This is a genomic window from Kamptonema sp. PCC 6506 (genome assembly GCF_000180455.1).
Classification (GTDB): domain Bacteria; phylum Cyanobacteriota; class Cyanobacteriia; order Cyanobacteriales; family Microcoleaceae; genus Kamptonema; species Kamptonema formosum.
The window spans coordinates 1-44,131 of the sequence record NZ_CACA01000098.1 but is presented as its reverse complement, the minus strand read 5'-3'; the positions used below and the strand labels follow the sequence as shown (position 1 = coordinate 44,131).

The window sequence follows — 44,131 nt, the reverse complement described above, 5'->3', positions numbered from 1 at the left end:
CGTCTAGCAGGCAAATGCAATGGGGGTCTTGCCAGAAAATTTTTCCAGCTAAAAGGTCATTAGTGACGAGTTTGAGTTCTACTTCTTGTTTGTCTTTGATGTAGGTTTGAACTTGGCGAATGCTGGGCAATCCCGTCTCGAATTCAGACATAATCGTGAATAGGTAATAGGTAATGGGTAATGAGTAAGGAGTTGAGTCAGCGGTCAAGATATTGGAAGAGGACTTACACGCTCTGTACAATCTTCCGCGATCGCGAGTCAAGCTCGATCGCAATTGCCAGGTACGAAGCAAGTCCGCAGCCAGCCTGAAGCAATCTCAGACCTTTATATTTGCGTTACGGTGCGTAAGTCCTATAGAAGTTTATCAAGTTAATTAGGAGCTAATCGTTGAAATGGCAATTGAGTTTACTAAGTATCACGGACTAGGTAATGATTTTATTCTGATTGACAATCGTCATCAGTCAGAACCAATTTTAACCCTACAGCAAGCAGAGGAGTTGTGCGATCGCCACTTTGGGATTGGTGGAGATGGCGTAATCTTTGCTCTTCCAGGGCAAAATGGTACGGACTATACTATGCGGATTTACAACTCCGATGGTTCGGAAGCGGAAATGTGCGGTAATGGTATTCGCTGTTTAGCTAAGTTTATCGCTGATTTAGAAGGTGTCAATGCTAAAACTCAGTATCGTATTGATACTCTTGCTGGTGTTATGACCCCAGAATTGCTAGCTGATGGTCAGGTAAAAGTTGATATGGGAATACCCCGACTTTTAGCTGCGGAAATTCCCACAACTTTAGAATCTCCCGATCGAAAAGTTGTAGAGTTACCCCTAGAAGTAGCAGGACAGTCTTGGTTAGTTACCTGCGTTAGTATGGGAAATCCACACTGTATTACCTTTGTAGAGGACGTTTCAGCTATTGCTTTAGAAACTATTGGGCCGCTATTTGAACATCACGCGGTTTTCCCCCAGCGGACAAATACAGAATTTATCCAAATTATACGTCGAGACTACGTGAAAATGCGGGTGTGGGAAAGAGGCGCTGGTGTTACGCTTGCTTGTGGGACTGGTGCTTGTGCTTCTGTGGTAGCTGGAGTGTTAGCTGGAAAGTGCGATCGCATAGCTGCGGTTGAACTCCCTGGCGGTATTTTGCAAATTGAATGGTCGCAGGTCGATCAAAGGCTGTATATGACTGGGCCAGCAGTACAAGTATTTGCGGGCAAAATTTAGCCGTCAACAGCAGTACCGCAACACTCGGAACACCAGAATAAATAAGCTGAAATTACTTATTTATTCTGTTCGCAATCTAACATCTGATATCTAACATCTAATATCAATTAGGGGTACTTTAATGGGCGGCGGCATTTATCTAATTCAGGACGACGACCGGCTGGTGGAAATGACAGAACAACCCTATGATTCCGAAGATCAGCTTCAAGAATTGCTAGAAACTTATCCTAACCTAATAGCAGGCGATCAAATAGATAGAGCGACACCAAGGCGATGGCTGTTAATTTCACGGGAAGTGGCACTGTTAAGTGAAGAGGAAACTGCTGGTCGTTGGTCTTTAGATCATTTGTTTCTTGACCAAGATGCAATTCCTACTTTGGTAGAAGTTAAGCGTGCTCGCAGTGCGGATACCCGGCAAAAAATAACTGGTCAAATGCTTGATTATGCTGCTAATGCTGTAGTTTATTGGCCAATTGAGTCAATTATTGGTTTATTTGAAACTAATTGCCGGGAACAAAATCGCGATCCCGAACAAATTTTTGAAGAATTTTTGGGTGCTGATACTAATGAGGATCGGTTTTGGCAGAAGGTAAAAACTAATTTGCAAGCTGGTAAATTGCGTTTAGTATTTGTGGCAGAAGAGATTTCCGCAGAAATGCGGCGAGTGGTAGAATTTCTAAATGAACAGATGGACCCGGTAGAGGTTTTAGCTTTAGAAATTAAGCAATATGTTAGCCAAGATGGTTTAAAAACCTTGGTTCCTAGAGTGATTGGCCAGACGGCGGAAGCACAGCAGAAAAAATCGAGCGCGACTCGTGAAAGAAGGCGTTGGGATGAGGTTTCTTTCTTTGAGGAATTGAAATCTAGGCGAGGTGAAGATGAGGCGGAAATGGCTAGTTCTATCCACGACTGGGTACAAAGTCAAGACCCTGAAGTTGAGGTACACTGGGGAACAGGTGACACTTATGGAGGCTTTGCTGCTCAGCTTAATCAAAGAGGAAGAAAACCTTATCAGTTGTTTACTGTTGATATTTCTGGAAGGCTGGAGATTTCTTCTAGTAATTATGGTTCCCAGTGGCCCTTTAATCAGGGAGATAAATGGTTAGAATTGCGGTCTAAATTTAGTTCTATTGGTCTGTCGCTACCAATAGATCCTGGGGAGAGACGTTCCCCTAGTTTGCCTTTATCTACTTTGCAGGATGAATCGGTTCTTAAGCAGGTTCTTGAAACTTTTGATTGGATTATTGAGGAAATTCAAAGTTCTTAGAAATGTTAAGGGTTAACGGTTAACTGTTAACTGTTAACTGTTAGCTGGTAATTGGTAATTGGTAATACTTTTTCCCTCTTCCTTCTTCCTTCTTCCTTCTCTCCTAGATAACTAAATTTTTCTTCCTTCCTCCTTTGACTTAACTGCTACGGGGTTTTTCAGTGGCCATGAGAATTAAATAGTCATCATTTTCTAACTTATAATTTGCTGGAGGATTAGAAATAACTTCTCCTTCTATGCCTTTTTGCACAGCCAAAACAATACTTTGATAAGTTTGTTTCATATATATCAATACATCTATAAATGCTAGTCCAATCTTAGATTTAGGAACGGGAACTTTATATAATTGATTGCCATCTTCCGAGCGCAATATCTCGTAGATGACTTTAGTAATGCCATGATTTAGCGCTGCTTGAGAAATCAGCATACTGCTTAAATCGCTACTAACGATGATTTCATCAGCGTTAGCTCTTTTACAAGTCTTGACGTAGGCTTGATCTACTAATTCTACAATTGTATAAGCATCGGGATTAATGCTCTCTACAGTCAGCGTAGATAGAATAGCTTTAGCATCGCGAGCTGTATCTTCTAAACTATCGTCACCTAAAATTATCACTGTTTTAGCTTTAACTAAGTTGGCACGATGTAAGGTTTCATCACACACTTGACCTTTGATAAAGAAAAAATCGATTTCATCTAGCGGCTTCCTTTCTATATCAGCAATTAAAACCATTGACTTTCCTTGATTTTGAGTATCAATACTCAATTCATTCAAAATTACTCGCGCTCGATAATTCCATCCGCACAAAATAGTATGATTTTCAAGGTTGCGCTCTCCCATACCTAGATAGTCTTTCATTTTTCTCCCTATTAAAATAGTTGCCATTGTCGCACTGAATGTGGCTAGTAGACCGATGCCAATAAACATATTAACGACAGCTATTAGCCGACCAACAAGTGTTGTAGGGGCTATGTCACCATAGCCAACAGTGGCTAATGTAACGATGCTCCACCATACAGCATCAATGAAGGATAAATGTGGTTCTGCCCAGGATAAACCTAACCCACTAACTATAATGAAGAGAGCAATAAATATGATTAGCAGATCCAGATTTTCATTCTGCAAAAAACGCAGGATTTTTTGCGGATTTTTGCTCGAAACTTTCAATTTTTTTTGGTTCTGATTTTTTAAATCCCTCAATTTTTGTTTCTCTCATTACACCCGATCTTATGTTTAATTAGGTAGATTTACTTATCATCCCGCTGATGTCACTTCGATCGCAGAAAAAGGCTTTCGTTCCAGAAAATTATCTCCCGAAAGTAACATCATAGGGCTTAGATGCCTCATATCATGTCCCGTTAAACACTTGTCATTGTTCGCTGTGTTCCGCGCGTCAAGAGAAGCGCAGTTGCGAGGAACGAAGCAATCTGAGGAGTTGCGAACGTAGTGAAGCAAACTAAGCCCGAAGCAATCTCAAAACCTTGCGATTGCTTCGCTTTGCTCGCAATGACAGATCGTAAGTAATTTGCTGGAAATGCTATCATAGATAGCAGATTAAAAAGTTAAAAATTGCCGATGGGTATGCAATTTTTAATTTTTAGTTCAGAAATGAATGTTTGCTTGCTTCAACCGCCGCAATGCTTCTCCCAAGCGATCGCAATCTGCAATCAAGCTAATCCTTACATAACCCTCACCCCCACTCCCAAAGGCATTCCCTGGGGTGACGACTACTCCAGTTTGCTGCAAAACATTTAGGGCAAAATCAGTGGAACTAATTCCGGGGGGACAGGGAACCCAGAGATACATTGTCGCCAAAGGCTTCGGTACATTCCACCCTAATTCTGCTAATCCATTAATTAGGAAATCTCGGCGAGTGCGATAACGTTCCTGTACTTCGGTCAAATATCGATCTGGCAATTGTAATGCGGTTTCTGCTGCGGTTTGGACTGCGGTAAATATGCCATAATCGAGGTTAGTTTTTAATGTCCGTAAACCTTGAATAATCCGGCTATTTCCAACTACAAACCCGACGCGCCAACCGGCCATATTGTAAGTTTTAGATAGAGTGTGGAACTCTACGCCGATGTCTTTACCGCCAGGAATTTCTAGCAAACTTGTGGGTTCATAGCCATCAAAGGCCAGTTCCGCATAGCAGAGATCGTGGACTAGCAAGATTTGAAATTTGTGGGCAAAGGCGACTATATCTTTGAAAAATTCGCGGGGGGCGGTTGCGCCTGTGGGGTTGCTGGGATAGTTGAAATAGAGGACTTTGGCTTGTTCGGCTACTGTGTCCGGAATATCGGCTAAGTCGATTACCCAGTCGTTTTCGGGCTTTAATATTATGCTGTGAATTTTGCCGCCAGCGATCGCAGGGCCGCGAAAGTGGGCGGGATAGGCGGGGGATGGTACTAATACTAAGTCGCCGGGGTTGATGTAGGTGATCGCGAGGTGAGTTAAGCCTTCTTTTGAACCTAATAATGGCAAGGCTTCGCTATTAGGATCGAGTTCGACGTTGTAGCGGCGGCGATACCAGTTGGTAATGGTTTTGCGGAAGCTGGCGGTTCCTTCAAAGGGGGGATAGCCGTGATTTGCTGAGTTTTGAACTGCTGCGATCGCAGCTTCTACTACGGGCTGGGGCGTTGCGCCGTCTGGGTTCCCCATTCCTAAGTCGATTAAGTCTAGTCCTTGTTCGCGCGCGCGGGCTTTGAGTTCGTCGAGGCGGGCAAATACGTAGGGCGGTAATGCTTGTAATCTGTCGGCGGGGCTAATCCAGTCTAATGTCATCGGAAATAAGGTTTTTATTTAATAACGAACCGCAGAGGCGCAAAGGCACAGAGGGAGTTGATTTTTAACCGGAGATCGGGCGGATAATCATCATAGCAATCTGCGTGTATCTGCGGTTACATTTTAATCGCGACTTAGGCATTTTGTACCAAAAACTAAGGCATTGCTTCGTTGCGATCGCCATGACAGAGTGATGTTCTGCATAAGTCCTATTGATTTTTTAGGGTTGTTCGTTGGCTAGTGTCGCTGCGAGGTTGTTACGCCCTGTTTCGATCGGGGCGGTAGTCGATACCATCGCGGCCATGAGTTGTTCGGGGGTGACTTTGAAGGGTAGGCGGTGGATGTCGGAGTTAGGTTGACAGGCGATTTCGGCGGCGTTTTGCAATTCGGCGAGGGTGATATCGGTTAACCCTAGATCCGCTAAGGTTTGGGGTAAGCCGATTTCGCTATAAAATTTGATTAGTTGTTGGCGGGCTGAGGCTGCAAGTTGGGAGTTTTGCAGCATTTCTTCTAGCCGCAATTGCACTAAGATCCCATAAGCTACTTTTTCGCCGTGTAGGGTTCCCTTGCGGTGGAGGTGGGTGAGGCCGTTATGGACGGCGTGGGCGGCTACTGTCCGACATTGGGCCCCGCCGATACCGCCGATTACGCCTGCGAGGAGGGTGGTAGCGTCTACGACTTCTTGCCAGATTTCGCTTCCTGGTTGTTGGAGGGCGGGAACTGATTTTTGGAATAAGATATCGCGGAGGACTCTGGCTTGTTGGACGGCGGCGATAATCATGGTTTGTTCGGAGTGGCCGCTGCTAACTGAGGCTTCATACCATTTGGCGATCGCATCTCCAATTCCCGCTACTAATGTCCGTTGGGGGGCGGTTTGAATCAAGCTGTAGTCGAGGATCAGTAAGTCGGGACATTTGGCGAGGCTGACATCGTAGAGGAATGCGCCTCGGTCTGAGTAGATGTTAGATAAAGCTGTCCAGGCGGCGCAGGTGGCGGCGGATGTGGGGATGGTGGCGATCGGGATTTGGCGCTGGTAGGCTAGGAGTTTGGCGGTATCGAGGGCTTTACCGCCGCCGACTCCGATGATGAAATCGGCTTTGTGGGCGATCGCGGCTTCGTGGAGGGTTTTGAGGCTATTTTCGCTACAATCTTGGCCGTAGGTGGCTTGGGCGACCTCTAACGGCTGATTTTCGAGGTAGGGTTGAATGGCTGCGAGGGAGTTTTTGCCGCCGACGATCAGGGGGCGGTTGCCAAGTTGGGCGATCGCATCTATTGATTGCGCGATGCCTTCGGCCGGCGCAGCCATCGCATTTTTGCCCCGGATGACACGGGCGGGGGCAATTGTCAAGGAAAATAGGTCAGTCTTGGTTTTGGTTGGGGTAGAGGTTTGAGTCATTTAGCGATCGCGTCGTGACGGGTTGTGGAGTTATATAGATTTACAGGATAACTCTAACAAAGCTTTAGCAACAGGGTCAGTTTTCGACCGTTTTTATTAAAGATTGTCTTAGGTGTGGGGTGGTTAGGTGTGATTCACTTTCCTCAATTTCTGCTGGAGTTGGTTCTCTTGGTTCTTCTATTCTGAGGAAAACTTGGTAATTTCCAGGGATAATCTCAGAGGGAACTTGTGCTGTAAGTTTGCCATCTGGTGCAATCATAGCTGAGGCTTCAATGGTTGTTATTCTCGCCTCTTTGTTCTTATTTTTATTAGAGATTGAGCTATCATTGTTTGAGTCATCTATTTTTTTGATTGTCAGGATAACGCTGCGGTTTCCTGGGGGAACATCTGATAAAAACTGTACTTGTAGGTTGCCATCAGGTGTAATAATTCCTTTGCCTTCTATCCTGCTGATGGTCACATATCTATCGCCGTCTTTGCCAGTAATTTTTACTAGAGGTTTTTGTCGATTTGGATGAGATTGGCGAGATTTACCTCTTACTACTTTGCTAAAATCATATCCCGCTAGTAGTTCTGAGTAGTCATCTGGCATTTCATAATCATCAATCGGATTAATTGCCTTGTTCATAAATACTCCTTTCCCAGTTAGTTACCATTCTAGCATTAATAATTCGAGTTGCATTGCCTCGCTCTGTGTAAACCACTGCTAGTAGTCTTTGGTGCATAGAATAACCAATTGCTAAAAAGCGTGTTTCGCCTACGGCGTGTATGGGGTCATCAATGGAAAGGAAAAATGGATCGTCGAAAATAGTCTGTGCTTCATCAAAAGCAACTCCGTGTTTTCTAATATTTTTTGTTTCCTTTTCTCGATCCCACTCAAAATCAGTTGTCATTGTCTAGTTAACATTCTCTCGCTCCTCACCGACATCTATTATATTATGAAGGGGAGAAAAGCGACGATCTTTTGCTATTGCTGCAAATATATCAGGACTTACGCACCCAACCTCATAAACCGGGTTTTTTGACGAAAATACTTCGCCTTTATCCACAGATTCTCTCATAAACCAGGTTTCAGGGATTCCATAGTAAGTCCTATATCTTTGACACGATCGTAGCAAAATAGACTAAAATTTCCGTAAGTACAAATTACCTCAATCCTTGAAATCAATGACCGATCACCATGAGATTGTTGACGTACAGGAAACTACTTGCTGCATCGTTGGCGGCGGCCCGGCGGGAGTGGTTCTCGGCTTACTTTTAGCCCGCCAAGGCATCCCAGTCACCCTCTTAGAATTGCATCAGGATTTCGATCGCGAATTTCGGGGCGACACGATTCACCCATCAACAATGGAATTAATGGATCGACTTGGTTTAGCCGATCGCCTGTTAGAATTACCTCATAGCAAAATTCACGAACTCACTTTTAAAACACCCACCGGAAGTCTGAAGGCGGCGGATTTTAGTCGTCTCAAAACTCGCTTTCCTTATATCACTCTTCTCCCCCAAGTCAAATTTTTAGAAACGATCGCGACTGAGGCGAAAAAGTACCCGGATTTCCAGTTAATCATGGGTGCAAATGTGCAGGAACTGATTGCAGAAAAAGGGATGATTCGGGGTGTCCGCTATCGAGGTAAAGGGGGTTGGCATGAAGTGCGATCGCCTCTGACTATTGGCGCAGATGGCCGATTTTCCCGTCTCCGTCAACTGGCAGGTTTTGAACCGATTAAAACTTCCCCACCGATGGATGTTCTCTGGTTTCGTTTACCGCGATCGCCACAAGATCCAAAGGGGAAAGGTTTAGACGGCCGCATCCGTGACGGACACCTGTTAGCGATTATCGATCGCCTCGATTATTGGCAGCTAGGTTATGTGATTCTCAAAGGTAGTTATCAAAAGCTTCGCGCTGATGGTATTGAGACATTGCAACGTGCGATCGTGGATTTAGCGCCAGAATTTCGCGATCGCGTCCACCATCTCAAAGATTGGTCAGAAATGGCTTTTCTCTCGGTGGAATCGAATCGACTTCCCCAGTGGTATCGCGACGGGTTGTTGCTAATTGGTGATGCGGCCCACACGATGTCTCCTGTTGGTGGTGTGGGGATTAATTATGCTGTTCAAGATGCAATCGTGGCGGCTAATATCCTCAGCGAACCATTAAAAAATGGCAGTTTACATCTGTGGGATTTAGCAGAAGTACAACGGCAGAGAGAATGCCCGATTAAAGCGATTCAGGCTTTTCAAAATCAAATTCAGCAACAAATTATTGCCCGTGCTCTGGATGGCGACAAACCGTTTACATTACCGGGTTTTTTGCGGTTGCCAATTTTGCGGGATATTCCAGGCCGGTTAATTGGTTTTGGAATTTGGCCTGTGAAGTTAAAATGTTAGGTTGTTTTGCATAAGTCCTTACTAAATCAATATCCGGTTTTAAATAACTCCTTTATTCTCTTCTTCTTTCCTCTGTACTTCTGATTCTCTATGGTTCCTTAAAAAAGGGTGATAAAACCGGATTGAGTCTCAATTTAATCAAGCAATTTCCGCCTTTTGGAAAACATCAATTTCCTCCAATTCATCCAGATGGCTTACAATCCGATGCTGCAATTGGCTAAAATAAACAATTTCGTACTCATCTCCCAATTCCTTTTGAAGTTGCTGCCACAAACTAATCCCTTCTCTTTCAAAAGCTATCTCTTCCTGTTCGCTTGCAAAACCCGCCGAAGCTGGATCGTCCCAATCAATAATTCCATCATAAATCTTTTGCCAATTGAGTAATCTTTCAATGGTTTCCTCACTCAGCGGTAACTCCCAGGGTTCAATGTCACCGCCATCATCTCTATCCCACAGGGGATAACAATCAAAATCAGCCATCAGCTTAATTCTTTGCACCATATCATTGCCAATCTCTAAAAAACAATCCTACCATCCGACAATTTAGCAATCCGCAGAATGTTATCTGGGTTATGCTTAACTCCAGTCTCCCGCAGTTGGCGAATTAATTCCTCTCTTTCAACCTCACTCGTCAATGCAATTCCCTCTAAATGTGCGATAATTCGATATTATCACCAACTCCCGAATATGACAGAACCACAAACCGTAACCTACCGCACAGAACGCGACTCAATGGGAGATAAACAAATCCCATCTACCGTATATTATGGTATCCAAACTCTCCGCGCCGTCGAAAATTTTCCTATTAGTGGCATCAAACCATTACCAACTTATATTGATGCCTGTATTCTGATTAAGAAAGCCACCGCGATCGCGAATGGCGAATTAGGCTGCATTCCCCAAGATATTAGTCAAGCAATTGTGCAAGCGATCGATGAAATCCTAGCAGGTAAGTTGCGCGATCAATTCGTAGTTGATGTTTATCAAGCTGGCGCTGGAACTTCTCACCACATGAATGTTAACGAAGTCCTAGCAAATCGCGCTTTAGAAATTTTAGGAGATGAAAAAGGCAACTATAAACGAGTTAGTCCTAACGATCATGTTAATTACGGTCAATCGACTAATGATGTGATTCCGACTGCGATTCGCATTGGTGGACTTTTAGCTTTAGAAAGGACGCTTTTCCCGGCTTTATCTAATGCAATTTCCGCCCTTGACAACAAAGCCGAAGAATTTAAAGATATTGTCAAATCTGGTCGCACTCACCTTCAAGATGCCGTCCCTATACGATTAGGTGAAACCTTCCGCGCTTGGGCACAAATTCTGACAGAACATTACAACAGAATTGAACTTGCCTCCGGCGACTTGACATTATTAGGATTAGGTGGTAGCGCTGCCGGTACAGGCTTAAATACCCATCCGCAATATTGCGATCGCGCCGCGAAAATTCTCTCCGAATTAATCGATCGACCCCTTAAACCCGCACCACATTTAATGGCCGCCATGCAGAGTATGGCCCCCTTTGTCAATGTATCTGGCGCTATCCGCAATTTAGCCCAAGATTGTGTTAAAATTTCTCATGATTTACGATTGATGGATTCAGGGCCAAAAACTGGTTTTAAAGAAATTCAATTGCCCCCCGTACAGCCGGGATCGTCAATTATGCCCGGTAAATACAATCCCGTGATGGCAGAAATGACATCAATGGTATGCTTTCAAGTAATGGGTTATGATAGCGCGATCGCCCTCGCCGCCCAAGCTGGACAATTAGAATTGAATGTAATGATGCCGCTCATTGCTTATAATTTGATTCAAAGTATCGAAATTTTAGGCAATACCATCAACGCACTCAGTAAAAAGTGTCTGGAGGGAATAGAAGCCAAAAGCGATCGCTGTCTCGCTTATGCTGAAGGTAGTCTCGCCCTTGTCACCGCGCTTAACCCAGATATTGGCTATCTCAACGCCGCCGCCGTCGCCAAAGAATCTTTAGAAACTGGTAAATCTTTGCGGCAAATAGTCCTAGAGCGTGGTTTAATGAGTGCTGAAGACTTGGCAAAAGTTCTCGATTTAGATAAAATGAGTGCTATGCCAGAAATAAATTGCTAATGGCTAATTGTTAATGGCTAATAGCTAATTGCAATTAAGAACATAAGTTTGGGAGCATTTGAGGTATTGCGCCACTCTCAAGAATAGACAAAGCCCCTTATGAGGGCGGGTTCGCTAAAAGTTTTAAAGGTACTAAGAGGCTAAATAAACCCGCCCCCACCCCGAAAGGAAGTCTCTTATTGACAATGGTGCAAAATATAGCGGTTATTCAAGCAAGTGAGATTACCAATTAGGCATTAGCAATTATCCCCAATAAAACCACTAAAAAATTATGAGAAGTTCCTTTGCTACCCAGGCCCAAACCAACGCGACACAAGTTACCTTTTATTTTGATAACGGTCAATCAGAAGCATTTAATATCCCTGTTCCCGCCGCTACCTTCAGTCAACAATTACCCCAATTGTTAGCGCAACCTGTGTTAACATTCCATTTAATCGATCAAACAGTGATCGTCTACACAGCCAAGGTGATAAAAGTAGAAGTAAAACCGCCCATACCTCAAATTCAAGGAGAGGGAACTTTCCCTAACTCTCAGCGAATCACCACCATGCAGCGGGCGGCAACCGGTAGATTTCCAACTGAATAAAATTCTCGCCAACTTCAAGAATTTTCTAAAAATTCTTAATTGCTAAAATATTTCTTTTGATTGCATTTCCTTTCTTCTTTCTTCCTTACTTAACTTATGGCTAAAGTTAGTTTGATTCGCGCCAAATCTTACGATTTCCATGCCTTGCAGGAATCGCTAGAAAATCTGCTAGAACCGCTAGGCGGGATGAGTGCCTTTGTGAAAAAAGGCGATCGCGTCCTTCTCAAACCTAACCTTTTAACTGGTTCTCGCCCGACTAAAGAATGCGTCACCCGCCCAGAATTAGTTTACTGCATTGCTAAAATGGTAATCGCAGCAGGTGGTAAACCATTTTTAGGAGATAGTCCCGCTTTTGGGAGTGCAATTGGTGTCGCCAAAGCTAACGGTTATTTGCCCTTTTTAGAAGAACTAAATTTGCCAATAGTTGAGTTTCAAGGCAAGCGTTATCAGACAGTCAGCGAGGAATTTAATCATTTGCGATTGTGCAAAGAAGCAATGGAAGCAGATGTAGTCATTAACATCCCCAAGCTGAAATCTCACGCACAATTAACCGTGACAATGGGAGTTAAAAACCTGTTCGGTTGTGTCCCCGGAAAAATGAAAGCATGGTGGCACATGGAAGCAGGTAAAGATAGCGCTCGTTTTGGCACAATGCTAGCAGAAACCGCACGGGCAATTAACCCAAATTTGACAATTATTGATGGCATCATTGGTCACGAAGGCAATGGCCCAAGCGGCGGTGAACCTCGCTATTTAGGGATTTTAGGTGCGTCGTCCGATGTATTTGCTCTAGATCGCTCTATAATAGAAATTGTCAATGTAGAACCCGCAAGCGTTCCCACAGTAGCGGCATCTATAAGATTGGGTTTTTGCTCGAATTTAGAAGCAATTGATTTTCCCCTGTTGCAACCGGAAGAATTAAAGATTTTGGATTGGAAACTACCCGAAACTATGATGCCGATAGATTTCGGAATGCCTCGCGTGGTTAAGTCCACTTTCAAGCATTTTTATATCAAGTTTATCAAAGAACGAATCAACGCTTACAGTGGCAGATAGTCAGGATAACAAGTAGGGACACGGTATTGCCAATTATATCAACTTAAGGTCACAACTATTAGTCCGTCAGGGGTTAAAACCCCTGCCTCAAAACTAAAGTCCTCTCAAGAGGACTAAGCAGTTCTAAAGTCCTCTTCAGAGGACTTTAGCTATTAGCCAGGGACTTAAGTCCCTGGCGGCTTTCGGCTTTAAGTTGACACCAATAAGTATTGCCGTGTCCCTTCATAAACCTGAAATATGCTGTATTAAAATTCCTAGCCGTAACGCATTTCCTCCAAAGGGGGATCTGTGTCTTGAGGATCGAATCGCTTTAAGTTCAAAGACTGCAAAGTAAACAGCCAAATATAAAGCGGATTTAGTAAAAGATATCGCTTCCAAAGACGCTTCGGTTCCATTGCCAAGCGAAATACCCATTCTAAACCTAAACTAGCTAAAAACTCAGGAGCTTTAGCCAAATTACCAGCATGAAAATCGTAAGCTGCACCTACAGCCATTAATGGCATTGACAAATCATTGCGATATTCATAAGCCCAAACTTCTTGCCGAGGACAACCCAAACCAACGAAAGTAATTGCGGCCCCACTTTTGCGAATTTGTTCTACAATTTCTCGTTTTTCTTCCGCAGAAACTTGCTTAAATCGAGAAGGTTGAGAACCCGCAATTACTAACTTAGGAAAACGCTTGCAAAGATTGTGGGATAAAGCTTCAAGTACGGAAGGTTTAGAACCGTACAAGTAAATAGGCAATCCCTCTTCTGCTGCACGTTCGCACACTAATAACATCGTAGTTGGCCCGCAAACGCGATCGGGGAGCCCTGCATGATAGAGCAAATTTAATGCCCATCTTACAGGTTGTCCGTCTGGCAATACTAAGTCAAAATGATTGAGTCGGTAGCGATGAATTCTGTCAAGAACTCCCGTCATTACGCCATGAACTGCGAGAGCGGAAATAGACATTGGTTGGTGTTGGTGAGCGGCCGTAATAATGGTGCTAACAGCCGCTTCATAATCTAGAGAATTTACCAAAACACCAATGACATTTTTCTTCCCTTGATCTATCATTATGCTACCTCTTTTAACCAACGATCGCGGTTAAATTCGTAAATCTCTTCAAGGATTTGTTTGACATTATATTTCATCTGCCATTCGGGATAATGACTGGCAAATCGCCCATTATCGCTAATCCACCAAATATGATCGCCAACTCGATTAGTTTCCCCATAATTCCAATTCATTTTGCGACCAGTAATCTCTTCGCACATCTGAATGCCTTCTAGCATTGAACAATTGCTATGGCGACCTCCGCCAGCATTGTAAACCTCTGCTACTCTGGGAGCTTTAAAAAATTCATAGAATGCAGCAATTAAGTCCGCGCTGTGAATATTGTCACGCACTTGCTTGCCTTTGTAACCAAAAACTGTGTAAGGAGTACCCATTGCGGCACACTTCATTAAATAAGCTAAAAACCCATGCAATTGAGTACCAGAGTGATTGGGCCCAGTCAGACATCCCCCCCGAAAACAGGCAGTTTTCATATTAAAATAGCGGCCGTATTCCTGAACTAAAACATCAGCCGCTACCTTAGAAGCACCAAATAAACTATGCAAGGTGTGGTCAATCGACATATCTTCTCGGATGCCGCCTACATAGGTATGACTAGGATCGATTTCCCAACGATGCTCTAATTCTATCAAGGGCAAACGGTTAGGGGTATCGCCGTAAACTTTGTTAGTTGAAGTGAAAATAAATGGAGATTCAATTGCATATTGTCGGGTTGCTTCCAGCAGGTTTAGCGTGCCGTTGGCATTGACAGTAAAATCTGTCAGAGGTTCCCGCGCGGCCCAATCGTGAGAGGGTTGAGCTGCGGTATGAATTACTAACTTAATATCAGAACCATACTGCTTAAAAACCTTAGCAATGGCTTCATAATCGCGAATATCTGCTTCGACATGGTGATATTTGCCTTTTAAGGATTGCTCTAACCGTTGCCGATTCCAAGTAGTGGAGGCTTCGTCTCCAAAAAATACGCGGCGCATATCATTATCAATTCCCACCACATCAAATCCCTGGCTGGCAAAAAAATTAGATGCCTCGGAACCAATTAAACCAGCCGATCCAGTAATGATTACAACGCTCATTCGATTTTAGATGTTAGATTTTGGATTGTGAATTTTGTAGAGATTATTTGTTATTTATTACAGGGACTTTTTGACCTATAACTCCTAACTAATAACCAATGCACCCAGTCAAAGTTTATATTTTTGTTGGGCAACGATGTCTTCGCACAACTGAGCGAAGAACTGACCGTTGACATCCCAATCATATACCTCTGCCACCCGTTTTTGACCTGCTTGACCCATGCGCGATCGCAACTCTGGATCGTCGGCCAAACGCGCGATCGCCTCAGCTAAGTCATTGACTGCCTGTTTGGGATGATAACCAGGCACTTTTATGCCCGTTTCAGCGGTCACTTGGGTAGCCGGGCCTCCCAGATCGAAACAGACGATCGGACGACCCGCAGCCATCCCTTCTAGGCACGTCCACCCACCTGAATCGTGCAAGCTAGGATGAATCAATACATGAGATTCCTCTAGCTTACCCAAACTTTCCTGACGTGGCAGCCTTCCCCACAACTTAACTTGAGAAGCAATGCCCAATTCTGCAATTAGAGACTCAAGGCGATCGCGTTCTGGGCCATCTCCCAGCAGCCAATATTCAGTATTGGGCAAGTTGGCAATACCAAATGCCCGCACCGCTAGGTGATAGCCTTTCCAGTGCAGCAGCCGCCCCATACTGATAAATCTGATCGGGGAAGCCTCCGGCAGCTTGTACTCTCTTAGCCTCGCCATCTCTGTCTTTGACAGATAGGCTTCGGAAAGCACCTGTACCTTTTTCGCACCCATAGCCCGCACCCGCTTCGCCGTATCCTCTGTTGTCGCCAAGGCTAAGACGCTACGTCGGGCAGTTATCCTCGCAAACGGATCGCTTGCGCCTAGCTTCTGCGCCCATTCTCGCGCTGTTTCGTAAAGTTTTCCCTTAAAGCTAAAATCTTTCCAAAAAGGTCTGGGAGCTGCTTCACCGCCGCCTACGGGGCCCCAAATAAAAGGAATTGGCAGCAGCGAGATGAAACTAGGCGACCAAAATTTAACGTAGGTAACGTGGCGGGCGATATCAAAACCTATTTTACGGTGGAGCGATCGCGCCACAAAATAAGCCAAAATTTGCCACAGATAGTAGTGCAGTTGCACTCCCCCCTGTCTGCCTTTAAAGTTTTCTTTCCAACCTAGAGGCTCAATATAGATAAAGTGTAGGTTCGCGATCGGGCGTTCAGCAAGTTCAGCTTCAATAGCTTCACGGTAAAAGGTGCGAGTTAGTACCCAGACTTCTTGGTGTTTTGCTGCTTCTACCACCGTATTCCAGCCCACTCCTTCTTCGGAACCCTGTCCGGGTTCGCAGGCAAAGGCAGATAAAAGAATTTTCATCTGTAGATTGTTAGTTGTTGGTGGTTACTCGTTCGTCGTTAGTGGCTAGTGGCTAGTGGTTCATTTTTCTCATCGCTAGGATTAAAATAGTTTTCCCCCTGGGATTTGGTATTATTGAGGTCGTTGTTATTCTCAAGCCCACCTTCCATAGTATCAAGTGTCACAGTAACAAATTTTAACCTTTTGGGATTTGAGGCTGGCGAGCACAAAATAACACCAACTACCGACAACGAACAACTAACTGTCCCCCATTAAAAATGATGTAACTTCGGCATAAGCTTCAGCAGCACTGGTAGGAGTTGTGCGAGCAATTAACTGACGAGAACACTCTCCCATTGACTGTATTAAATCGGGATTATCCAGAAAACGACGCATCCCCTCCGCTAACCTTTGAGGATCGTGGGGATCGAAAATGTAACCATTTTCTCCTTCTACAATCAGCTCACAGGCAGCCGCTGCATTAGAACAAAGTATCGGTTTACCAAACACCATCGCCTCTGGCACCACCATCCCCCAGACATCCTCAAAAGTAGGAAATACAAAAATATCAGCTTGCTGAAAGTAAGCTCCCAAACTTCCATACTCAACCCATCCCACCCAAGTTATTTGCTCTTGAAGTTCGCGCTCTTTAATAAACGCTTCAAGCTCCTCTCGTTGATCTCCCTTACCAACAATTAGCAGCGTATAATTAGAGTAACCATGACTTTTTAGAACTGCACAAGCTTCTAACAAAGTCTTAATTCCCTTCCTAGCTGTAATCCGCCCTACATAGAGAAAGATTGGGCGCTGCAACTGCAAATTAGGCACAGTTGTTTTTTCCAATCTTTTCATCAGAGCTTCCGTATCAGGAACTAGATAAGTTCTAGTAAAAACTTCGTCTGGTTGAGCATTTAGCACTTCCACCAGATATTTTGTTCCCGCTTGGCTGTTAGAAACAAAGGCATCAGCAAACCGAGCTAAAATGCGTCGAGCAAAAGTCCGAAAACCCGAATCTCGAAAGTCAGAGTTGGGGGAACTGCCATCGTAAATAATTGCAATTCGCCAACCACAAAGCGGTTTGAGGACTACTGTCAAGACAGTCCACAGCGAAAAAGCTTGAGGAAAAACCACATGAGGTCGAAATTGCAGCAAGTAACCAATAATACTCGGAGATACCATCAGAAAGCCGCGATCGTAACCCATCTCTATCTTAGTCGTTTCAACAAATTTAGTCTCCCCTACTATTTCAATTGCCGAAGCTCCTGGTAGCGTTTCATCAAATCCCGGCCAAACGCGACCGGTATAAAACTTAGTCTGCTTAAAAATTTTAGTAAATTCTCTCAAGACTGGTTGCCAGTATGCTCCCAGTTCGACATCAGGGACAAGCCAAGCAATGCGAATTTGATCCCGATTCTGCATCCTCTTCACCTTAGTTTTTGTTGTTAGTTAATCCTAGTTTAGCCAAGACTGAAAGCCACACTAATCTTCGATAAGGTAACAGCCAATAAATTGGCCAGAACAAACCTCCGTGGCGCTGAGTAAATACTTTCCACTCACTAGCAGGTTGCAGAGTCGCATCTTTAAAGGCTAAACCTTTAGGTGTACTCATTTTTTGCAAGCCTTCCGTCAGATTTGATGCCGCAGTTTGTGTCACTTGCGGATTTAGAGAGCAAGTTGCTAGATGACCCTTTGCAATCCAAACTGTACATCCTTTTTGCTTCGCTCGCAAGCCATAGTCCCAGTCAGCTATGTAGTGGACAAAGGCAGGATCGAGATTGCCGACAATTTGAGCAACGTTGCGAGGAATTAGGACGCAATTACCATGTATGGTTCCACAACTTTGAACTTCTTGAGCCGGTTCTAGAACGCGATATCGAAAAGGGAGTAAGAAGTTATCTCGCACAACGCCGCCGTAAGTAGTTTTACCTGTTTGGGGATCGCAGGTTGAACCCGATACAATTGCTTTGGTTTCTCCTCGTTCTAATAGTTCCTTGCTCGTTGCTAACAAGGTACTGACGGCTTCTGGATATAAGATGGTATCGTCATTGAGCCAGAGGTAGTAATCGGGATCGTCTTTCATGGCTTCAGTAAAAGCAAAGCGCATTCCACCGTTCCAAAATAAGTTGCCATCACCATGAAAAATCTTGACTTGAGGATAAGTTTCACTGACAACCTCCGCCGTACCATCAGTGCTAGCATCATCTACTAAATAGGTGGTGAGGCTAACATCGGCGGGTAGATTTTGGTTGAACAAGGCCTCTAAGCAAGCCAAGGTTTTTTGTTTGCGGTTGAAGCAAGTTAGAAGGACTGAAATTCTAGTAGTGTTCATGTTTTCTAAATTAGCTGATTCTTCCATAATATCGTCAAAGTTTTTTGAGCTTTCCTTCTCTAAGAACTGTTACCTTTTGTGATTGACGCGGGAGTAAGGTGCGTTTGATCTTCCTCAATGTTATCTTGAGGCTATCTATAAGAAAAGCCTTTGTAATTAAAATTTTTCTGAGCCAGGGGGAAGTATTTAAAGCTTTTAAGCAACGTTGTTGATATCGATCGTATAAGGGACTATAATAATCTTCGTGATTATGTTCTTTATCTTGTTGCAGAACGATATTGTTGGCTGTTTCCAAATTTCTTAAGGTCTGCGGCAGGTCAAAACTGTAGCCACTTACTAAGTCATACCATTTTACTCCTTTTTGTGTTAATCGATAGCCTTGATCCATTTCCACGAACAAAGTCCAATCTGACTTGCCATCGAAAATCATTTTGTAGCTATCCAAAAGATTATGATTGTAGACTTGCAGTACGTAAGATGTTCGGATAAAATAGTTTCCTCCGTTAGCGTAAAACCATTCTCTGCTATCTGTGTGGGAAAATAATATCATTTTTAAGCGAGCCGCATAAAGCATTGTAACGGCGGGGTCTTGCTCATAAATTTTCTCACATTCATCTAAATCTACAATCAGGTTATCTGGACTTACGTCAGCTTTAATTTGACCTCCAATTGTGGGGAATTCTAGGGGATATCTACTAGCAGGAGATGTCAAATCGAGATAGTGTTCCTGAAACTGCCAGATATATTTAGGCGGAGAATCAAAGTAATTATCTATTAATAAACCAAAGTAGTCTATTCTAGCACCTTGGTCAATTCCCCAATTTCTTCTAACTATGTAATGAACTTGTTTGTTGAACTCCCAGCATTTTTCTTGTAAGAAAAAGGCCACTTTTTCTTGTTCTTTTTTATGATTAGAAGAGCAGTCTAAGATATAAATTTTATCTTGCTCTGGATCGAAGTTCCTGATTTTGTCAAAATTGTCTAAAAACAGGGAAATTCGTTCGTAATTAAAAACTACTAAGTGAAAACGATCCATCTATTTTCCTCCCGTACATCACTCAATAAAATTATAACAGAGATAAGTAAACTTGTTTGGTTTGTTCCGCACAATTCTCCCAAGAGAAAAGCTTGATTCTTTCTGTGCCGAGTTGGATTAATTTTTCAGTTGTCTCCGTTGCAAACAAAACTTTTTCCATAGCTTCAGCAATATTATCAGGTTGATGCGGGTCAAATAATTCGGCTGCTTCTCCGACTACTTCAGGCATAGAACTTGTATTACTGCAAGCAACCGGACATTTAAGTGCCATTGCCTCTAACAGCGGCATCCCAAACCCTTCGTAAAGCGAAGGATAAACAAAAAGTGCAGCATTTTGATATAAACTTGCCAGAAATTTGTCATCTCCTGAAACATGAATCACTTTACCTTTTGGAAGTCCAAGTTCGCTAATATTATTGATTTCTTCACTAGAAAATACACGACTTCCAAAGCATATGAGCTGAAAATTATTTCGTAATTGACTGGAACTAGCATAGGCTTGCAATAGAGTTTTAAAGTTTTTGTAAGTTCCTCTTTCTCCTACGTATAAAATATAGGGATGAGGGATTTTGGGAGCAACAGTATCGCTAGCATAGGTATTTAAGGAGTAGCCGTGATAGACTACAGATATCTTGCTCGGTTCTACATTTAAGATTTCTATTAAATCTTTTTTGGTGTTTTCCGAAACACAAATAATTCTATCGGCTTGCTGCACAGCTTCTTTTTTTACCAAAGCTGTTGGATCTTCTTGGGTATTAAAGATTTTTTTGCTATTGAAAAACTGACTGAACTTTTCGTGGATCATGTCGTGAACCGTAACTACCACTTTCACTCGCGGATCTGTTACGAGATTTTCAGAACTGTAATAAGTTTTGTGTAAAATATCGTAAGGATATTTTTTCAGCCAAATTACGGACAACTCGTGATTGAATTTTTCAACTAATTCATAGATTTTTTTTCTCCGAGTATCAGGAATAGGAAATCCAACAATTAAGTTCGATTTATTGTTGGATTTATAATTTTTCAAATACTCGTTGACATAAGCAATCGCTAAAATCCTCACCTCTATATTCTCAGATTGAGCGAGCTGAGTTGCTAGCTCATATATATATCTGGAAATACCACCATATTTCTGCCAGCTAAAAACTTGATGGTCGTAGACAACTCTCAGCATATTAGACCTTAACCTTCAATAATTTGTTGACTTGATTTTAGATTAGCTTCACAAAAGAGAGATTATATTCCCACTCAAATCTGAGATCGAATTAGATGGTAATAATTCTTTAAAAATAGATAGATATCGACTTGCTTGTAATTCTTCGCTAAATTCTCGCTCAGCTTTTTGACGGCCGTTAGCGCCAAGTTTTTGATGTCTTTCTGGGTTTTCTAATACCCACGTAATACCTTGGGCTAAATCTTCGCTTTTGTAAGGTTGGGCTAAGTAACCATTTTGTTGATGATCGACGATATCTTTTAAGCCTGTGGCATTAAAGGCAACGACGGGAGTGCCGCAGGCGAGTGATTCTGAGGCGGTTTGACCAAATGCTTCATACACTGAAGGCACTACCATCACATCAGCCGCTGAATAGGCAAGGGCTAAGGTACTATCGTCGTACAATTTGCCTAGATAGCGTACCTTAAAACCGAGCTCGGACTGTTCGGTAGGTTTTGATGCACCGAAAACTATGAGTTCCAATTCTTCTGGGTTGTGAGATTGACTTAACTCTTTAATTGCTGACTGAAGTAAGGAAAATCCCTTCCAGCGATCGCCTGTTCCCTGCATAGCTCCAAATAATATTAGTTGTTTGTCTTGAGGTAAATTTAAGATGGTTCGTGCCTGTAGGCGGTTAATAGGCTTGAAAGTTTGAGTGTCAAGCCCATTGGGGATAACTTCTATTCTATACCCTTTGAAAAGGGAGCTTTCACTGGCGCATTTTGCTAACCACTGGCTGGGACTAACTAGACAAAGGCTTAAATTTTTCCAAGCTTTCGCTTTTCGTTGCCATACCCAGCGGGATAGATCGAAGTCTTTGCTGCTATGCAGTTGCGGGCAACTACCGCAAGATTGAGTATAGCGATCGCAATCTTCCGTATAGTGACACCCGCCTGTAAAACTCCACATATCATGGAGCGTCCAAACTATGGGCTTATTAAACTTAGGCAGACTTTCTATTTGCAGAAATCCATTACAAGTCCAGTGTAAATTAATAATATCCGGTGCTATTTCACCCACTTTCGCAGGTAGAGAATCGGGCAGCCACTGGGTAGAAAATATTGCCGAATTGCGGTGTGAATACAGCCGCAAAGGTAAGTTATAGAGTGTCGAACTGATTTCTTCAAATTTATGAGCTAGCTTCCCTTTAATCGCAATGACATTGGGATCGTCGCTGCTTTTATTTTGTACAAGGATTTGGGAACTTAGCCCTAGATGTTCTAAACCTTGATGCAGCCGATAAGTTGCACGGGCTGCACCCCCTTCTCTATCAGAATAACTGAGAAGTAATACTTTCATAAACGCTTGCCATTAACTGCAATTGCCTTGATTTTTAAGAGTTGATTCAGTTTGTATTGCACTTTTCTAATCATCGGTGGATCGTAATCGTATAAAGTATTTTGGGTGAAATTATCTGCTTGGGTATCCCGAATCAAAAAGGGAGGATGCTTCAGAGGAAATTCTAGAGGTTCTGTAGGCATATTATTATAAGGACTGTCAACATCTGGTGTATGAGTACCACCCGCCCCATGACCAATGTTAGACACTAAATTGGTTTGAGAAATAATGTTCAATCCATTTTGAATGAAACTAGCAAATGCCCATTGAAAATCCCAGGTATTTAGTTTTCCTTCGTAACAGAGTTGGAAAGCATTTGTCCACACTCTCACCGCGCGGGGATCTTTGAGAATATCTGTTAAAAAATTGCCATCGCGAATTTCTGGCCACAACTTCATATCTAAATCGTAGTGTTTCCAAGCTCGTCTCCAACTCGCCCAACTCCAGCAGTGAGTATAGCAAGAAAAGTAATAGCTATAGTCTGTTCGCTGTCGCCCAAATTGAACATTTTGACCAGAAATGGACATCACTCTTTGATCGTATCGATAGCGTTCCAGCAATTCTTCAGCAAAGCGGAAAAATGTAGGATCGGGCAGACAATCATCTTCGATAATAATTGCCTCTTCAACTGTATCAAATATCCAATCTATGCCGCTAGCAACACGCTGCCGACAACCTAAATTAGTATCTGCATAATTTTTCAATACTTCACAGTCCCAATCTACTCGATCGATAATAGCCCTAACCGCAGCGCATTCTTTATCTTCTCCTGGTCTATCTGCACGGGGGCCATCAGCCACAACTAACAATTTAGGAGGTTTGATCTGACGAATTACTTCAAATACTTTGGCCGTTGTATCTGGACGTTTGAAGATAATAAAAGCAACTGGTGTTTGAATTTGGTAATTGGACATTACTTGGACTCTACTTATAGTTTAGTATCGGCAAGACTGACTCAGACCAATTTTAGGCTTTGTAGTTGGCGCTTTCTGTGTCCGCAGAATGGATTGTTCTCGGAATCTACCGCACTTGTTTCGGTCATCAGTAGCAGACAGAAGGCAAAAGCAAAAATACTCAGGAAGCCTGCTTTTGAGTCATATTTATTTTACCTTTTAAGTATCTACTCCTACTGATTGGCATCACTTGCTCTCGGTTGAGAGTAAAGATTATTCTAATTATAGTCTGCAAATTGGCTTAGACGTGCTAGCGTAGATTAAATTTACAATATCTTTATGTTGCATTTTGTGAAGTTCATAAAACTCATTCAGGACTTGCACAAAAGTATCCGTAACACAACCATCTTGGCGGTGACTTGACCGCCCAAATGAGAGCGATGCAAAATTACACCTTGATATCTAGCTGATTATTCTTCATTTCGTAACTTCCTAACTTCCTAACTTCCTAACTTTTAATGTATTGACAAAAATCCGTTTATCTCCTCGCAGATAATTGACCTATTTTCTTGATAATATCTACTAGAAAAATTGCCTTCGTTTGCATCCAAAACATCTTTCTAGTTTTCGGGTAAAGTGCGTGGGCTAAATAAGAAGCTGACATCTGTGCAATCAGAGTAGCAATCCCTGCTCCCAAACCACCATAGCGGGGAATTAAAATAAAGTTTAATATAATATTAACAACTGCGCCCACAGCGGTTGTCGCGGCTGAAAGATTTAAGAATCCTTCTGTAATTAGCCATGTACTTCTGGCGATTCCTAAGCAGACAAACAGCCCAGCCCAAATCAGAACCGCTAAAGAGGGGGCAGCACCAAGATAGTTTTTTCCATATAAAAGAATCACTATCGGCTGTGCAAGCAGCATTACAGGAATTGCAACTGCATAAGATATTAAAGACATTAAATATAAAAGTTTTTGCAGGCGCTCTGTATAAAGAGTTTCACTAATGTCTTTAGCTTTAACAACCGATGGGAAAACAGAGCCAACTATAGCCATAGGCACAAAATACCAGAGTCCAGAAACTTTGACGGCTGCTGCATACAGTCCTAATTCTTCCGCGCTACTAAGTTGTTTCATCATGATCTGATCGATCTGCATATAAATAAAGATCATGAAGTCGGATAAAATCATCGGCCAGCTTTGCTTGAGCAATTCCAGAGCAAGCTTGCGGTTAAATTGCCATCTTAATATCTGATTCCCATTTGCTTCATAAACAATCACAAAGCCCACAGCCCTTAAAGCATATTCAGCACTAAATATCCAAGAAAATGCGAGCAATGAAGCTCGGAGATTAATGAGGATAACTTTAACAACACTCATAATCAAATAAGCCGCATTCGTAGACAAAACGGTATATTTTGATTGCACTTGCGATTGGAACCAAAAGTCGATGGTTTCAAAAGGCTGAAACAGAGTTACTAATGCTGTTATTCCTACTAACAATTGAGTATAGGGTTCGGTAGGATTTAGAAAAATTACTGTGACGATGGTTAATGACAAAGCTATCAAGCCACCAATGTTTTTGAGGACAAAAACTGTACCTAGAATTTCTTCCTTATTAGACGAATTCCGAGATAGATCGCGAATCACGATCGAACCCAACCCAAGGCTGGCAATGGGAGCAAACAGCCCTGCTGTCGCCATCGCATAATTGAGCAAACCAAATCTCTCCGGTTGTAGGTAACGAGCAACCCACAACCCTACTAGCAAACCCAGACCTAGCTGCAATATCTTGTCAGCAAACAGCCAAGTTGTGTTGGCAATCACCTTACGTAGTCCTGGGCTGAGCTGATCTATAAACGCAAAGAGCTTGTCTAATATCATAAGTTTTCAATTCGTTACAAAGCAGGTGATTTTTCAAAAAATTCTCTTTTCGTTTAAGTCTTTACTGAAATATCTCGACTCAGGCGGACTGACATGACAATGTACCAAAACCAAATGCTGGTTGTCCCAAAAAGACCTGTTTCCGTAAGGTTTGTCATTAGTGTATAGGTCAAGATGAAAAGAGGCAAGCCTGCTTCGGGAAGTTGCGTGCGAGTTAAATATACGACTCCTTTGATAAGATTGTTTAAAAATGAAAACATAAATAATATCAATCCTCCCCAACCTAAATCACAGGCTAAATCTAAAAAGCCATTGTGAGAATGAGGGGGGACAAATTGGCTTTTAACGATGATAATACTGTGGGCTGGATTTTCCAAACCCCGCCAAGGTTGCCAAAAACCAGCAACTCCAAACCCCAGAAGGGGACGCTCGTTAATTTTATCTACGATTTGCGGCCAAAATTCCGTTCGCCCCGTCAATGTCATATCTTTTTTAAGACCATCAACAACGATCGCCTCCAGATTATTAATCACCACAATTGCCAGACAAATGCTGATGATTAGGAAAAGTATGACTGAAATCACAGCCCACTGCACCGGCAATTTTTTGATGACACTGAGATAAAACCAAAGGCCTAATAAGATAATAACCAAGATTCTGCTTGCTCCGCTACACCCTTTTTGGACTGCCAAGGAAGCCAACAAACCAAAAACAATCGCCAAACGCCGATTTTTCGGTGAATAAAAGGCAAATAAAAACCATAAAACCGCTGTTTGAGCCATAAAAAATGAAAACTGGTTCTTGTGACCCAGTATTCCATTCCAGCATCCAGCCTCATCCGCATTGGTTTTCAACAGGCTCCACAACAGAACACATAAGTTGACCACACGCCACCAAGGATATAGCTCTTGCCAACTATATTGCTTTCCTATGTAAATAGCGATAACTGTTACTTCTAAAATCACTAAACTATTTTTGAAGCTGACATCACTCGTATCTGACCACAAAAGTGAAAATAAGATCATAAATAAAAGTATTGCTAACGACGGATCGCTACTCATCGTCATTAAGAACGCTTTTAAATAATCTTTCAGAGTAGAGCGCAGTCGAGGAAATAATACGAATAGAAAAGCAGCATAGATTCCGATCTGTCCGATGATGGTGGGAGGTGTAGTCCGATCCGTTGCCATCACGAGCGGGTGCAACTTAGTAAAAGGCATCACTCCTGCACCTGACGCTCCTGAAATCGCAAATAAAAATATGCCAGCAATGATTTTTTCCAGATTTAACCCGATTTTTTTGTTCTTGGCTACTGCTTGATAAATTAATATCAGTACAATGAGAGCGATCGCTATAATAATTAATAAAAATAGAGGATCGCGGAGAATTTCTTTCATTTGTAGTACCGACCTTAAATATTTCTTTTTATTTACTGTCTAGCAAAAATAAACTAGGAGCAGGTCTGTCTTTAAATATAGTCAAGCTTTCTCAAAACTGCCAGATCTAGCGAGCAGATGACTTAAGTATATTTCCTTCTGACTAAGGCCCGGTACCTTTTGCCTTCTAGTGAGAACCCACAGTTTGGCAGTTTTTCGCCCACTAGGTTAGATTAAAATCATGAAGCAAATTACGTTGTATATTGCGAACGCAAGTTTGCCCAGACAAATCGTCCCCCTCTTGACCGGTCTGAGCCTGTTAGCGATCGCAGGTGTCGCTTCCCCACAGCCAACGGTCGCCCAAGAGCAAATTGCACAGAATGCCGCTCCCCCTCCTTCGGGAGCCAACTCCTCGAACGCAACGGGAACTTACACTTTAGGAGGCGGAGACAACATTCGCGTCGATATTTTCGACTTGCCCCAACTCAGCGGCAACTACCAAATTCCGGCAGGTGGCGTGATCCAGTTACCCCTAATTGGCAGTATTTCCATCCAGGGGCTAACCCTTGAGGAAGCAACAACTGCCATTTCTAATGCCTACGCCCCGGTTCTCAAACGCCCCCAGATTACAGTTAGCTTGCAAGCGACGCGACCCCTCAACGTCTGGATTTCAGGAGAAGTCAACCGCCCAGGCTCCTATAGTATTCCCTTAAGTTCAGGAGCGGGTAATGTTCCTTCCGTCCAATTTCCCACTTTAGTACAGGCGATTGAACGAGCTCAGGGCGTGACCCAAATTGCCGACATTCGGCGAGTAGAAGTGCGGCGACGAGCGGGGGGAGTTGGTCAAGCGCAAGTCATAACCTTTGACCTATGGCAATACTTACAGACTGGCACCGTATCTGCGGACATCACCTTGCGGGATGGAGATGCGATTTTCATACCTACAGCACCAGCAGTCAATCTAGCAGAAGCCCGTCAAATCGCCATTTCTACCTTTGCTCCTCCTCCTAGTCAAGCTCGTACAGTAGCAGTGGTAGGAGAGGTAACTCGCCCAGGGAGATATGTCGTAGTCGGAGGAGATACCTTATCCGCCCAAAGCGTCCAAGGACTGCCAACAGTAACGCGGGCAATTCAGCTAGCTGGAGGCCTCAAGCCTCAAGCGGATATTCGCCAGGTGCAGGTGCGTCGCCCCACCAGTGCCGGTTCCGAACAAATTTTTAGTGTTAACCTCTGGCAACTTTTAGAGAGCGGCGATGTCAATCAAGACACGATTTTGCAAGACGGAGATACGATTATAATTCCTACTGCTGCGGAAATTAACCCCGCAGAAATATCTGCGATCGCAGACGCTAGCTTTTCTCCAGCAAAAATTCAAATCAACGTTGTCGGAGAAATAGTTAGACCAGGATTGGTAGAGGTACCCACCAACACCAGCCTCAACCAAGCACTGATGGCAGCAGGAGGATTCAACAGTAGTAGAGCTAAAAAAAGTTCCGTAGAACTACTCCGCCTCAATTTCGATGGCACTGTTTCCCGGCGCATTATACAACTTGATTTTACTCAAGGAATCAACGAGCAGACTAACCCCCTCGTCCGAAATCAAGATATCATTGTAGTCAGACGCTCCGCCACAGCCGGAGTAGTAGACACTGTTAACCTGATTTTAAATCCCACTGCTGCCCTTCTAGCAGTACCAAGCACTGGTAATGCACTCCTATCATTGCTCAACAGCTTGGGACTTATTAGATTGCCTAAATAACACTTTATTAGCTAAGGAAGCAATCAAAAAATATGGATACAGAATATCATTTCCAGCCAACAACATCGAAGCGCAACGGCGCTATGCCTCAACCAGGGCCCAACCTCTCTCCAGGGAATAACGATACTAGCGATCAAGAGCCTTTAGATTTAGGTTGGCTCTTTGCTGTAATGCGGAGAAGGATGGGGATCATGGTAACGATCGCGGTCATACTCAGCGGAATTTCTGGCTCGTTGGTATTGTGGAAAACCAAGCAAATTACCAGACTCTATCAAGGCAGTTTCCAGGTTTTAGTAGAGCCAATCACGGCAGAAGGTCGATTGTCTCAATTGCTGATCCAGTCTCAGAGTGCCAACTTCAGCGCTGATGAAGTTAACAAAGTTGGTTCCTCTGTCGAAGACAGCAGTATGGTAGACTATCAGACTCTATTGCGAGTGCTAAAGAGCCCTAAACTGCTGGAACCGCTGGTTAAAAAGCTACAAGCTAACTATCGAGAAGTTAGCTACACAAAGCTCAATAATCAGTTGAAAATTAGCCGGATTACTTATGCTAAAGATGGTAAAGAAGCGGGCACGAAAATTATAGAATTTACTTACCAGGATAAAGACCTGGATAAAATTAAGTTTGTCCTCGATACAGTTTCTAAATACTATTTAGAGTACAGTCGCCAAGAGCGTCTAAAACAGACTACAAAGGGCATGGAGTACATTGATAGCCAGCTCCCAGCACTGCGGATGCGAGTCGATCAACTACAGCGACAACTGCAATCCCTGCGCCAGCAGGCTAACCTGAGTTTACCAGAATTAACTAGCAGAAGCTTCGCCGATCAAGGAAACGCTATTGGCTCTAACCAAGTCACTCTCCAAGCCCAGCTTGCTGAAACCAGAAAGCTATACAGTAACCTGAAAGCGCAGGTAGAACAGGGCAATATGGCCGGGGTAGTAACAATTAACCCGAAAGGTTACGAAACCTTAATCAGCCAGCTTCAGACACTAGAAACTCAATTGGCAATTAGTGCAACTCAATTTCGGGAAGACAGTCCGCCGATGCAGTCTTTGCGAGAAAAGCAGCAAAATGTACGCGGCTTGTTACAGAAAGAAGCTCAATTGACACTCGACACAGTAGCCGGCCAAATCCAGCAGCTAGAAGCTCGAGAACGTAGCTTAACAGCAAGTGAAGATAGTCTAAATGCAAATATCAGGGAATTACCATCCGTCCTCCGCCAGTATGGAGATTTGGAGCGAGAATTGGGGGTAGCGACAGAGAGCTTGAAGGTATTCTTATCTAAACGAGAAACCCTCAAACTAGGTGTAGGGCAGCAAGACACGCCGTGGACGATCATCAATGAACCCACGATCCTGACAACTGAATTCGGCAAACCTTTATCGGTGACTGTTACCAATAAAGGTAAAAACTTAGCGATCGCATTAGTATTGAGCATCCTATTTGGCGTAGCAGTAGGCTTTGTAATAGAAGTGCTCAATACAGTTTTCCATACCCCAGAAGAAGTGAAATGGGGAACGAAACTACCAGTGTTAGGGTTAGTTCCCCAGACGAAAAAACTTAGGAGAATCACCAAGAAATCTAAGCAGCGAGCATCAGTTAAGAATGTTAATGATGGAACTCTAGGCAAAAGCCCACAACTACAGTTGGGTGGTAGTAAGTTACACGGGGATTTAGATTATTCCTTTTTAGAAGCCTTTCGTTCCCTGTACACAAACATCCGCTTGCTAACCCCAGGGAGATCTATGCGTTCCTTAGTAATCGGTTCAGCAGTGACAGGAGATGGCAAGTCAACCATTGCTTTTTATCTGGCAAGGACAGCAGCGGCCGTCGGCCTACGGGTGTTACTCGTAGATGCTGACTTGCGCTTACCTCAACTCCATCTGCGCTTAGGCCTACCCAATGTCCGGGGACTCAGCGATGCGATCGCCACAGACCTCAGCCTCAACGACGCGATCCAGCGATCGCCAGACGAAGACAACCTCTTCATACTCACAGCAGGCTACACCCCACCTGACCCGATCAAACTCCTATCATCGAAAAAAATGCTCTATCTCATGGAGCAATTTCAAGCATTTTTCGACTTAGTGATCTACGACACTCCACCCCTTGTTGGTCTAGCAGACGGACATATCCTCGCTGCTCACACCGACGGTACAATCTTAGTAGTAGCGCTCGATCGCACCGATCGCTCTCTCGTCACCAAAGCACTAGAGGGATTAAAAATTTCCGGTGCTTCTGTCTTAGGAACCGTCGTTAATGGCATTAAAAACTCAGACCAAACCTCAATGCACCGCCAAGTGAATTTTGAAAGCCTTTACAGCAATCAACTGGAGACATTAGGTACTCAAAATAACAACACCGCTCAAAAATTCTGAACCCCGCGATCGAGGGGTTGGGGAAGAGGTCAAATAATTTTTTGGGTAGAATTAAACAGGTCTCCTGCCTTAGAGGGGAAAGGTACGGGGAAAAGGTCAAATTCCCTCTTCAGGCAAAATCGGGATGCTCCCCTGAGATAGCGCCGCCCAGGACGCTGAGAGTAAACTCAGACTTGCCGTTTTCTAAGCTCTACCCTTAAGAGCATTTTTTTGTGGAACAATGCTATTTTTACGATAGAGTGATAAAGTAGCAAAAAGCCCCAGGTGTGTCAACCGAGATTTCTCGGAATTATTAAGAGCAATGATAAGGAAATGATGAGACGTGGGTAAACTATATATAACCAATCACAATTTAAATTGGGGTACGCTACCCTTGCTTGTTAAAGTTTCAACCCAGAAACTAGGTAGGAATATATGAGTACAGTTATGGTTGTTGACGACAGCGTTACCCTGCGGGAGATGATCGCCGACTTGCTCAAAGGCAGAGGATTGAATGTTACTGTCGCCAGTGACGGCGTAGAAGCTCTAGAGCAAATCAAAGCGAATTGCCCCGATCTAGTCGTTCTGGACATTGTTATGCCCCGGATGAATGGCTATGAAGTTTGCCGGCGGCTCAAGAGCGACCCCAAAACCCAAAATTTACCTGTGGTAATGTGTTCGAGTAAAAGTGAAGAATTCGATCGCTACTGGGGCATGAAGCAAGGAGCGGACGCTTATATCGCTAAGCCTTTTCACCCACAGGAATTAGTAGGAACTATTAAACAACTCCTGCGTGGGTAGTGGTATTTCCCCTTGTCCGCAGGCAAGTTGATACTATAGCTAGGGACTAGGGGAAAAAGGGGCTAGGGGTTAGGGGCTAGGGGAAGAAGGGAAGAAGGGAATAGAATCAAGGTTTCCAGCGATCGCTCCTTTCCTAACTGCCAAGAAGATTGCTATATCTTATGTTTTAAAGTTGGCGATCGCAAAACCTATAGCAACCACCAACACTTTCCTCGTACCCTTCTAGATAACTAAATTTTATAGCAACTGCCAAGGCCGTTAGGACGTTCTGAATTCCACCAAACCATTGATTCTATTCCCTTCTTCCCTTCTTCCCCTAGTCCCTAGCCCCTAGCCCCTAGTTCTCCCTCCTACATAAAGTTTTACCAAGGGCTGCCAATCATCACAAACGCCGACCAATAGAAAGGATGCGATAAATTCCGATCTCCAAGTTTGAGGAGAGGCGCGGGCAAATCAACACTCGTCCCCTTCGATCCCCGTAATTTACCTCCCTGCAAACGCACCTCTCCCCGTAGCATCGCCATTTGCGCCTGACGCAAAGCAGCCGCCTTGATTGGTGCTAGCTTTAACTGCCCATAAAACTCAGTCATCAATGCCAAAGTACCCTCATCACTGACATACCAGAGACTCGCCAACGCCGTCTTTACACCCGCCTGCACTGCCAAACCCCCAAAACCCAACTCAGCATCACCATCCCCCACCGCAGTTTTACAAGCACTTAAAACCAATAATTCCACAGCCGGGTCATTCAATCTTAGCTGCTGTAGTTGATCGAGCTGTAGCCGACTATCCCACAGTTGAATAAAAGAATTGCTGGGTGTTCCTGGTTGAAACTCCCCGTGAGTGGCCAGGTGAATAATACCAAAAGGCTGAGTCTCCCGTTGTCGCCTAAAATTTTCGAGAGTAAAACCCTCATTGAGAAAACCCACTCCTGGCCATTCTGACATAATCGTAGCGATCTCGAGCGGCACTGCTGGTAAAGGATTTAAATTAATAAATTGTGAGGCTCCCATTGCCAAAACAGGGGAATTTTTGACATCTACGTAGCGAGTATCCGTTAAATTAATGCTGGGAATGAGGCTGAGATTGTACTTTTCCATCAAAAAGTTTTGCCCATCATGCAAAGCAGCAATGGGGATACCTCGCAGACCTTTGTCCATAGTAAATGCGATCGTATCAATGCCGCGCTCTTGCAGAGTTTGCTCTAAAGGTGCAACTATCCACTTGTAAAGTAACTGTGCAGAGGCACGGTAAATTGTGGTATTTCGGAAACGGGGATTAGTAATATCATTTCTGAACTCTGTCACCACATCGAATAAGTCATCCTGCTTAGCTTCCGAGACACTCTTGTGAACTATAGACCCCGATGATGTTACTAGCACTAATTCTAGTTGTTCTGGGCGCGAGAAAACATAAATCAAACTCGGTTTTGTGCCAGTTCGCTGTTCAATTATTTTCAAACTTTTCTGGATATCGCTGAGAGAAGAAAACCCCGGATTTAAGTTAAGTTCCAGGTATTCTCCAAACTCCTGAGTGAATGACTTTTCTATCTGTCCTAATGCCTGAATGATATTACCTGAATTGAAACTTTGAGCGATGTTTGCACGTAATGTTGAGTTAAAAACTGCTTCTCTGGCGTTTTCGCTAGTCAGGTTGCGGAGATTATTTCCTAACTCAATTAAATTTGGTTGTAAAATAGTTGATGGTCTTTGTAGGTCGAGGGAAATGTTACGTTGGTCTTGACTTTGTTGCAGTGGAAGCAATGGGTTTGCGATCGGGATTGAAGGAGGATTTGGTCGGATTGGAGTTGGTGATATTGGAGTTAGCGGTATTGGAGTTGGCGATATCGGAGTGGGGGTGAGAATTGGTATCGGAGTGGGAGTGAAAATTGGTGTAGGCGTGGGAATCGGTGTCGGAATTGGCGTAGGAATCGGCGTGGGAATCGGCGTGGGAATTGGTGTGGGAATTGGTGTGGGAATCGGTGTCGGAATCGGTGTCGGAATCGGCGTGGGAATCGGTGTCGGAATCGGTGTCGGAATTGGCGTAGGAGTGGGAGTTACTGGGTTAGTAGTAATGATTTGAATATTACCCTGAGTATAAGAGTTGCTGAAAGATTGGCGGGGCTGAATGATATTATTACGACTGCTAGCGATCGCACCCGCAGTACCATTCACTGTCGCATCTCCCACTATAAATGGCGTTACTTGGTCAGTATCGCCGCCACCATGCCGAATTACTATCGGCCCACCGCCATCACCGCCAACAGTCGAAATACTTGCCTCTGTAACATTGTTGTCTGTAAAAGTACCAAAAGCCCGGAAAAAACCTGGAGTTCTGATATCAATGCTACCCCCAGGTGCATTAATGAATTCAACGCTGATATCATTTCCCGCACTTAGGCTCACATTGTTGCCGCCTCCGCTAGCGTTTACGCTACCAAGTGAGAGCTTTTCGCCCGCAGAAATGCTCACATTGCCATTAGCATCTATCCTGCCAATACTAACAGTACCTATATTAGCTACGACATCAACTGCATTGCCCACTAACGAGTCCACCGCCAAGTTTCCAGAGGCAGTCATGGCGATCGCACTGCCAGCACTCACATCGATCGCACCCGCTTCAATATTTCCGCCGCTACTCGTCAGACTTACATCGCCGTTGTTACCAACACTGGAAATCTCATTAGTAAAAATATTCCCCGCTGCTTCCAGAGCGATCGCACCATTTGACTGTAGCAGACCAGCAGTGGTAATCGAGCCACCCGTTGCGATCGCCACTTCCCCACCGTTAATCTCGCTAGTGACAATATCACCCCCCGCTGACAAAATCACCTGTCCATCTGCTGAGATCGTCCCTACCGTAATTGAGCTGGATGAAGATGGAAAAGAGGTAAAATTTGTATCTCCAATCGCAGCATCGGGAGGAAGATTAGGAGCATTTGCCAGACTCACTACTCCCGATCGCAAAATCAACGCCGGGCCACTGGTCAAGATCGCAATATCTGGATCGGAACCAGAAACCGTAACATCGGGCCCTGTAATCTCAATATTGCCTGCAATAATGCTCCCTTTCGCCTCCACTTTCAGCGAAACGCCTGTATAGTCCCCAAAGACGACATCTCCCTCAGAACTGAATATGGGGTCATATCTGCTTACAAAGTTACCCGGCCCACCCGACAAATTCCGAATCGAGAAACTACCACCAGCAGCAAAGTGAGAATCGCCGGAAATATTACCACCACTAACCAAGCTTAAGTCGCCCCCGCTTTGGAATTGGGGCCCCGGCGCAATACCTGGAATCGGATTGAGGGCTAGGATATCAATGCTGCGATCGCCCTGAATGTAAAGACTCCCTCCCACTCTAGCAACAAAGGGATTAGCTGGGCGATCGCGAACGATTACTCCATTTCGTGCTTGCAAAGTCAGGTTGCCACTCGTATATAATTGACTTCCCAATAAAGTGAGATTATTTGCACCATAGAGTATAGCAGATTGACCTTGAAGTGAGTTAGCGTAGCCCGCCGCAAGTATTGCAGAATTCGGTGCAATTACCGTATCCCCGGTTTCTACCTTCAAATCCGAACCAATCAAAACCACTTCCCCAACACTATTAACAGCGAGTCCAGTCGCCTGACTACTGCCAGCACCCGTTAATAACTGCGGTAAAGAAAGAGGTACATTAGCCACAGGTATTGCAGATCCTTCCCCTTGCGAAGTCGCCACCTCTAAACTCAGCAATAGACCCTGTTGACTGATGCGAACCACATTCTCACCAGGGACAGCAGCAACAGTAATTTGACCCCCTAGTGCGGTTAGACTGCCAGTATTCACCACCGTACCACCGAGCAAAGTTAAATTTTGTCCTGGCAAAACGGCTAACTGACCAGCATTAACTATACTTCCCGATCGCACTCCACTGAAATTAAAACCACTAGGCGTTCCCACTAATGCAGCATAATCATTAACACCAACAGCATTCAACCAATTACTCCCAAACCCGATACCATTAGCAGTCGTAACAGTGAAGCTACCGGGCACATTTAGACTCGCATTAGCACCAAAAATAACACCTGCCGGATTGATTAAAAAAAGATTAGAATTCCCACCACTGACAGCAATTAAACCATTAATTATTGAAGCATCCCCACCCACAACACGAGCCAAGATATTTCTAATCGCTGGATTAGATAAAAAATTAGCAATTTGACCTTCACTCAAACCAAACTGTTGAAAACTGTGGAAAAGATTCGCTCCGTCCTTTGACAGAGTACCGCCGCCAATATCGTAGCGGTTGCCTTCAGGAGTGACAAAAGTTCCCGTACCATCTACAGCGGGTTTAATGGGCTGCGCTGTTGCCAAAGAATCAAATATTAAAAAATAGAAAGGAAAAATCAATAACCCACATTTTTTAATATTTGATTTTCTATTTTTCATCATAAAATATACCTAAATACCAATTATAGCATGAATTGTAGAGGTTTTTAGTTGCACGCTCGCAGGCTAATCGTTTATTGGTAATTGCTCACAGTTAACACTTAACAAATTGTTAATTGGTAATTAAAAGTAGTCTTTCATCCAATTGAAAACTGCTAGATCGGGATTTTACTGATTTTACCTAGTTCACTTGCTAATTACCAATTAACTCCTGATTTCAGTGATTTTAGGCAATTCACAAATTTTACTTGCTAATTGGTAATTGGCAATTAGCACAAATATATCAACTGTAGGTAAGTCAGCATACATATTAATACCAACTGTCAAAATTATTGAGACAATCTGCATTGTTGAGTTAACTTCAGAAGAGCGACCTCCTGCCTCCAGCCTCTACTGTTGCATAACTTTGGAGGATTGGTATAAGAAAGAGTGCTAAAGCCTAAGTTGGCAAGACAGATAGAACCATCTAAAGTTCCCTAAGATAGTAGGATGACAGAATTTTTAAGAGGACTTAAGCATAAGCAAGATTTTCTGTAATTACGACAGCCAAGCAGAGCACAATCAAGTTTAGCGCAGTCAAGCGTAGCGCAGTTGGGACGGAGGAACTAATCTAAGGAACAAAGCAACCCCAAAGTAATCTTAAACCTTGATTGCTCGTTATTACTACGCAAGTCCTATTTTAAATTACTGACGATGCTCAGTTCCTCTTAAGATAGAAGCTCAAACCAACTATAGGGAAAACCTCAGTTATGACAGTCATTAACGGCACACTTGATGATGATAATTTAACTGGAACCTCACAGCGAGATGTCATCTACGGCAGAGCCGGTAGTGACCTGCTTAACGGTGCAGAGGGAGACGATCTGCTGTATGGTGGCAAAGGCAGCGACACTGGCAGTGGTGGCTCAGGTAACGACTATCTCTTTGGAAACTTAGACAATGATAGCTTAGATGGCACTGATGGTCGGGATGTCATTTTTGGGGGTAAAGGCGAAGACACACTGCGGGGAGGAGAAGGCCGCGACTTGCTATTTGGCAATCAGGGAAATGACTTGATTGAAAGCGACAGCGGGGGAGATACTAGCACAGGGGGTGAGGGTGCTGATACTTTTTCTTTTGGGCCCGCAAGCGGCAGTCTAAATTTAGTAAATGCACCAGTTATTACTGACTTTGGCAATGGCGAAGATGTAATTCGCCTAGCTAACGGCGGTCAAATATTGAGTCAAGGCAGAAGCATTATTGATTTAACAACTTTTGAGACTGCTACAAGTAAGCTCAATATCTTTCAAGGAACTGGTGAGAATGCTAAAAATGCCATCATTCAGGATTCTGTAACACAAGAGTTTTTGGTAGTATTGAAGGATGTTTTAGTCCTTTCTTCACCTACTCCTACCCCTACACCTAATCCTACACCTACGCCTACGCCTACTCCTACTCCTACACCTACGCCTACGCCTAATCCTACACCTACACCGCCGATCGCTGTGGCGGACACTCTCAACAGATTTGCTGCGGTTTCAGGTACTAATGGTCAAGATATAATTTTTACCGATCAAGCTGGCAATTATACTAGCGTTCTGAATATTCCCATAGTTGATTTACTACAAAATGATAGCCCTACTGGGATTACGGTGACAACCGTTAGCAATCCCATTAATGGCACGGCTAATTATAACTTTGGCGACACAAGTGTATTATTTACCTCCCAAATTGGAGTCAGTACAGTTAGTTTCGAGTATGCAGTTAGCGATGGCACTTTAACGAGTACAAATGTCCCAGTAACAGTCAATATCGAAGGGTTTCAGGTTAGTGGGTTTGAAGACAATGACACCATAGTAGGTTCTTCTGGTAATGACACTCTTGATGGTGGCAGTGAAAACGACAGAGTGCAAGGCGGTGATGGCGATGATAGTCTAGTGGGTGGATTGGGAAATGATACTATGATTGGCGACTTAGGCAACGATATTGTAGTTGGTGGAGAGGGTGATGACTGTCTCTCTGGGGGTGCAGGTGCAGGCTTAGTTGCGGATGGTAATGATGCGATCGCAGGCGGTAATGGTAACGATACTCTGATTGGTGACTTCGGCAACGACACCATTAATGGCGATGCTGGTAATGACTTGATTCAGGGAGATCCAGGAGACGACTTTCTGTTTGGTGATGCTGAGAATGACTTCCTAATTGGTGCGGATGGTAACGACTGCCTCAGCGGGGGTAGTGGTGATGACACCCTCAGTGGCGGCACTGACAATGACACTCTTATTGGTGATAGCGGTAGCGATCTCCTCGCTGGGGGTATCGGTGATGATTACTTTCAGTTAAACTCTCCAGGTGATGGGATCGACTTTCTAAATGACTTCACGCCTGGTAGCGATCGCATTCTCATCTCTGCTACGGATTTCGGCGGTGGTTTAACGGCGGGTACGCTTGCTGCAAGTCAGTTTGTCTTAGCTGTTGCTGCATCTGACTTGATTCAAAGGTTTATTTATGATAGCGGTTCTGCGAATTTGTTCTTCGATGCCGATGGCATTGGCCCAGTACCACAAGTGCTGATAGCTACTTTAGCTGCTGCGCCTCCCTTGAGTGCCTCTGATATTTTGATTATTTGAGCTAATAGTTAACTGTTAACTCAGATTCTTTTTCACGCATTAGCGAGTGCGATTGTACTTCAACCTCTTCACAAATAACTTCAATTATAGTGTTGCCATAAAGAGTGACAGTATGTAGCAAAGGTAACTCGTCAATATTTTCAGGATAAAATGAATATTTTCTCAAGTCATCCTGAGTCAGCTTTCTATATTCATGAGTAATCTCGATAATATCTACATAATCATTATCTTTATCAGACTTCAAAGAGTCTTTTGAAAAGTTGAAAAGGAGAATATTTTTTAACAGAATTACTAACTTATGTTCTCGATTGAAAATTTTGATTGAGAAGATACTGCCACTGTTTTCAAAACTAACTGAATCAGCATAGGTGAGAGGAAGTTCTGTCAAGAAAGGTTTGTTCATGAGTTTATATCGAAATATTCTGGTGGATGCCGATCGTGAGGAAGAGCGCGATCGATTCTACTACCGTCAGAGGCTAACCGCTGTCCCTTATTTATTCTAAAACCATCTGTACCGTATATGGGAGCTTCTGTTCTAACAATTCTTCCTGTTTGCCAGTTGATATCAACTTGCGAACCGTCAGGATGCTTGAACTTCTGCCATCCTCCCTGGGAAGGCTGTAGATTGCTAGGTTGAAAGCCATTGGCATCAAGAATTTTTCTTACCTCCTGTCGAGACAAGCCGTTAAAATCTGGTAGGTTTGCGCTCATGCTATTCCACCCTATAAACATCAATGACTAATAGCGAAGTGCGATCGCCTGGTCGATCGATTTTATGATGGGATAGCCTTTAAATCACGATCGCTATGACTCTTCCTAAAGTTAAAAGCATATACACTGATGGTGCTTGTTCTGGCAACCCCGGCCCTGGTGGGTGGGGCGTAGTCATCTGTTTCGCCAATGGTGATATTCAAGAACTCGGTGGTGCTGATGCCAAAGCGACTAATAATCGCATGGAAATGCAAGCAGCGATCGCAGCTTTGGAATGGTTCGCCAAATCGGGTCAAGCTGAACCTGCTACCCTTTACACAGATAGCGAATATCTCAAAAATGGCATTACAAAATGGATTCAAGGGTGGAAAAGAAAGGGCTGGAAAACCTCAACCGGTGCTCCTGTGATCAACCAAGACCTCTGGGAGTTACTTGACGAACTAAATTGTAAACATATACAGTGGCAGCACGTTCGAGGTCACTCAGGCGATCGTTATAATGACCGCTGCGACGAGATCGCTCGCGCCTTCTCCCACCGTCAAAACCCCTCTCTGCAACAATTCGAGCAAGGCACTCAAGGAGAATTAACTACTACCCAACCTCGCTCCCAATCTCCAGTTCTCAATACAATTGTTTCACAGGCAACGGACACAACTGCTAACAAAACGATAGAATCCAATCTCATAGCCTCTGACCTTCTCATCTCCGATTCTGCTATGATCGACTCCACTGCCGATTCCCTAGACAACTTGCCGCGCGAGGTGAGGGTTGAGCAACTCCGCAACCTGATAGAAACCTTGCACATTGCTGATGAAGTTGCCACTAAAGGCTACTTAATCACAAGTTCTGAACTAGCTGACCTCATGGATGTTAATGCTAGTGCTGTTACCAGTCGAGGTGACAAATGGGTTTGGCGTAACTGGGTGGTATCTAGAGCACGCCGCGAAGGAAACCAAATTCTTTGGTTACTAGAACGCATAGACCACGTTAACTCTACGGATTAGGTAATTGGTAATTGCTCCCCCTCTTTCCCTAGTCCCTAGTCCCTAGCCCCTAGTCCCTTATAATGTATTCTAGAGTGGCTTTATAAAGGGGAATGGGGGAGTGAGATAGATGAACTTTGGACAGTGGCTGGGCTTAGTCGCTCTGATACTTTCTCTCTCTGTTCTTTGGGAAATTCGGCAACTATTGCTACTACTGTTTGTGGCAGTTGTGTTTGCGATCGCCCTAAACAGGCTCGTCCGATTATTGGAGCGAGTAGGAATTCAAAGGGGTTTTGCTTCACTGATATCAGCAGTATTATTGATAGCGCTCATAGGGCTATTTGGGGCGCTTGTCGTACCTCCTTTCCTAAGTCAGTTTCGGGAATTGACCCAATTAGTACCTAAAGGGTTGACACTATTGGAAATATGGATTAACCAATTGTTTGTATGGCTACCAACTGAAGCTCGTCAATATCTTCCCAGCGTTGGAGAGTTAGGCAACCAAGTTCAACCCCTGATCAGTGGACTGGCTAACAACTTTTTTAGACTGTTTTCGGGTTTTCTAAACCTCACAGGCGGTTCGCTATTTGTGGTTGTAATTACTATCATGTTTTTACTCAATCCTCAAGCTTACCGCCAGGGCTTTTTACGGCTATTTCCCTCTTTCTATCGCCGCCGCGCTGATGAGATTTTCTCTCTGTGTGAAACTGATTTGGTCGCTTGGATTGTGGGTACGCTATTTAATATGTTAGTGATTGGGTCAGTTAGCGGGATTATCTTGTGGATTTTGGGGGTCAAGTTAGTTCTGGCAAATGCTCTGCTGGCAGGATTTCTAGAGGCTGTACCTAATGTTGGGCCGATCTTGAGTACGGTTGCGCCGGCGGCGATCGCTCTCCTCGATTCTCCCTGGAAAGCTGTTGCAGTTGTAATTGCTTACTTTTTGATTCAGCAATTAGAACAGTTTTTATTAGTTCCGATAGTTATGGGACAGCAAGTTTCTTTGTTACCTGCGGTGACGCTGTTAGCTCAGATTTTCTTTGCTTCTTTCTTTGGTTTTTTGGGTTTATTTCTCGCTCTCCCTTTGGTAATTATGGTGCGAATCTTGCTGCGCGAGATCCTGGTGAAAGATGTATTGGATCGGTGGGAGGGAAATTTAGAGAGAACATCGCCTCAAGAATTGCCTGAAATTTTACCGCCGACAACTGATGTTCAGTCTCCAATTATTAGGGAATAGTTAACCATATAGGGTGGGGACTCCCCACCCTATATATAGCCCCTAGCGATCGCATTACTTCGAGATAAAATGTACCCAGAAATTACCATCAGGGATACAGACATTGCGAATCAATCGATAGGAATAGTGTAGATATTCACCACTAAGATCGGTGCGATACCCACCACTGAACCACTCTCCATAGGGATCGTGAACAAAGAATCCATCGGGGTCATAACCAACTACAGGCATAATATGACCAAAAGACGTAAAATATCCGTGTATAACAGCAGGATTTCCACTTGCTAACCAATCTTGAACATCCTCAATAATTGCATTTTCGGTGAAGTAATCCTGATAGCCATAATCCTTGACAATCTTAGCTAAATCGTAGGGGCTCCAGCGACTGTAACCTTGATTAAGTGCATATTGATAGAGCTCATCCTCAAATTGACCCGACTTAGTTCTGCGTTGTGCTCCTAAAAACTCCAAACACATGGCGATAGAAGTCACATTGCAAGAACCAGTAGGATTGTACCAGTTGTCTAACTGAGATTTGTAGCCAACATTAAGCCTAACAGTTAGGGGATTTGGTTTGGGATACAGTATGGTGCCTTCTTGAGTAATCTGAGCGTGTTTCTCGAAGATATACCAAATAGGGGAACCCTTAAAAGATTCATTGCGGAAAGCAACTCTTACGTGACCGCGAATTGGGGCAAAAGCAAGAATTTCAAACTCTTTTCCTGCTGGTATTGATTGTTTTTCCGACTCAGCAAGTTGAGAAGATGCGAGGGGTCTGGCTTTAAGAACTGTGTCTAAAACGATTTTGAGGACGGGTGGGGGTAGGGGAATTTCACCGACTTTAGTTTCGATCAGTTTTTTGGCTGTGATTGTCCCTAAGTACCCTGGTTCGCCGCATTTCATCAGGGTTTGAAAGCGATGGAGGGCGGCGGTAGAGAGAGGGCCAAAGAGTCCATCTACTGGGGGTTTGAGTAAACCTAAGTCAATCAGACGGCTTTGAATTTGACGGCTGAGTTCGTCATCTCTAGCGATCGCTGCCGCATCATACTTGATATTTGTGTTGAGAAAAGCTTGTAGTTTCATTTACCTAGTACAGTGTTTACAAGTTTTATCTGTTGTCGGAAAATCACAGAAATTTTGTCGATTCCGTAGACCAGAACAGTTTAATTATCGATCGATTTAGACAACAATTTAGAGCTATAGGGCATTGGTGTCAACTTAATGTTAAACCTTGACTCCGACAGGGGTTAAAACCCCCTCTTATAAATTAAGTCTTCGCTCAGAGGACTAATGAGTTTTTTAGTCCCTGAGCGAGGACTCGATTTTTGAGACAGGGGTTTTAACCTCTGGCGGATTAACGATTTGACGTTAAGTTGACACGCCTTGGGGGTAGGGGTACTACCTCGCGATCGCACAGCAATAGCAAGATATTTTCCCATTACCTCGCGAGAACCCAATCAATTAAAAATTAAAAATTAAAAGTTCAAAATTAAATTAGTTTATTTTTTAATTTTTAATTTTGCATTTTTAATTCTTTAGCCTACTTAGCTATTTTGCAGGGCGGAGTACAACTACACCGCAGGCATCTGGGGAGAGATATTTGCGGGCCGCTTGCTGGATATCGATCGCATTGAGAGCTTGGATAGAGGCGGGATAGTTGAGGGCGGGGGCTAAATCCCCGACAATGGACTGGTAGTAGCCGTATAAATTGGCGCGATCGCTAGGCGTTTCGTTCCCAAAAATAAACCGATTAGCTACTTGGGTACGGACGCGGGCCATTTCCGCTTCCGTCACGAGTTCCATCTGGATAGTGCGGATGTGTTGAGCGATCGCTACTTCCACCTCAGCCAAATTCTCCTCAGCCAATTGAGCTGAAATATAGAATACACCCTGAAGTCGCTGAGTCATATTACTAACTGAAATTGAGGAGACTAAACCCCGCTCTTCCCGCAAATCTTGAACCAGGCGAGTTGTCCTACCGTGACCCAATATTGTTGCCAAAACATCAAGGGCGTAAGTCTCTTCTAAATTTGCCAGTCCTGGTACTCGCCACATCATCACCAATCTTGCCTGTTGAAGGCTGGAATCGACATATTCGCGGCGGACTGTTTCTTGAAAAGCGGATTCAGCTTTCAGATGCAAAGCTTCGGGTTTTAATGGCACTTCGGGCGATTCATGAGGTGTCATCGCATCTGCAAAAGCACCAGCCACAATTTCAATTAACTCCTCAACTGGCAAATTCCCCACAGCAACCGCTGTCATCGACTCAGGTTGATATCTGCTGCTATGAAAATCCCGCATCTGTTGTACTGTCAGTTGTTCAATCACCGATGCCGGGCCGAGTACGGGACGCTTATAGGGTAGCACCTCAAAAGCTGTCTCCATCGATCGCTGATAAGTCCGTCGTCGGGCGTTATCTTCCGCTCGCCTAATTTCTTCGATCACGACCAACCGCTCTCGCTCAAAGGCTTCATCGGGAATGCTAGCATTCAGCAGTACATCGACTTGCAAGGGTGCGAGTTCGGCAAAATCTTGGGGGGCACAAGTGATGTAATAGTGAGTGTAATCTTGACTGGTAGCGGCATTTGTTACAGCCCCGCGTTGCTCGATCAAGCGTTCAAATTCGCCGGCGGCCAATAGCGGCGTGCCTTTAAAAATCATGTGTTCTAGAAAGTGAGCCATGCCGTTGATATCATCTGATTCTACGGCGGAGCCAACATTGAGCCAAACGCTAAGGTTAACGGCATCAACAGGCAGGTGTTCTGCTACGATCGTTAGTCCATTGGGTAGGCGGCGGACTGTAGGAGCGTTGAGAGGAGGAAGGGAGGAGGGTTTGAGAACGGTTGAAGTCATTTCGATTTTATGCGCCTTATTTTCTATATCTTAGACGAAGAAGGA

General features: G+C 43.9%; 38 protein-coding genes. 13 read left to right on the top strand and 25 right to left on the bottom strand.

What is annotated here, in order from left to right; all coding sequences use genetic code 11:
- A partial coding sequence (locus tag OSCI_RS28220) for an Hfq-related RNA-binding protein (RefSeq protein ID WP_071986226.1) occupies positions 1-151 on the bottom strand: 151 nt, incomplete at its 3' end.
- A 61-nt stretch (positions 152-212) separates the two neighbouring features.
- Here OSCI_RS28220 and OSCI_RS30580 point away from each other — a divergent pair.
- The 3 genes from OSCI_RS30580 to OSCI_RS05675 all read left to right on the top strand — a co-directional run bounded on the left by OSCI_RS30580 (position 213) and on the right by OSCI_RS05675 (position 2,496).
- A complete protein-coding gene (locus tag OSCI_RS30580; protein ID WP_168371084.1) occupies positions 213-377 on the top strand; it encodes a hypothetical protein in 165 nt (54 codons plus the stop codon).
- 15 nt (positions 378-392) lie between these two features.
- Positions 393-1,229, top strand: coding sequence for a diaminopimelate epimerase (dapF, locus tag OSCI_RS05680; RefSeq protein ID WP_007353919.1), 837 nt, complete (start codon positions 393-395; stop codon positions 1,227-1,229).
- Between the two features lie 121 nt (positions 1,230-1,350).
- Complete coding sequence (locus OSCI_RS05675) at positions 1,351-2,496, top strand: hypothetical protein (protein WP_007353918.1); 1,146 nt, start codon at positions 1,351-1,353, stop codon at positions 2,494-2,496.
- 139 nt (positions 2,497-2,635) lie between these two features.
- Here the strand turns inward: OSCI_RS05675 and OSCI_RS05670 are convergent, their stop codons facing one another.
- From OSCI_RS05670 to OSCI_RS29630, 6 genes are all read right to left on the bottom strand, one after another.
- On the bottom strand, positions 2,636-3,664 hold the full coding sequence (locus OSCI_RS05670) for a potassium channel family protein (protein ID WP_234708706.1): 1,029 nt from the start codon (positions 3,662-3,664) through the stop codon (positions 2,636-2,638).
- A gap of 435 nt (positions 3,665-4,099) precedes the next feature.
- Positions 4,100-5,281 carry an aspartate aminotransferase gene (locus OSCI_RS05665; protein ID WP_007353916.1) on the bottom strand — a complete coding sequence of 394 codons (1,182 nt, stop codon included), beginning with the start codon at positions 5,279-5,281 and terminating at the stop codon, positions 4,100-4,102.
- Positions 5,282-5,501: 220 nt separating this feature from the next.
- Positions 5,502-6,677, bottom strand: coding sequence for an iron-containing alcohol dehydrogenase family protein (locus OSCI_RS05660; RefSeq protein ID WP_007353915.1), 1,176 nt, complete (start codon positions 6,675-6,677; stop codon positions 5,502-5,504).
- Between the two features lie 76 nt (positions 6,678-6,753).
- Positions 6,754-7,305, bottom strand: coding sequence for a hypothetical protein (locus OSCI_RS05655; protein WP_007353914.1), 552 nt, complete (start codon positions 7,303-7,305; stop codon positions 6,754-6,756).
- Positions 7,289-7,570 (bottom strand): BrnT family toxin, encoded by a 282-nt coding sequence (locus tag OSCI_RS05650; protein WP_007353913.1) that lies wholly within the window; start codon positions 7,568-7,570, stop codon positions 7,289-7,291. Before OSCI_RS05650 ends, OSCI_RS05655 begins: the two co-directional genes overlap by 17 nt.
- 3 nt (positions 7,571-7,573) lie before the next feature.
- Entirely contained in the window at positions 7,574-7,738 is a 165-nt protein-coding gene (locus tag OSCI_RS29630) for a hypothetical protein (RefSeq protein ID WP_155523391.1), read from the bottom strand.
- Positions 7,739-7,844: 106 nt separating this feature from the next.
- Here OSCI_RS29630 and OSCI_RS05645 point away from each other — a divergent pair, with 106 nt between their 5' ends.
- Positions 7,845-9,065 (top strand): FAD-dependent oxidoreductase, encoded by a 1,221-nt coding sequence (locus OSCI_RS05645; protein ID WP_007353911.1) that lies wholly within the window; start codon positions 7,845-7,847, stop codon positions 9,063-9,065.
- A 138-nt stretch (positions 9,066-9,203) separates the two neighbouring features.
- On the opposite strand, the gene OSCI_RS05640 is transcribed toward OSCI_RS05645, so the two are convergent.
- Positions 9,204-9,566: a hypothetical protein gene (locus tag OSCI_RS05640; RefSeq protein WP_007353910.1), complete on the bottom strand. Its 363-nt coding sequence runs from the start codon at positions 9,564-9,566 to the stop codon at positions 9,204-9,206.
- A 186-nt stretch (positions 9,567-9,752) separates the two neighbouring features.
- On the opposite strand from OSCI_RS05640, the gene OSCI_RS05635 reads away from it, so the two are divergent.
- From OSCI_RS05635 to OSCI_RS05625, 3 genes are all read left to right on the top strand, one after another.
- Positions 9,753-11,171, top strand: a complete 1,419-nt coding sequence (locus OSCI_RS05635) for an aspartate ammonia-lyase (RefSeq protein ID WP_007353908.1) — start codon at positions 9,753-9,755, stop codon at positions 11,169-11,171.
- Positions 11,172-11,442: 271 nt separating this feature from the next.
- Positions 11,443-11,757, top strand: a complete 315-nt coding sequence (locus OSCI_RS05630) for a hypothetical protein (RefSeq protein WP_007353907.1) — start codon at positions 11,443-11,445, stop codon at positions 11,755-11,757.
- Between the two features lie 96 nt (positions 11,758-11,853).
- Positions 11,854-12,813: a DUF362 domain-containing protein gene (locus OSCI_RS05625; protein WP_007353906.1), complete on the top strand. Its 960-nt coding sequence runs from the start codon at positions 11,854-11,856 to the stop codon at positions 12,811-12,813.
- Positions 12,814-13,067: 254 nt separating this feature from the next.
- Here OSCI_RS05625 and OSCI_RS05620 read toward each other — a convergent pair whose 3' ends face one another.
- From OSCI_RS05620 to OSCI_RS05570, 11 genes are all read right to left on the bottom strand, one after another.
- A complete protein-coding gene (locus OSCI_RS05620; protein ID WP_007353905.1) occupies positions 13,068-13,874 on the bottom strand; it encodes a WecB/TagA/CpsF family glycosyltransferase in 807 nt (268 codons plus the stop codon).
- Positions 13,874-14,950 carry an NAD-dependent epimerase/dehydratase family protein gene (locus OSCI_RS05615; RefSeq protein WP_007353904.1) on the bottom strand — a complete coding sequence of 359 codons (1,077 nt, stop codon included), beginning with the start codon at positions 14,948-14,950 and terminating at the stop codon, positions 13,874-13,876. Before OSCI_RS05615 ends, OSCI_RS05620 begins: the two co-directional genes overlap by 1 nt.
- A 108-nt stretch (positions 14,951-15,058) precedes the next feature.
- Complete coding sequence (locus OSCI_RS05610; RefSeq protein ID WP_007353903.1) at positions 15,059-16,294, bottom strand: glycosyltransferase family 4 protein; 1,236 nt, start codon at positions 16,292-16,294, stop codon at positions 15,059-15,061.
- Positions 16,295-16,531: 237 nt separating this feature from the next.
- The gene (locus OSCI_RS05605; protein ID WP_007353901.1) at positions 16,532-17,692 is read right to left on the bottom strand and encodes a glycosyltransferase; all 1,161 of its coding nucleotides are present in this window, start codon (positions 17,690-17,692) and stop codon (positions 16,532-16,534) included.
- A 10-nt stretch (positions 17,693-17,702) separates the two neighbouring features.
- Positions 17,703-18,629, bottom strand: coding sequence for a glycosyltransferase family 2 protein (locus OSCI_RS05600; RefSeq protein WP_007353900.1), 927 nt, complete (start codon positions 18,627-18,629; stop codon positions 17,703-17,705).
- Positions 18,630-18,636: 7 nt separating this feature from the next.
- Positions 18,637-19,638, bottom strand: a complete 1,002-nt coding sequence (locus OSCI_RS05595; protein WP_007353899.1) for a hypothetical protein — start codon at positions 19,636-19,638, stop codon at positions 18,637-18,639.
- Between the two features lie 31 nt (positions 19,639-19,669).
- Positions 19,670-20,812: a glycosyltransferase family 4 protein gene (locus OSCI_RS05590; protein WP_007353898.1), complete on the bottom strand. Its 1,143-nt coding sequence runs from the start codon at positions 20,810-20,812 to the stop codon at positions 19,670-19,672.
- A 48-nt stretch (positions 20,813-20,860) separates the two neighbouring features.
- On the bottom strand, positions 20,861-22,150 hold the full coding sequence (locus tag OSCI_RS05585) for a glycosyltransferase family 4 protein (protein WP_007353897.1): 1,290 nt from the start codon (positions 22,148-22,150) through the stop codon (positions 20,861-20,863).
- A complete protein-coding gene (locus OSCI_RS05580; protein ID WP_007353896.1) occupies positions 22,147-23,103 on the bottom strand; it encodes a hypothetical protein in 957 nt (318 codons plus the stop codon). Before OSCI_RS05580 ends, OSCI_RS05585 begins: the two co-directional genes overlap by 4 nt.
- Positions 23,104-23,620: 517 nt before the next feature.
- A complete protein-coding gene (locus OSCI_RS05575) occupies positions 23,621-24,967 on the bottom strand; it encodes a flippase (protein WP_007353895.1) in 1,347 nt (448 codons plus the stop codon).
- A 53-nt stretch (positions 24,968-25,020) separates the two neighbouring features.
- A complete protein-coding gene (locus OSCI_RS05570) occupies positions 25,021-26,364 on the bottom strand; it encodes an O-antigen ligase family protein (RefSeq protein ID WP_007353894.1) in 1,344 nt (447 codons plus the stop codon).
- A gap of 220 nt (positions 26,365-26,584) precedes the next feature.
- On the opposite strand from OSCI_RS05570, the gene OSCI_RS05565 reads away from it, so the two are divergent.
- The 3 genes from OSCI_RS05565 to OSCI_RS05555 all read left to right on the top strand — a co-directional run bounded on the left by OSCI_RS05565 (position 26,585) and on the right by OSCI_RS05555 (position 31,263).
- Positions 26,585-28,102, top strand: coding sequence for an SLBB domain-containing protein (locus OSCI_RS05565; RefSeq protein ID WP_007353893.1), 1,518 nt, complete (start codon positions 26,585-26,587; stop codon positions 28,100-28,102).
- Positions 28,103-28,134: 32 nt separating this feature from the next.
- Positions 28,135-30,483 (top strand): GumC family protein, encoded by a 2,349-nt coding sequence (locus tag OSCI_RS05560; protein ID WP_007353892.1) that lies wholly within the window; start codon positions 28,135-28,137, stop codon positions 30,481-30,483.
- A gap of 414 nt (positions 30,484-30,897) precedes the next feature.
- Positions 30,898-31,263, top strand: coding sequence for a response regulator transcription factor (locus OSCI_RS05555; protein WP_007353891.1), 366 nt, complete (start codon positions 30,898-30,900; stop codon positions 31,261-31,263).
- Positions 31,264-31,625: 362 nt separating this feature from the next.
- Here OSCI_RS05555 and OSCI_RS05550 read toward each other — a convergent pair whose 3' ends face one another.
- Both OSCI_RS05550 and OSCI_RS30575 read right to left on the bottom strand, forming a co-directional pair.
- The gene (locus tag OSCI_RS05550; protein ID WP_019487183.1) at positions 31,626-35,696 is read right to left on the bottom strand and encodes a CHAT domain-containing protein; all 4,071 of its coding nucleotides are present in this window, start codon (positions 35,694-35,696) and stop codon (positions 31,626-31,628) included.
- Positions 35,697-35,900: 204 nt separating this feature from the next.
- Positions 35,901-36,044, bottom strand: a complete 144-nt coding sequence (locus tag OSCI_RS30575; protein WP_007353889.1) for a hypothetical protein — start codon at positions 36,042-36,044, stop codon at positions 35,901-35,903.
- A 401-nt stretch (positions 36,045-36,445) separates the two neighbouring features.
- Between OSCI_RS30575 and OSCI_RS05545 the strand changes: the two genes are divergently transcribed.
- On the top strand, positions 36,446-38,305 hold the full coding sequence (locus tag OSCI_RS05545; RefSeq protein ID WP_007353888.1) for a calcium-binding protein: 1,860 nt from the start codon (positions 36,446-36,448) through the stop codon (positions 38,303-38,305).
- Position 38,306: 1 nt separating this feature from the next.
- Here OSCI_RS05545 and OSCI_RS05540 read toward each other — a convergent pair whose 3' ends face one another.
- Positions 38,307-38,708, bottom strand: a complete 402-nt coding sequence (locus OSCI_RS05540) for a hypothetical protein (RefSeq protein WP_007353887.1) — start codon at positions 38,706-38,708, stop codon at positions 38,307-38,309.
- Positions 38,705-39,016, bottom strand: a complete 312-nt coding sequence (locus tag OSCI_RS05535) for a hypothetical protein (RefSeq protein ID WP_007353886.1) — start codon at positions 39,014-39,016, stop codon at positions 38,705-38,707. The genes OSCI_RS05540 and OSCI_RS05535 overlap by 4 nt, the downstream gene beginning before the upstream one ends.
- Positions 39,017-39,111: 95 nt before the next feature.
- Here OSCI_RS05535 and rnhA point away from each other — a divergent pair, with 95 nt between their 5' ends.
- Both rnhA and OSCI_RS05525 read left to right on the top strand, forming a co-directional pair.
- The gene (rnhA, locus tag OSCI_RS05530; protein WP_007353885.1) at positions 39,112-40,020 is read left to right on the top strand and encodes a ribonuclease HI; all 909 of its coding nucleotides are present in this window, start codon (positions 39,112-39,114) and stop codon (positions 40,018-40,020) included.
- 109 nt (positions 40,021-40,129) lie between these two features.
- On the top strand, positions 40,130-41,233 hold the full coding sequence (locus OSCI_RS05525; protein WP_007353883.1) for an AI-2E family transporter: 1,104 nt from the start codon (positions 40,130-40,132) through the stop codon (positions 41,231-41,233).
- A 54-nt stretch (positions 41,234-41,287) separates the two neighbouring features.
- Here OSCI_RS05525 and OSCI_RS05520 read toward each other — a convergent pair whose 3' ends face one another.
- On the bottom strand, positions 41,288-42,316 hold the full coding sequence (locus OSCI_RS05520) for a C39 family peptidase (RefSeq protein WP_007353882.1): 1,029 nt from the start codon (positions 42,314-42,316) through the stop codon (positions 41,288-41,290).
- Between the two features lie 465 nt (positions 42,317-42,781).
- Positions 42,782-44,086 (bottom strand): M16 family metallopeptidase, encoded by a 1,305-nt coding sequence (locus OSCI_RS05515; protein WP_007353881.1) that lies wholly within the window; start codon positions 44,084-44,086, stop codon positions 42,782-42,784.
- Positions 44,087-44,131: the final 45 nt, after the last annotated feature.

Excerpts from the sequence above, each read along its gene's own strand:
- dapF (WP_007353919.1), top strand. The coding sequence starts at position 393 with ATGGCAATTGAGTTTACTAAGTATCACGGACTAGGTAATGATTTTATT.
- OSCI_RS05660 (WP_007353915.1), bottom strand. The coding sequence starts at position 6,677 with ATGACTCAAACCTCTACCCCAACCAAAACCAAGACTGACCTATTTTCC.
- OSCI_RS05630 (WP_007353907.1), top strand. The coding sequence starts at position 11,443 with ATGAGAAGTTCCTTTGCTACCCAGGCCCAAACCAACGCGACACAAGTT.
- OSCI_RS05655 (WP_007353914.1), bottom strand. The coding sequence starts at position 7,305 with ATGAACAAGGCAATTAATCCGATTGATGATTATGAAATGCCAGATGAC.
- OSCI_RS05600 (WP_007353900.1), bottom strand. The coding sequence starts at position 18,629 with ATGGAAGAATCAGCTAATTTAGAAAACATGAACACTACTAGAATTTCA.
- OSCI_RS05640 (WP_007353910.1), bottom strand. The coding sequence starts at position 9,566 with ATGGTGCAAAGAATTAAGCTGATGGCTGATTTTGATTGTTATCCCCTG.
- OSCI_RS05615 (WP_007353904.1), bottom strand. The coding sequence starts at position 14,950 with ATGAGCGTTGTAATCATTACTGGATCGGCTGGTTTAATTGGTTCCGAG.
- OSCI_RS05620 (WP_007353905.1), bottom strand. The coding sequence starts at position 13,874 with ATGATAGATCAAGGGAAGAAAAATGTCATTGGTGTTTTGGTAAATTCT.
- OSCI_RS05520 (WP_007353882.1), bottom strand. The coding sequence starts at position 42,316 with ATGAAACTACAAGCTTTTCTCAACACAAATATCAAGTATGATGCGGCA.
- OSCI_RS05625 (WP_007353906.1), top strand. The coding sequence starts at position 11,854 with ATGGCTAAAGTTAGTTTGATTCGCGCCAAATCTTACGATTTCCATGCC.
- OSCI_RS05575 (WP_007353895.1), bottom strand. The coding sequence starts at position 24,967 with ATGATATTAGACAAGCTCTTTGCGTTTATAGATCAGCTCAGCCCAGGA.
- OSCI_RS05665 (WP_007353916.1), bottom strand. The coding sequence starts at position 5,281 with ATGACATTAGACTGGATTAGCCCCGCCGACAGATTACAAGCATTACCG.
- OSCI_RS05525 (WP_007353883.1), top strand. The coding sequence starts at position 40,130 with ATGAACTTTGGACAGTGGCTGGGCTTAGTCGCTCTGATACTTTCTCTC.
- rnhA (WP_007353885.1), top strand. The coding sequence starts at position 39,112 with ATGACTCTTCCTAAAGTTAAAAGCATATACACTGATGGTGCTTGTTCT.
- OSCI_RS05560 (WP_007353892.1), top strand. The coding sequence starts at position 28,135 with ATGGATACAGAATATCATTTCCAGCCAACAACATCGAAGCGCAACGGC.
- OSCI_RS05650 (WP_007353913.1), bottom strand. The coding sequence starts at position 7,570 with ATGACAACTGATTTTGAGTGGGATCGAGAAAAGGAAACAAAAAATATT.
- OSCI_RS05590 (WP_007353898.1), bottom strand. The coding sequence starts at position 20,812 with ATGCTGAGAGTTGTCTACGACCATCAAGTTTTTAGCTGGCAGAAATAT.
- OSCI_RS05675 (WP_007353918.1), top strand. The coding sequence starts at position 1,351 with ATGGGCGGCGGCATTTATCTAATTCAGGACGACGACCGGCTGGTGGAA.
- OSCI_RS05565 (WP_007353893.1), top strand. The coding sequence starts at position 26,585 with ATGAAGCAAATTACGTTGTATATTGCGAACGCAAGTTTGCCCAGACAA.
- OSCI_RS05605 (WP_007353901.1), bottom strand. The coding sequence starts at position 17,692 with ATGCAGAATCGGGATCAAATTCGCATTGCTTGGCTTGTCCCTGATGTC.
- OSCI_RS05580 (WP_007353896.1), bottom strand. The coding sequence starts at position 23,103 with ATGTCCAATTACCAAATTCAAACACCAGTTGCTTTTATTATCTTCAAA.
- OSCI_RS05610 (WP_007353903.1), bottom strand. The coding sequence starts at position 16,294 with ATGAAAATTCTTTTATCTGCCTTTGCCTGCGAACCCGGACAGGGTTCC.
- OSCI_RS05515 (WP_007353881.1), bottom strand. The coding sequence starts at position 44,086 with ATGACTTCAACCGTTCTCAAACCCTCCTCCCTTCCTCCTCTCAACGCT.
- OSCI_RS05645 (WP_007353911.1), top strand. The coding sequence starts at position 7,845 with ATGACCGATCACCATGAGATTGTTGACGTACAGGAAACTACTTGCTGC.
- OSCI_RS05535 (WP_007353886.1), bottom strand. The coding sequence starts at position 39,016 with ATGAGCGCAAACCTACCAGATTTTAACGGCTTGTCTCGACAGGAGGTA.
- OSCI_RS05555 (WP_007353891.1), top strand. The coding sequence starts at position 30,898 with ATGAGTACAGTTATGGTTGTTGACGACAGCGTTACCCTGCGGGAGATG.
- OSCI_RS29630 (WP_155523391.1), bottom strand. The coding sequence starts at position 7,738 with ATGAGAGAATCTGTGGATAAAGGCGAAGTATTTTCGTCAAAAAACCCG.
- OSCI_RS05540 (WP_007353887.1), bottom strand. The coding sequence starts at position 38,708 with ATGAACAAACCTTTCTTGACAGAACTTCCTCTCACCTATGCTGATTCA.
- OSCI_RS05570 (WP_007353894.1), bottom strand. The coding sequence starts at position 26,364 with ATGAAAGAAATTCTCCGCGATCCTCTATTTTTATTAATTATTATAGCG.
- OSCI_RS05635 (WP_007353908.1), top strand. The coding sequence starts at position 9,753 with ATGACAGAACCACAAACCGTAACCTACCGCACAGAACGCGACTCAATG.
- OSCI_RS30575 (WP_007353889.1), bottom strand. The coding sequence starts at position 36,044 with ATGCAGATTGTCTCAATAATTTTGACAGTTGGTATTAATATGTATGCT.
- OSCI_RS05545 (WP_007353888.1), top strand. The coding sequence starts at position 36,446 with ATGACAGTCATTAACGGCACACTTGATGATGATAATTTAACTGGAACC.
- OSCI_RS05550 (WP_019487183.1), bottom strand. The coding sequence starts at position 35,696 with ATGAAAAATAGAAAATCAAATATTAAAAAATGTGGGTTATTGATTTTT.
- OSCI_RS05585 (WP_007353897.1), bottom strand. The coding sequence starts at position 22,150 with ATGAAAGTATTACTTCTCAGTTATTCTGATAGAGAAGGGGGTGCAGCC.
- OSCI_RS05595 (WP_007353899.1), bottom strand. The coding sequence starts at position 19,638 with ATGGATCGTTTTCACTTAGTAGTTTTTAATTACGAACGAATTTCCCTG.